This window comes from Candidatus Vicinibacter affinis (assembly GCA_016714365.1).
Taxonomy (GTDB): Bacteria; Bacteroidota; Bacteroidia; order Chitinophagales; family Saprospiraceae; genus Vicinibacter; species Vicinibacter affinis.
This window is the reverse complement of record JADJNH010000005.1, coordinates 3,146,773-3,204,443: the sequence shown is the minus strand read 5'-3', so window position 1 is coordinate 3,204,443 and position 57,671 is coordinate 3,146,773. Positions and strand designations below refer to the sequence as shown.

Below are 57,671 nucleotides of genomic sequence, written 5' to 3'. Positions count from 1 at the left end.
CCACTCATCTTTTGTTTTCGGATGATGTTGATCCAACCAATTTTTAAAAGATCCGAATGATTTTTGCAGGGCAATTATTTCCCGTGCATTGTGTATGGCAGCAGCAATTTTTAATTTGTTGCGTATAATGCCGGGATCTTCAAGCAGGCGGTTGATGTCCTTATCCTGATATGCTGCTATTTTACGAATGTTGAAATCGTGATAGGCTCTTCTGAAATTATTTTGTTTGTTTAAAATGGTGGTCCAACTTAAACCTGCCTGATTGATTTCCAGGAGCAACCGTCCAAACAACTCATCATCTTCGTGAATCGGATATCCGTATGCCTGATCGTGATAAACTCTGTGCAGACTTTCCGGTTCCATATTCGCAACTGCTTCGCAATATGAGGTGGGCTTGTCCATTTTATTGATTAAAAATTATTAATTAAGTTTTGGGCTTTAAAGACATATTTACTTACAAAGATAATTATTTTCAAGATCTATCATTTCGTGTATAAATTTAGTAAAAGTTGAATTTTGTTAAAAAAAATATTGTTTTGGTTTATGTTTTCCAAAAAAATCATTTTTCAATTTTCGACAACCATTCAATCATGTTTTGTTGATATTGATATAAATCTTTGGTTTTATGTGAGATCATGTTTTTTATCAATTCAATATTTTCCTTCACTGGAAAGTGAACGGCACGACACATCAAAGCCATTTCTGTTAAAACAGTAGGGTGTTTTATTTTACCTAAAATATTTTCATCCATGATCGCCTGCAACCAATTGACGCATTCAATTTCAGCCTTTCTTCGGTCTCCTCCAAAATCTTTATGAATCATGGTGGTGATTCTGGTTTTGAAATTATTTCCGGATATTACTTTTTCTTTTCTGAGACTGAGGCGGACATTGCATTGAGTAAATTGTTTTAATGTTTGGGGTTTTGTTCGATACGCTCTGTCTGCTTTTATTTTATCAGCTTCTCGTTCTGCCAGTCTATACAAGGGGCGTTGTACCGGTCTGAATCCCATCCGGTAATAAAACCAAAATGCACCTGACTCAATGCCTTCCGGATTGTCCTTGCCATATTGGTAGGGTTCTACTTCAAAATGACTGATGTCAAAAACCTGGTGATAAACACGCAGCAATTGATTAAAGAAGAAAGCGGATTCTCCTCCTCTGAACCATTCAAATATGTTCACACCAATCAACGCATGTTTTCCAAAAATCCAGGCTCCACCATAAGCGGCAGGATATCCATTCTTGTAAAGGGTGTAACCAATGTAGGATTCAGGATACAATTGTTTTTCTGTCTTCATCGTAAACAGCGCAATGGCCGTTCCCCGCTCCAGTGAAAAATATCGGATACTTCGCATATCCATATAGCTTACCGGTTCGGTTTCTCTCTGGAGTAAGGCAAGTTTGATTCTGGAACTTTTTAAGATCTCCTGTTTTTCACTAACCGATAATTTTCTTTCAGCTGGTAATGGAATTTTTATCCAGGTTTCTGTTTCTATTTTTTTTATCCAGTTTTTCTGAAAGTAAGTTTTTTCAAAATTAATTTTGTTGTAAGTTCTCGAATTCTTTAAATCCAGTGCCCATTTGATTACAAACTTTTGTCGCTCAAATAATAAATCCCTTAACGCAGTCTGATGGTCAAGCTTTGAAAATTGTCCCAGCAAAAAATTAAGTTGATGTGCTGGATTTATTTTTAATGATGATAAAAGTTGAGCATTATTTAATTCCTGAACTACAATGTCTCGTTCATAAGCCGGTAAAGTAAGCCACATTGCATCATTCAGCGTATCCGCATCCTCCGGGTAATTATCAAGGGTAACTGTCAATTTATTTTCCAGGAGCCATTGGATCAGTTCATATGAAAAATAGGAATAAATAGAGCTGTATGGCAATCCACTGTTGTCAAATTGATCTTCATATTTTTTGGCATTGCGCTTGCACCAATTACTGATTTTTTTCAATTCTTGCGCAGTCCGCGATTTTATCTTTTGGTTTGCGGGGTGAGCAAGAATAAAAAGCAGGGCATCGTGAAGTTCAAGAATATTTTCAGCATTGAGTTTAAGTGTGTTTAATCTAGCCGAAAAGTTTGACTCAATATTTTTCGAATCACGAATAGAATCAATGTACGCTTGTTTTAAATGCAGTACATCTTGCAGAATTCTTGATTTCATTTGAAGAATTAATTTTTTTTCTTTAATTTGGAATTAGATTTTTTGGATGCCTTGGCTTTGCTGTTAAAATCAATTGCCAGCGATATCCAATATTCAAATTCTTTTTTTGATCTCATCGCATTTTCTGAAACCAAAATATAACCTTTCATTGGACGCTTGTTGAAATCCATCATGCGGCATCCTTCCTTCTCTACCAAATCTTCTTGTAAATCAGGATCTATCCGACACATCAGTTCATCTTTAATGATACCCACGCACATCTTGCCATTGTACATAAAGGTCAATCCGCCCATCATCTCTTTTTCTTCCACATTTTCCAGATCCTTAAAGGCAATTCTGATTCGTTGCGCCAGGTTTTCATTATAAGCCATGTTATTTAATTTTTGACATCTAAATTTTACAGGAAGTCTTTTTCTGACTGCTTAATGTATTGTGGCACTTCGTTAATTTTTGAATTGCATATTTAGAATGTATTTATTAAACGCATGAAAATAATTTTTAACCTGCTATACTTACTCCAATCAACCTTCCGATCCCAAAAGTAATGGCAGCGGCAATCAATCCAAAAAGTACCTGCCTGAATCCGGAAAACCAAATACTCTTCCCGGTAAACAGTGTGATGACCGCACCAATTAGAAAAAGTCCAATGGCACTTAATCCTGTACTAATGGCCACGGCTTCCATGCCCCCTGTAAAGAAGAATGGAATGACAGGGATAATGGCACCAATGGCAAAAAGAATAAATGAAGTGACAGCCGCTTCCATTGCGGAGCCTTTGAGTTCATCGACATTTATTCCCAGTTCTTCTTTAATTAATATCTCATGCGATTTTTCCTGATCGCTCATGACTTCTTTCGCCATGCTCCTGGCTTGTTCTTCCGGGATTCCTTTCGAACGATAAATCAAGGCCAGTTCTCTTTCTTCACCTTCCGGATTGGTTTCCAGTTCATCCAGTTCCAGTTGAATTTGATTTTCCGAAAGTTCCTGCGAACTCTTTACAGAAATCCATTCACCCAATGCCATCGAAAGCGCTCCGGCCAAAAGTCCGGCCATTCCGGCAAGAAGCACTTCATCTTTTCCACTGGTGGCGCCGGCAATTCCCATAATTAAACTAAAATTAGAAACCAAACCATCGTTGCCACCCAACACGGCGGCACGGAGTGCATTGCCGCCCACGGAACGGTGCCTTTTTTCAAATCTGGCCAAACTTGAACCAGACACATCAGGTGAATTTTCAAGAATATTTTTTAGTATGGAGACATGCGCTGTGTCTGAAATGGATTGGGCCGTTTGGGTTTGATTTCTTGCTTTAATTATAGAGCCGGATATATTTTTCTCTGTATCGAGCAAAATGCCGAGCACAAAATCATTCCCCATAATTTTTGCCAGGAAGGTTAGAAATTTTGCCCTGCCTGAAGGCTTTGGCATTAAGCTAAGATCCAGCTTGCTTTTACTCATAAATGCTTTAGCATGGCTGGTTTCAATTTCACTCATTTCGTGAAATATTTTTGCCACGTTCGGGTCTTCCTCCCTATCTGCAATGAATTTATAAAGGAAGCCTGCATCTACCTCAGTTTGGATGTTTTTAAGATTGATCATTTGATGATGTTTCCGGCAAGATAAAGTGCTTATTCATCAGTTTTGTTTTTTTTTAAGCATTTCCCGGGCAATCTCTTGAAATACAATACCCGGAAACTGAATAATTGCATTTTATCACTTTCAAAGGTGGTGGAATTAATTTAACCCATATTATGTATTAGGGTTTCGTTATGAAAGGCAAAAGACCAAAAAAGACAAGTGCTCCCATGAATGAACGATCTTTGATTACCATCAAAGTAATGAACGACAGTTCATTAAGTGAATGAACATCGAAAGATGGTGGGTTGGTTTTGACAAGCCATAGTGGATTCTATGGTGAAGGAAAAAAATCGAGGAAGTGCTTGTATTTGAAGGTATTTTGACTTGGAATAGAAATTCTAATGCATAGTATGGGTTTAACAACCAGGTATTCATGTGTGCGAGAATCATGTTAATTTGCAAACAGTTATGCTTTAAAAGACTTTGTTAAACTATAAAACTGCTTTAACCCGATTATTTGGAAAGTGTAACCAAAGTTGCTTAGTTTTAAGGTTTATGGATAGACCTTTGCGTAAATTAAAATCATTCGAATGGAAATAATAGGTTATTTGTCTTCAATCATTATAGGGGTCTCTCTTGGTTTGATCGGTGGAGGAGGAAGCATACTTACAGTCCCGGTGTTGGTTTACCTCTTTGGTATAGAACCGGTTATGGCAACGGCGTATTCACTTTTTATTGTGGGTCTTACCAGTGCGGTAGGATCAGTCGATTACCTTAAAAAAGGACTGGTAAATATCAAGACAGCCATCATTTTTGGAATTCCCTCTATCATTGCTGTTTTTGCTACCAGGGCATTCATCGTGCCGGCAATTCCTGCAGAAATTATAAGTTTGGGGGGATTCGTGGTGACCAAAAGTATTTTTATGCTGATCCTATTTGCGCTGCTTATGATCGCAGCATCCTACAGCATGATTAAAAAAAACAAGCCAAAATCTGCTGAGGCTGAGGGACCACAGAAATTCAATTACCCCTTGATTTTAATCGAAGGTGCTGTGGTGGGCGTTCTGACAGGACTGGTAGGTGCCGGTGGAGGTTTTCTCATCATTCCGGCCCTGGTGATATTGAGCAAACTTCCTATGAAAGAAGCTGTAGGAACTTCCCTGGCCATTATTGCTGCTAAATCCCTCATAGGATTTTTAGGCGAAGGCACCGAAACCCACATGGATTGGAAATTATTGCTGACTGTTTCTGCCTTTGCGATTGGCGGAATATTTATTGGAACGGCCTTGTCAAAGAAAATAGATGGTGCTAAATTGAAACCTGCTTTCGGTTGGTTTGTTTTGGTAATGGGCTTGTACATTATTTTGAAGGAGACCGTCTTCGCGGGCTAGGATCACGGATGGCACTTCATACTTGATTTGCAGGTCTGTGCAACAAATGGGTGGTAGTGTTACGTAAGTTTTTTCAATCAGGAGGACTGAATGTAACTTAAGTAACCAATTCGTATTTTAAAGTGCATGAAATTTGCACCATCATCAAAAAAACAATTGTCATGGAAAATAATTTGAATACAGTAATGCCCAGGATCGGAGATCAGGCTCCGGATTTTAATGCTTTGACTACTATTGGAGAATTGAAATTCTCAGACTATAATAAATCGAGTTGGGTAATTCTATTTTCGCATCCCGCAGATTTTACTCCGGTATGCACAACGGAGATGAGTGGCTTTGCAACGGAAGGGGATTTTTGGAAAAATCATCAAACCAAAATTTTAGGATTGAGTATTGACAGTATTCATGCCCACATTGCCTGGGTCAATGCAGTGAAAGAAAAAACAGGCGTGCTTTTTAACTTTCCGATCATTGCAGACCTCGACATGAAAGTGGCGAAGTTGTATGGAATGTTGCAACCGGGAGAGAGTGAGACAGCAGCGGTAAGAGCAGTTTTTTTTATTGATCCAACCGGTAAGATTCGCCTCATCATGTATTACCCCTTGAACATTGGCAGGAATATGGCAGAAATTAAAAGAGTGTTGCTTGCCTTACAGACTTCAGACGAACACAAAGTAGCCATGCCGCTCAATTGGATGCCCGGCGATAAGGTCATAGTGCCCGCTCCAAAGACACTGGAGGCCCTGGAGGAACGCAAGAATTCCAATTTGGAAATGGTGGATTGGTATCTTGCTAAGAAATCATTGTAATCTAGAATTGTAACTCATGTTACCATTAAAATAAAATTATCATCAGAAATTTGCATAAACTTTAAAAAATTGAATTTATGAATATTGAACAGATTTATACCGGTTGTTTGGCTCAAGGGGCCTATTACATTACCTCAGAAGGGGAGGCGGCGATAATTGATCCATTGAGAGAGATACAGCCTTATTTGGACCGCTTGGCAAAAGACAATGTGAAATTGAAGTACATTTTTGAAACTCATTTTCATGCAGACTTTGTATCAGGTCATGTGGATTTAAGTAAAAAAACGGCTGCTCCAATCGTCTATGGTCCTAATGCCGCATGTGAGTTTGAATGTATATCCGCCAAAGATGAGCAGATCTTTGAAGTGGGAAAAGTAAAAATAAAAGTTTTGCACACACCCGGACATACCATGGAGAGTACGACTTTTCTGTTAATAGATGAGCATGGAAAAGATCATGCTATTTTTTCAGGCGATACTTTATTCCTTGGAGATGTTGGAAGACCGGATCTCGCTCAGAAAGCAGCCAATATGACGCAGGACCAACTTGCAGGATTGTTGTACGATAGTTTGTATTCCAAGATCATGCCTTTGTCTGATGATCTGATCGTGTATCCTGCACATGGAGCAGGAAGTGCTTGCGGAAAAAATATGATGAAGGAGACCGTTGATACTTTGGGCAATCAGAAGAAGGTAAATTACGCCTTGAATCAACCAAACAAAGAGGCTTTTATTAAAGCTGTTACTGAAGGTCTTTTACCGCCCCCTGCTTACTTTGGTTCGAATGTAGCCATGAATAAAAAAGGATACCGCAATGTAGAAGAGGTAATAAACAGTGGAATGACTGCATTGTTACCGGCTGAATTTGAAACGGTTGCTGAAGCCTCCGGCGCAGTCATTTTAGATACAAGGGACAGTGCCATATTTTGGAAAGGTTTTATTCCGCAATCCATTAATATTGGATTGAATGGGGACTTCGCTCCATGGGTAGGGGCATTGATGGTAGACGTGGCCCAACCTATCTTATTGGTTACAGAACTTGGAAAAGAAGAGGAGACGGTAATCCGATTGAGTCGTGTAGGTTTTGACAATGTGATCGGGCACCTTAAAGGTGGTTTCGAAGCATGGTCCGCAGCAGGCTTGGAAACAGACACAGTAAATAGAATCAGTGCCGAGGAATTTGCCAAAAAGTTTAATAAGGAAACATCCTTAGTTTTTGACATCCGAAGAGAAAGTGAATATGCCGCAGAACATGTGGATGAAGCTTACAATAAGCCATTGGCATACATCAATGAATGGGTGAAAGACATCAAACCAAATGAACATTTCTTCATGCATTGTGCCGGTGGATACAGAAGCATGATTGCTTCCAGCATTCTTCAGGCAAGAGGTTACAGGAATTTTACCGAAGTGGAAGGCGGCTTCAAGGCAATAGCGGAGACTGCTGTGCCAAGGACTGATTTTGTTTGCCAGTCAAAAGTGATGCAATCTTAATGGGTATTGATTCAGCCAACTTAACAATCAATTAAATTTAAGAATAATTTTATTTTCAATCAATCTTTTAAAAATATAGAAATGAGCTTTTTAAGTAGTCTGTTTGGGACCAGCACGGGTAATTCAAATTTAACAAAACTAATTGAAGAGGGTGCTTTTTTGGTGGACGTTAGATCCCCTCAGGAATTTGAGTCCGGAAGCGTTAAAGGTGCCGTTAATATTCCGGTGGATTTTATTTTAAAAAACATCTCAAAATTCAAAGATAAAAAACACATCATCGTTTTTTGTCGCAGTGGAAACAGATCCGGAATGGCAAAATCTGTCCTTGAACAAAATGGTATCAAAAACGTCACGAATGGCGGAACATGGCAGGATGTTGCAGCGTGTGTGAAATAAAAAACACAAAGCTAACAAAGCAAAATGATGTTTTGGATCTGATGATTCAGTAATAAAGTAGGATTTATTTTAAAAGTTAAATCTTAAATGATAGCAGAATTCTGGATCAATCAGAAGCATTTGTGTAGAGGTTTGTTTATTTTTACAAAGTTGTTGTTCAAATTACAAAAGTGCATTAATTAATTATGGATAAAATCAAAGTACTCATTCCGACGGATTTTTCTATTCAATCGGATTATGCCTACATCATGGTATCAAAACTTAATGAGCACATCGATGTGGAGGTTCATTTCCTGCATGTGCTCAATGTTCCGGATACGGTTACATTAAGTTCTACAGGCATCATCGAGACATGCGGAGAAATTGATGTCAATTATGTGCGCGCACAAAAAGAGATTGCCGATCGCAAACTTTCGCAATTGGTTGAAGTGTACGGAACTCATGTAAACACAGCTTTGGTTTTTGGAAGAACAACCGATTCAATTGTTGAGTTTGCTGAAAAGAATAATTTCGAGTTGATTGTGATGGGAACTAAAGGAGCCTGGGGGTTAAAGGAGAAAATTTCGGGAAGTGAGACACAGATGATTGCAAGGAAATCTAAGATCCCTTTACTCTCTCTTATGTGTGACCGGTCTGAATTGGAAATTAAGAACTTATTGATGGTTCATAATTATCTCGAAGAAGTTAAAATTCGATTCGACCTTTTTAGAAAATTTGTCAAGGCCTTTAATCCAAAAATTCATCTGTTGCAAATGACTGATACAACAGATAAAGATCGGATTTCCAAAATCCATGAAGCAATGGATTCTTTTGCCACCGTCAATGAATTGTCGGACTATGAGAAACATGTTATTCAGGATAAAGATGTGGAGAATGGGGTGGTTCATTTTAATCAAATGAACAACATGGATTTAATCTGTATCGGGACACATGCCAAAGGTGGACTATTCCACAGCAGTGCAACGGAAAAACTCATCAACCATATGTACAAGCCAATTATTTCATTTCATCTGAATTAATATTTATAAAATGATAGAACTAATCAAGCAGCCATGGTCGTGGTGGATTTCAGGATTTATGATTTCGTCCATCATGTTTCTCTTGCTCTATTTTGGGAAATCATTTGGATTTTCTTCCAACCTTAGAACGATTTGTGCCGCAGCAGGAGGTGGAAAATTTGTTAAATTTTTCGACTTCAACTGGAAGACTCAAATGTGGAATATGACTTTTTTAGTGGGGGCAATATTAGGTGGATTTCTCACATCAAATTTTCTTTCTTCTCCTGAACCTGTACAAATTTCAGAGCAGACGATTAAGGATCTTGGTGAGCTTGGATTTCAACCGCCTGCTTCGCTCCAGCCTGATGAATTGTTCAGTATGCACAATGCTTTTTCACTAAAAGGATTTCTGATTCTTGCCATCGGTGGATTGATGGTTGGTTTTGGTTCACGTTATGCAGGAGGGTGTACGTCCGGCCATGCCATTAGCGGGATTTCAGATTTGCAGATTCCATCCATCATTGCGGTTGTTGGTTTTTTTGCCGGCGGGTTGTTGATGACCTATCTGATTTTTCCATTGATATTTTCATAATTTTATTGAACCATATAAAAGAGTATGAAGCTGCTAAAATTTTTGATTGTCGGAATGATATTTGGCGTTGTGATGTCTAAGTCTGAAGCCATGTCCTGGTATCGGATTCAGGAAATGTTCAGGTTTCAGGCATTTCACATGTATGGTATTATAGGAACTGCTGTAACACTTGGAGTTATAGGGGTGTGGTTGATAAAAAAATATGCCATCAGGGATTTCGATGGCAATCCCATCATTTTTTCTCCTAAAGAAAAGTCTGTCTGGCGATACCTTTTGGGTGGTACCATTTTTGGATTGGGATGGGCACTCAGCGGTGCCTGCCCCGGGCCAATGGTCGTTAACATCGGATATGGATACTATTCACTGGCGATTGTTTTCTTTTTTGCAATAGTGGGTACCTACCTATATGGTATAGTAAAAGACAAACTACCACATTAATCCCAACTTAAATATTAGGTAATGAGCTCTGAGGCGCACAATAACATTTGGAGAGGTCTTCTCTTGTTCTTTCTCGTTGTGGTGGGTTTAATAGTGACCTGGGTATTTTTGCTGGTAGTCCTTCCAAAATTTTATCATCAGGAAGACTCAAAAAATGAGCATGAAAATTTTGGAATGAAAAGTATCGCAGTGGAGCGCATAAAAATTATCCCAAAAATTAAAAAGCCATATTGGAAACCGGTCGAGATTTCTTTAATTGAAGATTCATTGCTCAGAAATAAAGTTGAATATGGTAAAGAACTTATTGCGCATACTTCTAAATTTCTGGGCCCAAATGGAAGCGTTGCTCAAATAAGCAACGGAATGAATTGTCAAAATTGTCATTTGAATACAGGCACCACAATATTTGGCAATAATTACGGTTCAGTAGCTTCCACGTATCCAAAGTTCAGAGCGAGAAGTGGTTCCGTAGAAGACATTTATAAACGTGTGAATGATTGTTTTGAACGCAGCCTTAATGGAAAATCATTGGACACCAACAGCCATGAAATGCAAGCCATAAAGGCATATATTGAATACATTGGTTCCAATGTTGCCAAAGGAGAAAAGTCAGAAGGTTCCGGTTTAATGGATATGAAAATTTTAGACAGAGCAGCAGATCCTGAAAAGGGAAAATTGGTCTACGTTGCCAAATGTCAAAGCTGTCATCAGGTGAATGGGGAAGGTACTCTGTCTGCAAATAATTTAGAATATACGTATCCGCCTCTTTGGGGAAAACTCAGTTACAACGATGGAGCAGGTTTGTACCGTGTAAGTAATTTTGCAAAGTATGTTAAAAGCAACATGCCCTTAGGTGCCACCTATGAGAATCCATTGCTCAGTGATGAAGAAGCTTGGGATGTAGCTGCATTTATCAATACACAATCAAGGCCTCATAAGAGTGCACCAAAGGATTGGCCTGATATTTCTAAAAAACCCATTGACCATCCCTTCGGATCTTATGCCGATGGATTTTCAGAAAAGCAACACAAGTTTGGACCGTATAAACCGATTCAGGAATTTTACGAAAAAAGAAAATAACATGACTCAGAAAAGGAGAGATTTTATTAAACAGATGGGCATTCTTGGAGCATCTACCGGATTGGTAGGCGCTGTTCCAATTTCTAATGTCATTCATCCTGTTGGGGAAGAAGATATTCCCGATGATCTTGCATCTGACAAGCCATTTGTATTAAACATACTTCAGACCACGGATGTCCATTGTCAGCTACATCCTCATGATGAACTTTTCTGGGAAAACAATCAGTCAGTTTTTAGAAAGACGGGTGGATATGCTTATCTGGCCAGTTATTTTAAAAATGAAAGATCCCACAATCCAAATACTTTTATTTTGGATACCGGGGATATGTTTCAGGGAAGTGAATTGTCTGTAAAAACCACCGGAGAATCATTGGTTCCAATTTTAAATGCTTTGAATTATGATCTTTACATACCGGGCAACTGGGAAGTAATTTATTATAAAAAAGCCATGCAGAAACTTCTTGGCGCACTGAATGCACCGAAGATATGCACAAATATGTTTCACGATCTGGGAGAGGGAAAAAAAGGAGAACTTATTTTTCAACCTTACCACATCTGGAATGTGGCAGGAGTAAAAATTGGTTTTATTGCTTATACAGATCCATTAGTTCCTATTAGGCAATCTCCAAACTACAGCAAAGGAATTATTTATGCACATCCGGAATTTAATTTACCATATTATGTAGACCTGCTTCGCAATCAGGAGCAATGTACTTATGTCATTCTGCTTTCACATTTGGGACTCTCCCAACAGCTTAATCTTTCCAATCAGGAAATATGCGAAGGCGTGGATTATATTTTAGGAGGGGATACCCATGAAAGGGTCAGAAAACCCATCGTTGGAAAATATGCTAAAGTGGTTGAGCCTGGGGCTTTCGGATCTTTCGTTGGAAAATTGCAATTGACCATTCAAAATGGTAAAGTCGTTAAAGATGATTATCAATTGGTGGAAATCAATACAAAAAAAATTAAGCCAAATAAAGTTGTTCAAAAAATCATTGATGAAAAAGAACAACCTTTCAAAAAGGACATCACACAGGTCGTAGGCTACAGTACCATTCCTTTATATCGTTATTTCGTGATTGAGAACACAATCGATACTTTAATACTGGATGCTTTGCGTTGGAGAATGCCGGAAATGGATGTCGTATTGTCCAATGGATTTAGATTTTGTCCACCAAGAGTAAGTCCAGACCACACTGGAAATATTCCCATCACCAATGGATATATTTACGATATGTTACCAGTTGACAGTACTGTCAGACAGGCAGAAGTAACAGGCAAACAAATCAGTGAATGGTTGGAAAAGGAATTAAACAATGTCTTTGCAAAAAATGCTTCTGAACGATTTGGAGGTTGGGTCATAAAATTTCATGGCATGAAAGTCAGCTTTAATGCTTTTGGGGAAAAGGGTAAGCGGGTGCAGGAAGTGTTAATTAACAACAGGGCTTTAGAAGCTGACAGAATTTATAAAATTTGCGCCTGTGAACGCGATGGCGATCCGGAGGATATGTTGTGTCGGATTAAAGGCGTAAAAAATCCAAAAAATACTCCTTATACACTTCATACAATGCTCAGAGATTATTTAAAAGTAAGCTCGCCGGTAACACCCACACCTCACAACAATGCAGTGGCACTGGATGCACCAAAGACCTTGCTTACACAAGTGTGGGGAGTAGATTATGAATTTAAATAATTATTAAAAAATAATAAAATGAGAAGTTTTAAAATTTTACTTTCAATATTATTGATATCGGGAATTTCGTTCAATGCAAAAGCACAAGAAAGCAATATACCTTCCGAAACAATCAGCATCGAAGCGAAATCATTCAGAGTGATTTTTCAATTGGTCAGCGGGGACACACTCGCACACAAGGCATTGATGCGCCAGTTAAACAATCTGTTGACAGTAGATCCAAAAATAAAAATTGAAGTAGTCTGTCATGGACCGGGTTTAGATCTCCTGCACAAGGATAAAAGTATGTTTGCAAGTGGAATACAAGAAATGATCAGAAGAGGAATAGCTTTTGATGCATGTGAATTTTCTATGAAAGAACGCAAGGTGAATAATGAACAACTGTTGTCGGGGATTGCTACCGTCCCTGCAGGAATTTACCACATTGTAAAACGACAATCCGAAGGTTGGTACTACATCAAAGCTGGTTTTTAAAATTTGATCTACAATTTTTTTATGAATTTCATCCGGTTTACACTCATAGTGTCCCTATTGGTTATTTTTTGTTTTTCAAATATTCAGGCACAGCATCAGGACTTACAGGAGAAACCAGGAATCTGGAAAAGCTCCGAATTGGAATCTCCGGATACTAACAACCTGTTGAGCGCTTTTCGTCGTGGAAAATTTAATGGACACTTCCGTTATTTTTTTATGGCGACAGATAATGAATCCGGATTGACGGACTATTTTGCAAATGCAGGTGGTGGAGGGTTGCGTTACGAAACAGCCAAGTTTAAGGGATTTCAATTTGGTGTCAGCGGTTTCTATATTTTTAATCTTGGTTCAAGCGATCTAACAAAAAAAGACAGTGCAACCAACCAACTCAGTCGTTATGAATTGGGTTTGTTTGACATTCAGAATCCGGAAAACAAAAATGACATCAACCGGTTGGAGGAATTTTATTTGAAATATCATTTCAGAAAATCTTATCTACAGTTTGGAAAATTTCTTTTAAATTCTCCATTGATCAACCTGCAGGATGGAAGAATGAGACCATCAGTAGTTGAAGGAATTTGGACAGAATTATTTCCCGGCAAATTGTTAAAAATCGAAGGAGGGTTTCTCTATAATTTCTCTCCTCGGTCAACCACTAAGTGGTATTCCGGGGTCAAATCAATTGGTTTGTACCCATCCGGTGTGCAGCCGGGTGGTATGCAGAGCAACTACTATAATAATTTAAACAGCAATGGCACTGGTGTTGTAGGGATAAGCTACAACAGAAATGCTCGATTCAAAATTTCTATTTGGAATTACACGATAGATAACATACTGAACTCGGCATTGCTGCAAAGTGATTTTACAATTTTTAAAGAAAAAAAATCAACCTTTTCTGGCGGGATTCAGCTAATCAGGCAAGACGCCATTCAAAATGGAGGAAACACAGATCCATTAAAAACCTATATTCAAAAGGGTAGTAAATCGATGGTGTTCAGCGGAAGAATTGTATTTAAAAATTCCTTTCTGGAGACCTCCCTGAATTATACAAGAATCACCAGTCACGGCCGATATCTTTTCCCGAGAGAATGGGGTAGGGACCCATTTTATACATTCATGCCCAGAGAAAGAAATGAAGGCTATGGTGATGTGCATGCCTCCGTTGCTAAAATTAATTATTTTTCGAAGTCAAAACGTTTTACTACTGGTTTAGCAATTGGTTATTTTGAATTGCCGGATGTAAAAGATTTTAAGCTTAATAAATACGGTATGCCTTCTTATTTTCAATTGAACGCAGAGGTCCGTTATGTGTTCAGTGGTAAGCTACAGGGCTTTGAGTTGTACGCACTTTTTGTATCAAAAATCAAAAATGGAACGACGTATGACAACCCAAGATATACCATTAATAAAGTGGAGATGAACTTGTATAATTTGGTAATGAATTATCGATTTTAAAAACCTTTTATATTAAAAAGTTTAATAGGATTTACCAATTAATGCAAAGTGACTTTTGAGGGTTAAAATTCTTTTTAACGAACTTCAATCGGATTATTTAGGTATTGAAAATTTATATGGCAACACCAATTAATCCCTCACGATCAACTCTTCTCTTCCCGGTCCTGTTGATAGATATTTTACACCCAGATTGCAAAGCTTTTCGATTTGCTGTACATAATAGATTAGAGATTTTGGCAGTGAATCAAAGTTGTTGTCATGCTTCAACGCAGTTTCCCATCCCTTGAAACTATTGGTATGGGTGGAAGTCACTGAATTCAAGTCAAATGGAATCTCTTGCGTCAAATCATTACCTACCTGGTATCCATCTACCAGAGAAATTTCTTCAAAATTATTCAGCACATCAATTTTAGTAATGCACAAATCGGTAACTCCATTCACCATGATGGCATATTTGAGTTGCACTAAATCCAACCACCCGCAACGTCGCGGCCGTCCCGTTGTGGAGCCGAATTCTTTTCCTTCCTGCCTCAGCCTTTCACCGGTAGCATCCAATAATTCTGAAGGGAACGGCCCTGAGCCTACCCGTGTGCAATAGGCTTTGGCAATGCCAATGACTTTACGAATTTGATTGGGAGGCACTCCCAGCCCGGTACAAACGCCGGCAGTAATGGTATTAGAAGATGTTACAAAAGGATAAGTGCCAAAGTCCACATCCAGCATGGTGCCCTGGGCCCCCTCTGCCAGCAGGTTCTTACCCTTGGCAAGCATTTCTGCCAGCCAGTATTCTGCATTTACTTTTCTTAATTTTCTAAGATTGTCAAGGCTGTTCATCCATGCTTCTTCATCTGCTTCAATGTTAAATTCCACTTCCGGAAACTGCCTGATGAATTGAAGGTGTTTTTGTTTGAGTACCTGATATTTATGATCAAAACCTGCCTGCTCAATGTCTCCAACCCTCAATCCATTACGACCGGTCTTGTCCATGTAACAGGGACCGATGCCTCTCAACGTAGAACCTATTTTTTCTTTTCCCTTGGAAGTCTCCGAGGCAAGATCAATCCATCGGTGACTGGGAAGGATCAAATGCGCCTTGTGTGAGACCAGCAGCCTTTCATGAAGATCCGGCACCGCATGTTTGATTTGGTCAATCTCTTTCACCAAGGTAGTGGGATCTATCACCACACCATTGCCAATTACATTTTGAACATTGGTTCTAAAAATTCCTGAAGGGATGGTATGCAAAACATACTTGGTCCCATTAATGTAAAGGGTATGACCTGCATTTGGACCACCCTGAAATCGACACACCACCTCATATTGATCGGCTAGGAAATCTACAATCTTTCCTTTCCCTTCATCTCCCCATTGCAATCCAAGTATAACATCAACTGGCATCGTTAAAAGCTTTGATAAGGCGCGAAGTTAGGCAAATCCTCAGAAAAGCCACGGTAATTGAAAACTGCAATGCCCACATTTATATCAATTTTCCCTTTTTGCAGGATTTAACACAGGTACTTATCCTAAATTTTTTGCCGAGGTCAATTACATTGAAATCACCAAACGCTAATTTGAATTTTATCCACTCTGGACATCAATTTGTCTTGAATGTTTTAAATGCAGCGCTGCCAAGGTTTAAAACCTGCCTGAATATAGCTATATCGACCCTGGCTCAGTGTTTTGTCCTTAAAGAGCAGTCCCCATCGTGAGGTTTCCAGACTGCAAGGCACTAAATTATGCAGCGTAAGTTCAAGCCAGGCCTCATGCATCCCTTTAGACCAATGAATGTCGTCCAAAAGCAAAACCCCTTTTTCATTCAGCATTTGGAGCAATATCGGAACGTATTCCAACATAGCGGCCTTTGTATGATCTCCGTCCAGCATGATGAAATCATATTTCGTCTCCCGATTGTCTGATAAAAATTTTCTAAAATCCTGATGGTGAAAATGAATATGACTGCAATTTGATTTGGCAGCCAGCTCCTTTGCAATATCAACGAACTGGCCATTTCCTTCTACACTGTCTTGCAGTAAACTTTTGGAGGCCAGCGCCAGACAGACACTGCTGGAACCAAGACAGGCACCTAGTTCTAGTATGGATGCAGGCTTCAGGTATTTTACCAACCGGTATAACTCATGCAATTGTTCGGGCGGATGCAGTGCTTTTTTTGCAAATGTTCCAAGAAGCAAACCGCCTTGATTCCTTTTTTGGCTGAATTCATCAACACCGATCAATTCATTTCTGTTGACCAGGTGTAAATAATTCTCACCCAGGGTAGAGAAGTCATAATAATTACGCTCTGCATCAAAACAAGATTCAATCAAATGGAAAAGATAGGGGCTGTGAAATCGATATCTTGTATTTGCTTTGAAATAATAGCGGAGATAAACCACTATTTTCTGCAAAAACTGCGAAATGACTGACATATTAGCGGCGAATATATATAAAAAATTTATATTTGTGTTTTACTAAATCCTCTAACCATGGGAATAAGGATCTTAGTTTTTGCAATAATTGTTTTTTCGTCAATTCTACCTGCATTAGGGCAAGAGACATTTAAGTTTACTGAAAAGCCATTTCAGCAACAGTTTTTTTCAGGCATTCCGGTTTGTGTCGCCGACTTTAACGGTGATTTTGTGGATGATTTGTTGGTGGTCGATCAGTCAAAAAAAATATGGCTCGGAATCAATTCGGGAAAAGCTGTTTTTATTTGGAAAGACCTTCAGGTAAAATCCAACATTGCCTTGTGGTCCGTTTCCGCAGCCGATTTGGATAGAAATGGTTTCAATGACATCGTTTTAGGTGCAGATCAATTGGGCATTTTCGTGCTTTACAATGACGGTATCCAATTTAAGAAAGAGTGGGTAGATGCTTCTGCTTTTTTTGCCCAGGGTGCAAGTTTTTACGACATCAATAAGGATGGATGGGTAGACTTTAGCATCTGTAATGACAATGAAAAAAGTCGTGTGTTTGAGAATAAATCCGGCAAACTTTGGAACAATAAATCCTGGATTGATTTGTCTCTTCCCAATAAAGCAAATGAAGCAGGTAATTACGGGATTTTATGGAGCGATTTCGATCAGGATGGGGATGGGGATCTATATATTTCAAAATGTCGTGCAGGCGTTACAGACACCACTGACCCAAGACGAATCAATTTGTTTTATCTCAACGAAAATGGCGTTTTTTCTGAAAAAGGAACTGCTCTTGGTGTAGATGATCACGAGCAAAGTTGGATGGCTGTAACTGGGGATATCAATGGAGATGGATTAAATGATTTGGTGGTAGGTAATCACTATGGACCCTCCAAAGTATTCATGCAGCGAGCCGATCACAGCTTTGAAGATTTTACCCTGGCATCCGGATTTAAACCGGAAGCGGTCGTTATTCAATTTGCACTCAGGGATTGGGATAATGATGCGGATCTCGACATACTGCTTACCGGTTCAGGTACTGAACTTTGGTTGAATGACGGGGAGGGCCATTTTAGTCAATTGTCTACCAATCTAGGAGAAAAACCCTTGAGTTCTCTTGCCGTAGGAGATTTGAATTCGGATGGCTATCTCGACCTGTATGCCTCCTATGCTTATCTGCTCAATGAACCAAATAACAGAATTGACCGCGCCTGGATAAATCCGGGAGGCACGAACCACTATGTACAGCTGGGCTTACATGGCATTCAATCAAATTTAAATGGAATTGGCAGTAGAATTTTTATCTATGCAGGTGAAAAAAAGCAATTCAGTGAAGTTCAAAGTGGAGAATCTTTTGGGATTCAAAATAGCCTAAATCTTCATTTTGGATTAAATGATTCAAAGTCCATTGACAGCCTGGTAATTTATTGGCCTTCGGGAATCAGACAAGTGTTTAACCAACTTGATGTGGATCAATTTTATTTGATCACGGAAGGCAAATGTATCCGCCAACATCCAGAAATATTTCCGACAAAAGACAGTATTTTATGCAATAACCAGATTATTGAAATATTCGGTTCTTCAAGTCTTCAAAACATTCTGTGGAATACAGGAGCCAATTCCCAAAAATTAAACATCGATTCTGCCGGAGTTTATTTCTATACTCATACAGATTCTTCCGATTGTTATTCAGTGTCGGAAAATTTTACTTTACTCATTGATCCGGTAGAAAAACCAAGGCTTAACATCAATTATCAAAAAATCTTGTGTGCAGGCGATGTGATAGAATTGTCGGTTCCGGAATTTGACCAAAAAGTGTGGTGGGATGGTAACCAGGATTCGATCCGATTGATACGGGATTCTGGATTATACTTTGCATCTGTAAAAGGTGTTTGTCAGACTTATGATTCGGATACGCTGGAAGTATTGGTTCAGGATCCGGTGGAATTACTGCAACTCAAAGGGGATACTTTGACTTCACCCGGGATGGCAACCATTACCTCAGATAATCCAAATACCTTCTGGTTTAATACTTTGGAGGATTCTGTTCCGGTGTTTACCGGACCTCAATACCAGACGCCACTGGTTGACAAATCACGTTCATATTGGGCACAGGCTTTCCAAATCGGAAGATTTAAACATTCGTACGGGGGCATGAAAAGTCCTGTTTATGAAGGGGGTGCTTATCCGGCTGCCTTTTTAAATCCTAAAATGTTGTTTACCTGTTACCGGGATTTTATTTTAGACAGCGTGACCATCTATACAGATACCCGCGGTAAACGCGAAATCATGTTGTTGGATAAAATGGAAGCAACTGTTGCGACCAAAGAAATTTATCTGGAAGCAGGGTTGAACAGGGTTTATTTGGGCTTTTTATGTAAGGGATCAAATGTAAATTATTCCTTGACTACCAATCCGGATACAAACAAGCTGTACTATGGCAATATAGGGCCAAGACTGGAGCGAAGCAATAAAGGCTTCATCTATCCATTTTTTATGCAAGATCTTTGCAGAATAACCAGTTCGGATTATGGGGACAGTTATTTCTACCATTTTTTTGATTGGGCAGTACGGCCGGCAGATCAGCTCTGTTTTGGAGAAAAACAAGAGGTGAAGATTGTCTTTCAGCCCGTTTCTACCAAAGACCTTGGTCTGGTTAGCTGGACATTCGATCAAACTTCATCCGGAATATTTAGATTGAGCCATACCAGTAGGACATCCGTTAGATTAAAGGTCTATGACCTCCATGGCAAGTTGTTGCATTCCGGAGATGTAAAGGATGGAGAAAGTATCAATTTATCAAATCTGCCGTCTTCGGTTTATCTTTTTTATGGGGTGGATTCCTATGGGAACACCAGAACTTTAAAGAAAATTCTGAAGTAAAATTCAAGGTGTTACCAAATTGATGCAAACCAATCAAGATTAAAACATTGGTTAATTCTGGTATAAACACTTAAATAGTCCAAAAAGCACGAAGTGAGAATTGAGCGGTATTATTTGTTCAAAAGCATTGGATTTATGCAAAAAAAAAAGGTCTGAAGATAAAATCTCCAGACCATGGGTGGATGACCGGGTTCGAACCGGCGACCCTCGGAACCACAATCCGATGCTCTAACCAGCTGAGCTACAACCACCAGATGTCAGCAAAAAGCTGAATTGGACCGCAAAATTATAAATTTTGTATCAATATTTTTCATTTTAATAAAATACACACCGACTTTAATCATAGAATTTTCGAAGTTAACAATTTGTTAATTTAATTGAATTTTAAGCATTTTTAGATAAAAATTAAATATTTTAGTTAAAACTTTAAAGTGAAGAATAAAATTAACTTCATTCCACCTTTAATTAAGGTTGGAATTTATTGCTTCACCATTGTTTTCAATTGTACATGTAACTTTGAAGAAAATTTGACTGATAATCATGATAATTCAATTGAAGAACCATATGATGTTGAAACTGATAATGATCAAATTGGTTATGTAAGGTCAAATAATTTGGACAGTGTAATATTGTTTCCAAATATGGATTCATTTCTTAGTTATTACAAATCCGAAGTAGATTTTCTTGAAGGTCAACAATTGCAATTATTATTTGCTTTTGACAATTTAAGAAAGGAAACTATACTTGAATTTGGTAGTCAACCTGATTTTTCAGATACTACAGTTTTAAATTGGCTAAACACAAAAACAATTCAAATTTACGGAGATGTTGGTTTTGAGCTACCAGAGTCTATTAATTTTCAATCTGTCTTTAATGGACAAGCTAATTTAGGCCCCGCAGATGACCCTTATTTTACTCCTCCTAGTTTTTATGAACATAAGTTTTTTACAGGTGCTGAGTTGGACTTCCCAAGTCAACCAAATTTAGATGTTACTGAGTTGCCATCTCCTGTTTGTGAAGATGAAAATGATTATGTTGTGTCTCTCGCAGATTTAAGTTTATCACCTAAATCCTCAGGTGGCCACTGGGAAGATAAAATAAGTTCATTTGGCGCGGATTATCATCCTAGTTATAAATTTTCAATTTTTTTATTTCGAAATAAGGATTTTCGTACTGGTACCTGTAGAGTATTTTATATTGACATTGAGGATGATTTCTGGATTGATGATGCTGATGAAGTTAACTTTTTTGCTGGGCTGACCCTATTTTGTGCTGATTTGAATGATAGGATATCATCATTAAAATTGGTTCAATTGTGCAGACATTAGTTATATATTAATTATCTATGCTGTACATATATGAAAAATAAAATGTTATCGAAATTTATTTGCCTATGTTCATTTTATTTGTATTCACTCGCTCTAAATGCTCAGACCTTGAATTTTTTTTTAGGTTTCAATAGTAAACAAATATATGAAACTGGTTTGCCATTAACTCTTAAAGATGAATTTAATCCTGGGCTAGGGGTAAATATAGGATTAGCTTATCAACGCACCTACAAGAAATTCCAAAATTGTGTAGAATTATATGGAACCTGGGGTCATGCCAAGCTAACCACCTGGAGGGGTGTTTCCGGGTTAGGAAGAATTTTAAGAATCATAGATCCTCCAAATAAATATTTGTTACATGGAGTTGGCTTGGCAATAAATGCTCAATATCATTTAAATGAAATTATTTTCTTAGGACCTCGATTCGGAATTGAATACAGGGGAAAGTATATAAATTCTTCACTTAATTTTAAAAGTCCTAGTTTTTATTACCATCTGGGATTGATAATAGGAGTCGATTTTCACAATATTTCAATTTATGGTATTGGGAAGGCTGACTTGAACCCATTTTACAAATCATACACAATTGATCATGCTTATACATACAAAGCGTATTCTGCTGAATGGTCAATAATCTTAGCTTATAGAATTCTACAATAATTGAATTTGAAAGCCGGCTATGCCTATAATCATTTCATTTTTTTAATTTAAATATTATAAGAATACTTCTTGCCAATTGACATTCAACAAATATTTTACCGGATGAATTTTTCAATTCATATGCAATAAAATAATCATTTGAATTTCCCTAAATTTGTCAGGATGAAAGCCATATACATTTTTATTTATTAATTTATGCAAAAGCCTTAAAAAACCAAGCAAAAATCCCAAATTTGTTTCGGAAACCTATTGACTTTAATTTGGATCAAGCACAAGAGCAGTATGTACTGTTCCTCCTAAAGGAAGGACGGGAAGAGGGTATAGATCTCCTCTTTAAGTATTATTACAAAGATTTGGTCCTCAAAATCAACCAATTACTTGCCGATATTCATGCTTCAGAAGATTTGGCTCAGGAAATTTTTCTAGAAATTTGGAATAAAAGACAATCCATCGACATCGTTCAGTCTTTTAGAGCCTACATTATGCGAGCCGGCACCAACAGAGCAATTAATTGTCTGAAAGCCAAGAAATTAAGTTTTTCAGAAATAGATTTGGATCGTGATGATCATCACCTGGAAACTCAGAGCGATGAAGATTATGAGCAAAAAGAGCTGTTTTTTGCAAATTTGAGAGACAGCATCGCTTCTTTGCCAGAAAAATGCAGAATTGTTTTTTGTCTGAGCAGGTATGATAAGATGACTTATGCAGAAATTGCTGCTCAACTTAATATTTCTATCAAGACGGTAGAGAATCATATTTCTAAAGCTCTTAGAATACTTAAAGAAAATGCAAAATATTTAAAGGTATCATAGGGGTTTTTCCCAATAATCTTGTCATATTAGTGTAATTATGGACCGCAGATTAATTTTTCATAAAAAACTCACCGGACAATTAAGTCCGGAGGAAGAGTTTGAATTGAACAACTGGTTTGAAGCTTCAGCCGATAATTGGGCAGAATATGAGGTATACAGCAAGCTATGGTCTGATTCTTTGGATTCAAAATCTACCATGGAGGTAAATGTTGAGGATGCGTTAAAAAGATTTAAGAATATACCTGAAGTAAAGTCCCAGATGCGACCTGCAATGGAGAGGGGGACACAAGGTTTAAAACTGTCTGTAAGCAAATGGTCTATTGCAGCAGGTTTGTTTATTGTTGTTTTTCTAGCTTATTACCTGATCAGTCTGGTAGGTAATAATCAGAGCCAGTTTTTGAAATATACCAACTCTACTGAACCTTTAAATTTAAAGGACGGATCAGTGGTGAATTTGAACTTAGGAGCAGAATTAAGCTATCCTGAATCATTCAAAACAAAAGTCAGAAGAGTTAAATTAACCGGAGAAGCCTTTTTTGACGTTGCGAAGGATGCTCAAAAACCCTTTATTATAGAAACGGGGGAGGGAGAAATAAAAGTAATAGGAACAAGTTTTAATATTCGTGATTTGACCGCAGAAAAAACCATGGAGGTTTTTGTAATCTCTGGAACGGTTCAATTCACTAATCAGGAAGGCACCATAGCCAAAACCTTAAATGCCGGGGATAAAATGGTGTATAATAAATCAAATCACGAAATATCCGTAGCCCGTCCTTCCGGGACCAATGACATTTCCTGGCACAGCAGGAAACTTGAATTTATTGATGTTCCGCTTTCACAGGTGGTAGTTGATCTGGCTCGTTATTACCATGCTGAAATTACTTTAAGTTCCCCATGCCTGGGCTTATTGAGGTATACCTCTCCCTTGGATTTAGGATCTGTAAGTAGTCTCTCCGTAGCTCTGGATGTGATTACCACCTCCGTGCAATTGGAATACAAAGCCTCAGCTGATGGGAGATCATATTCTCTCAGCGGAGAATGTAAATAGAAATTATCTTTGGGTCCATATCCGGACTACTTGAATTCAATAAGCAAAGTATTACTCTTGGTGCTAATCTGCACTAATGCTGGTTTTGCCCAGTCCTCTTTATCTATAGTTAAATATTTTGAAATCCCAGCTCAAAGTCTCGATCTCAGCCTCATTCAGCTTGCTAAGCAGTCTGGTATTAATATTTCCTTCAACAATGACCTGATCAAATCATTTGAATGCCCCAAAATAGCAGAGCAAAATTCTTTTAAAGCAATACTTGAAAAGTTATTGTCCGAAAAAAAACTCAGCTACAAAATTATTTCACCCGATCAATTGGTTGTTGTACCTCAAGCTGAAACGGAACAGGAAAAATGGATCAGTGGTAGAGTGGCCGACAGCACAAGTGGCGAGCTTGCCATCGGAGTTTTGGTTTACGATCGTATTTCAGGTGCATTTACTTCTACAAACGAGTATGGATACTATACTTTGTTAAGTCATCATGATTTTGCTGAATTGCATTTTTCATTTTTATCCAAAAAATTATCTGTCCGTTTTCTTTCTCTAACGAAACGCAAAAATATTCTAAATCTTTCCTTGAATGTTTACCATGCTTTGCCGGAAGTGGTTGTAACGGATTCCAAACAAAATATTACATCCGATCAGGATTTAAATCGAATCAATGCTTCTGACATCCAAAAATGTCCGCCTGCCTTTGGAGAAAGTGATCTTATCCGTACTCTTTTGGTACGACCAGGTACCCTAAGCGGTGCCGATGGATTTGGTGGACTTTCTATTCGTGGTGGCAGCTACGATCAAAATTTGTATTTGTTGGACGATATTCCAATTTATTACCCGAGTCATGCCATTGGATTATTAAGTATTTTTAATACGGATGCCATTAGAAATGTGAATTATTATACCAATGCTATTCCCAGCAATTATTCTGGGCGATTATCCGGAGTGGTAGATGTACATACTAAAGAAGGAAATTTGAAAAATTGGGAGGCCTCAGGTTCAATGGGTCTTTTGTGTGCAAAACTAATGGTGGAAGGACCATTGGTAAAGGATCGTCTTTCTGTTTTGGCAGCAGGTCGAAGGACTTTGCTGGATCCTTTTATCAAGGAAGCTACAAAGTACTTTAAAGATAAAAACCAAAAACTGGGTAGTTCCACTTATTATTTTTATGACATTACCACAAAACTACATCTGCGAATAAACGACAGACAAAGATTTTATTTGAGTTATTACAGTGGAAAAGATTTTTTCCACGACGAGGATCTGGCGTTCAATCTTATTGCTCAAAACTCAACTTCTTTTAAAAAATTCTATGAATTGCATTGGCAAAATTTTTTATTATCCGGTCGATATAATTTTCAATGGAACAAAAACCTTTTTTCCAATCTGAGTTTATATCAAAGTATATTTAAAAGTACTTCTGAACAATATGAATCTTTTAGGTCAATAATCAATTCCCAAAAAAATGATTCAAGTCTGGTCGGCAGATCTTATTATTCTAATATCATTGAGTATGGCGCACAATTCACAACAGATTACAGTTTTAATTCAAACAATCGGCTGAAAGTAGGTGCCAGAATTGCACATCAACAATTTAAACCTAATATTTTTTCCTACAACCTGGGCAATTATCCCCTGGAAGACGTTATTTACTTTCAGCCAAAACCAATAGATAGTATTTCAGGATTGAATAAAAGATCTAATGTGGAATTGAATGCCTACGTTGAAGATTACTTAAAATTAGGTTCTCATTTTTCATTGGTTTTTGGTGTTAGAATGGGTGCCTTATTCTATGATCAGGTAGAGAAGGGATTTATCCTGCCAAGGGGAAGATTGGAGTTCAAACCTCATCAACAATACCAATTTTTTTGCTCTTATGACCAACAATTGCAATCCCTCCATTTATTAAGTGCAAATGCAGTTGGATTGCCAACCGATTTATGGGTTCCATCCACTAAGAATTTGGGCCCTGAAAGTATGAAGCAGTGGAATCTGGGTTATCTTGGCACATGGCATAATGCTTCGTGGAACATACAAACCTATTTTAAAACAATGGATAGTTTGCTGCATCTTAAAGAAGGTGCTGATTTCAGACTTGGCGTTACCGAAAATTGGGAATCCCAGGTAACTTCAGGAATGGGTACTTCCTATGGAATAGAAAGTGGATTTCACTCCACCATTAACAATCTTGAATATACTTTGAATTATACGTATTCAAAGACTTCCCGTAAATTTGATGAAATCAATAGAGGTCAATCATTCAGATTTCTCTACGATCGACCTCACCAAATAAGACTTCAGCTTAATTTCAAAATAAACGAAAAACTCCATCTGAATGCTTTGATGGATTACAGTAGCGGAAGCCCTGTAACTCTGCCCCTCGGCAAGTATGAATATCTTTCCCTGGAAAGCGGAATCCCTAATAAAATTATTTTGGTAAATGATAAAATCAATAAAAGCAGCCTTCCCGATATTTATCGGTTAGATGTTTCTTTGAATTATAATATCAAGCAATCGTGGGGTAATCAGGAGTTAAGTTTTGGAATTTATAATATTCTCAATCGTAGAAATCCGGTTTATATTGAATTAAGCCCACGCCCCGACAACCCTTCCTTGGATCAATTTCAGCAAGTAAGCCTGATGCCTATTTTGCCATCCTTTAGCTATAAAATTCGATGGACAAAACGGTAATTAACTTATTTCTTATAGAGTATATTTTATGGATTTAGCAAAATGAAGATCCATAGTATTTCTATACCAAAAACAACCGATTTAGCTTTAACAGTGTAAATAAAAATTATCTTTGTTTTCCATGATTCAATATATAAATTTTAAGGCATTGCTGTTTTTTATGCTGGTGGTAGGTTGTCGATCAGCATATATATTGGATACAGATGATTCGATCAACAGTTATGTTGCATTTGGTTATTTAAAGCCCAACGCTCCTTTGAATTTGGAATTAAATCAATTATCAGACCCGGTAGGAGGGATTGATGCCACAATACAATCTGATGTGGATGTTTTTCTTAACCTAGAGTCTCAGGAGTTTAAATTGGAGCCTATACAAGTACCAGGAAAAGCCAATCCCATCTATCAGCTGAAAGATTTTCCGATAAGCAACGCCAAATACCAATTGAAAATTAAAATTGCTGACGGCACTCTCCTTTCTGCCGCTACCAAAATTCCAAATTCCGTTCCTGGTTTTGCACATATTGAATGTACCGATAAATTCTTAACACCCAATCTGGTTCAGAGTCTCAAATTGACTCTGAAATGGAACTTGGACTCTACTTCTGAAAATTTCTACCACCTAATCATTAGAAAAGTAAACTTTAAATACGATGGTGCAGGAAAATACATCCAGGATAATGTAAACCCCATTTCTCAGGTCGATTTAGTGGCTGAGGAACTGGAGACCTTAAAAAATGTAGTTTTGTTGACCCATGAACCGGGTCTCCTTCTTGCCGGAGAGAATTATCCTAAGGATGAAATTAACCTCGCTCTTCAAGTAAAAACAAAACTGCCAGTAGACCCTGAAAAAGAAATTTTCAAGGAACTGCAATTGGAATTACGGGCTGTCAGTAAGGAATATTACAATTTTCATAAAGCATTAGCCTTGCAATTACAAAATACCGGAAGTGGTCTCCCCAGCCTTCAAACAGTGAGCAGCTATACCAATTTTACCGGAGGGCATGGCCTTTTTGGGGCCTACAGAAGTTATTTTGACGTAGTAAGGTTTAATTAAGTTTCAGGCTTTTGAAGAAATTTCTTGCATAATCAAGCTCACTTTCTATCTTTGCAGGCCTATACGGAAGAGTGGCAGAGTGGTCGATCGCGGCGGTCTTGAAAACCGTTGACTGTTAAAGGTCCGGGGGTTCGAATCCCTCCTCTTCCGCATTTTTTTTTGAACCCCTATCCCCATTTGACTTAAAAACACTACCTCTGATGAATCCAGTTGGTACTTGTGGACTGTCTTTGAAATGCTGTTGTACTTATTGTATTTGTAAACTGGCCCTTACCATTGTAGAAAAATACTTTAGTTTATGCCGATAGATCCAAATAATTAGTCCAAATGCAAGAAGTGAGAATCTGACTATATTATTTGTCCAATTGGTATTTTTTAAAGGCCATTTTCTCCTGACATCATTATTCCATGACGTGTTGTTTAAAGTTTTTGTTTACTGAAACTTTTGTCGAGTTAGCTCAATGCATTAGATTATTTTTCCTTGCGAGATTTTATGGAGCGAATGTAAGATATTAGCTGCTTCAATTTCGTCGCTGAGAGTAATTCATTCAATCATATTTTGATCACTTGATATCATGACTCTACCCTTTTGTAATACTAGAGGGCTTATGGTTTATTTTATAATTATGCCATGGAATATTTATCCTTCATCCATCTGACATATGGTAAATCCTTGACCTTGAATTATTAGCATTATTTATGGAAAACAATTTTTTATCACCCAATAGAATGATAATTATCATGGCTCTGAACTGATTTATAGAGTATAATTAGATCGTCGCAAATAGGTGGTTATTTTGGAACAATGGTTAATTATAAAAATTTAAATCATGAAGAATTTATTTAAAATGATGGTGGGTAAAGGTCGTGAGAGGTTCAGAGTCTTTTATTTTTATTTTCTGCTTTTTATTTTAGCCTTTTCATGCAGTAAAGACGATTCCGCACCCGGTGGTGGTAAAATTGAGACCGGCTCTTTTACTGAGGTTTTAAATGAGAATGTTGGAGTTCAGGGTAAAGTCTTGACGGTTCAAGGGGGAGATGTGAATGGTCTGACAATAGAGATACCCCAGGGATCTTATAAGTCAGGTAAGGATTTTGTAATATCTACCGCTAAAATCAACAGCCATACATTTGGCCCGGATTTTAATCCAATTACGCCAATGATCCGCATCAACAATGGTGGCGGCTATGCAGATTCAATATTAACCGTGACAATCCCTTGCGTGGTACCTCCGGGACACTTTGCCATGGGGTTTTATTACGATGAAGAAACTGGAGAGTTGGAGGGTATTCCGGTTCTTGCAATTAATGACAGTAGTGTCGTATTGGCAACCAGACATTTTTCAGGTAAGCATTTAAATGAAGGGGCGGGCAACCTGACAGTGAGAGCAAAAGTATGGGCGGATTTATTGATTTCTTCGATGGAGATGAACAAGTTGTTTAATGAAACACAGGAATCTGGCTTTCGGCCAGGGGTAGATGATTGGGAATTTACGAATTATGGTTCATACATTGCTCCGGGGGGGCATTGTGCAGGACAGTCATTAACAGCAATGTGGTATTACAGTATACGCAAATCTGGTCTAGAGGAAGACCCTCTCTATGATCGATTTAGCACATTGCCAAATCCAATATGGGAGGACAACAGAAACGGTTATCGATTTGCGTCCGTAATTCAAATGACCAAAAATTGGAGCAATGCGGGTCCTTGGTTTAACGTGTTTCAAGCAACAAGTAAAGGTAAAATTACCAGGGATAGTTTGCATTTTATGGGCTTCGCCTATTCAATAAGACTAACGAAAAAACCTCAATTTGTTTACATAGCAAGAGATACAGGTGCGCATGCCATGATTATTTACCGAACAGGTCTCAATGTGCTTTCTGTAGCGGATCCAAATTTTCCGGGCAAATATTCACATTCCATTTCATTATCAAATGGTGCCTTTCTGCCATATGAATCAAAACCAAATGCAGATGCTGCATCTAGGTTTTATCCCAAAATTTTATATGTCGCAAAATCTGCAATAATTTCAGCAGAAGGAATTGCCGAACAATATGATAAAATGCTCAAAGGAGATATAGGAAATGGAGGAAATCCGGATGAAAATTTCCCTTATGCACAATTAGTCTATTACAACGGTAAAGATTGGGTAGAAATCTCCGACAGCATCAACACTGATTCAGATACCGTTATTATTGCCAGCCAATGTCCTACTTGTAATTTTAGTTTTAATCCGGGAACCCTAACTGATATATATTTTTTAAAAAATAATGGAAAGGAAAGGGTCAAAAGCATAAATGGTTATTTAAAAATTGCACTTGGTTTAGGAAGGAATGTTTTACCTATTTCAATCTATGGGTATCATTCCCTAAATGCGGGAAGTAAATATCTGGATTTTAAGTTAATTGTCATTAATCGCGATTTCGTAGGGCTTACCATCAGTCCAAATCCACTTATTAGTGAGCCTGATAAAGAAATTGAGTTGTCAGCGGAATCAACCAGTAAGCCCCCAGATAACGCAAAATATGTATGGACTTTTGGCGATGGCACTGCGGAAGTGATCAATCTGAACAATAACACCGTGAAGCACAAATTTGCTAAAGTTGGCAACTACCCTGTAAATGTAAAGTTGTATGACAACACCACAGGAAAGCTATTGGGATCCGCTACTTCGATTGCAAAAATTGTCGTCAGTTCTGCTCAGAGTTTTAATTTCAATTGGCTTCAAAGAAAATCTAACAGAGATTGGTTCTATGATATAAATTTTAATCTGTCAGGAACTGTTGAAGGAAAAAACGGAAATAAAGTAGAACAGATTGTTGGCAATGAAAACAGTAAAGTTGTAAATGTGAAATTTGCAAGCATTGATTCATTTTTAGTCAATTTCACGAGTTCGTTTTCTATAACTCCATTACAAATTACCAGCACAGTGGATCCTAAGGAAATTATTACCTATTCCGGAACTCCAAAATTGAGTTGGTCAACAAATAATTTTAATCCACCTGCTAGTCAGGCTAACGGAATTGGAACATATGGTAATTCCAGTTGTATAGGCTCGATCACCATCAAAGGTTATATGGATTATGTTTCAACTTGGTATGATGATAATATTGGAGCATACAAGACCACCAGCGGTACTAATGAATGGGTGTTGGGATATATTCAATTTGAAAAATACTAATCTGAATAGAAGTGTTTTTATGTTTAGGGGGTTCATGATTGAAAAAGTTTAAAATTTAATAAAATGAAAACAAATTTTTATAAGGCCTTCCGTAAGTTAAATTTAAGTATGATTATGCGTTTTAGATACCTATGGATCTTGGTCATATTATTACTGGCAAGTTGTAGTAAAGACGAAAACACACCTAAGCCAGGAAGCGGTAAAATTGAAACCGGCTCTTTTACTGAAGTTTTAATCGAGAATGTTGGAATTCAGGGCAAAGTGTTGACGGTTCAAGGGGGAGACGTGAATGGTCTGGCAATAGAGATACCTCAAGGATCTTATAAGTCAGCTAAGGATTTCGTAATCTCTACAGCGGAAATTAAAAGTCACACCTTTGGTCTTGACTTTAACCCAATTACGCCAATGATTAGGATTAACAATGGAGGTGGTTATGCAGATTCAATAATCACCATCACGATCCCATGCGCAGTACCCAAGGATCATTTTGCGATGGGCTTCTTTTATGACGAGGAAACAGGTGAATTGGAGGGAATTCCTGTTCTTGCGATCACAGATGGCTTTGTGGTATTGGCTACACGTCATTTTTCTGGTAAACATTTAAATGAGGGTGCTGGAAGTTTAGCTACCCGGACTAAAATTTGGACAGATATTTTGATTAGTTCTATGCAAAAAGACAAATTATTTGAATTGCAGGAATCTGGTTTTCGACCGGGCATAGACGATTGGGAGTTTCCAAATGAAGGATCATACATTGCTCCAAAAGGTCACTGCTCAGGTCAGTCCCTGGCTGCAATGTGGTATTACAGTATTAACAAATTGAATCTGAATGAAGCGCCCTTGTTCGGCCGATTCAGTACCGTGACAAGTCCAATCTGGCAAGACAATGTGAAAGGTTATAGATTTGTTTCAGCAGTACATGTTGATGGATCTAATTTATGGAATCAAGGATTAGGTCCGGTCAATGTTTTTGATGTTAAATTTAACAATCAGGGTCCCAAAAATCTTATTTCTTATGACAGTTTGCATTATTTGGGATTTGCCTATTCTATAAGGTTGACAAAAAAGCCTCAATATGTTTATATTCTAAGTAATACAGGATTGGCACATGCTATGATTGTGTATCGAACAAATCTTAATGTGTTATCCGTTGCGGATCCAAATTTCCCGAGTCAATACGCACACTCGATTACATTGTCTAATGGCAAATTTTTGCCTTATGAATCCAAACAAAATGCAAATACTCCTACAACATTTTTTGAAAATATAAAATATTTTGCAAAATCCGCCCTTATTACCTCTGAAGGAGTTGCAGCACATTATGCTGAAATGTTATCAGGGACGATAGGGTCTCAACCTCCTTATTTTTTTCCACCTTCGCAATTAATTTATTACGATGGGAAAGAGTGGGTAGATCTACCTGATACACTGAGTACAGAATCCGATACAATTATTATTGCGGCAAGGTGTTTTCAATGTGGTGCAGTTTATCCCGGAGACCTTACTGCTATGAAATTGCTTAAGACCAATGGGGATGCTCCTGTGAATTCAAATGGAGGTTATCTTACTATTCCATTAGTGCCTGGGGATAATTTACTACCACTTGAAATAGATGGAACTTCTTCAGTTGGAATCAATTTGGCTTATTTGGATTTCAAAATGATCGTAATTAAAAAAGAACCTAAAGCTGGTTTTGGGTACTGGTTGAAACAGCTATTAGATGATAATACACTTGGCGCTGGTTTTGGATATAAAACCATGCAAGGTCAGTTTGCTGGAAAATGGTTAGGCACAACTTATAAAGTGGATTATCAAAAAGACTTTGATATAGATGGACGCCATGGTACCGTTTTTGCCAAATATACCGCTAATTGTAATTCAAATAGGACTTTAATTAATTCTTTTAATATTGAATTATGGACGCTTGAGGGTTCAACAAAAGGGGTAGTCATATCATTGGATGGAAAAAATCTGCCGCTAACTTCTTCAGATGGAAGTAATTTGGTTTTTAGTGCTTACGGAGCAGCAGCATGTAGCACATTAACGCGTGTAGATTATTTTGTAGCTGGACAACAGGCAAAATATGGATGTGATGAAACCTCTTTTGTATTTTTCACCATCCCAAAACCTTAAGTAGATATTTTTCTTTGTGTAGTCTGAAATAGTACATATTAGATTATAGAATGAAACAGGCGTTACATTTATTGACCTGATTTTATAAAAGTTACTCATGTAATATAAAATCAATAATCAAGTATTCGAAAGCTTTTAAAGATGTATATTAGATTCGTTTATAACAAGAATTGGTAATTTTTTTTCAGCACATTTTGATGCAGCAAAAACAATTTACAGTAGGCAGTAAGAAGTGTATGACTTGATATTTTTGAATATTAAATAAATCGCATGTAATTTTAAGAAAAGTATCTCATGACGATGGTTATTTTAGCTTTTTAGAGAAATATGAAACTTGAGTTAAATAATGACAACTAATGGTTGTCAACATATATTAAAGTAAAATTTATACAAAAAAATCTAAAAATCATATTGTGAACTGATCATTATCATTATTTTATGACCTTTACTGGCTTAAATTAGCAATAAAAATATTATGAAATATACATTATCAATTTTGCTGTTGTTGTTTATTTCTCATAGCTATGTGTCTGCGCAAAACATTGACGACTATCTGGACAATTATCTAGGCAAGAATAAAGAGGGTTATATTCAACCGGTTTCTGATATTTTGACTGGGATTTTCAATACGGGACTGGTGACAGATCCTAAAATTGACAACCGTTTTTATATTAAATTTAGCTTGGTTGGGTCAGCGGGACTCGTTACCGACAACCTAAAAACTTTCTCTGCCACTACGCACGATCCATTCTCACCTGAGCAAACTGTTAAAGCTTCAACGATTGTAGGAAATTCGGAAATTACAGTAGTTACAGATACAAATGGATTGTCCTATACATTTCCGGCAGGAATCAATGTAAAGTATGTTCCGTTTGCTTTACCTCAAATTGCAATAGGAGGTATATTCCATTCCGACCTAAATCTTAGGTTCTTGGCATATAATTTTGGGGGAGAGTTTGGCAAGCTTCAACTCCTGGGAGTGGCCTTAAGACATGACGTGGGGCACTATTTTAAGATCAATAAATATTATGTAAATGCTGGATTTTCTTTCCAAAGTATAAAACTTGGCAGTAGGATTTACGTTACCAACAATTTGATTACCTTGGATGGCGGTCAGGATTTTAAATATTTTTATTATTTTGGCAGGATTGGTTATCAGTTTGGAAATATGGATGTCAATTATACAACCGATCCGGATGAAGGTGGGGAGAAAGTTGAATTCAATATTAATAATGATTTCCCAATAATGGCGGGTTTAGGCGGTGGTGTAAAAATTGGGAAGATGCTTCGATTCAATTTAGGAATCAGTTATGCAAAATTTCCAATGGCAGAAACAGGAATAATTTTAAAATTTTAGTCTTTGACAGTTAAAAATTGAAAAATGAAAACAATATATCGCTTTAACATTTTGATTTTGGCATTTATCGTAGTAAATTTTTTCTATGGATGTAAAGGGGTAATAAAAGTTTATGAATCAGAGACGAGAATTATTCCATTAAGTTTAAATCTAAATACATATGACAACAAGAAATGGGAAAGTGTTGTTACGAAAAATGATGTTCAGAAAGCCTTGAACATCCCCTCTGACGCAAAAAAAATTAAGGTAACATTAAAATCAATTAAATTAAAAATAGAACCTGATGCAAATCCTAAGAATGCGCCATTTGTTGAATATTCAATGAATGTGATAGCTCCGGAAGGTCAGGAATATCACAACTTTTTAAAACTTAGCTCTTATGAGGTGACCAAATTTTTAGGTTCCGCAAGTCCAATACACATTAATTTAAAGGCACAGGAAATTGCAAACTTAAACGGATTGCTTACACGTCTTTTTGACCCCAAAGCTGTATTGCAAAGTGTTAAATTTGAAGGAGCAATTGATGGCAAGTTATTGCCTGATGGAGGTCCGAATGCTGTCTTTATTGGAAAGTTAATTGTGAATTTAGCTCTTGATATCTCCTACTATCATTGTGAATATACTGATGCGGCCAGTTTTATTGATGATAATTGTGAATAGTTTCCTCATTTACCTTGCGAAGGTAATCGACAATTTTTGGCTTGGAGGTCATGTATGAATCGTAAAAAATAGTTGGTGATAGATACTGGATTAAGAAAGGTAGGACTTATAAAATGATGTGGTTCGTTGAGATTTGTGTTTAGTTTAGTGTTTCTGTTACTTAAACTTTGTAATGATAAGAGATGAAAGCAAGATCAGGCAAGTGAACAAAGAGGATGATTATTTGGTCTGTAGTGAATATGAAAAACACGCGGATCAACTGTCCGGCAATCATCCGGATTTTATCTGCTTCTACCATGAGATTACTGGGAAATTTTATTTTGCATGGATGGATTCTTCTTGGCATGTTCTGTTGCGCAGTGAAGGATATCCTACTTTAGTGGCAAGGGATCAGGGTATTAAAGCAGTGATCGAAAGCAGAAGTCATCGCGAGCGTTTTAAGCTAGAGCAAGGTCATGGCGCTTATTTCCTCTGCTTGACGGCTTCTAATCACCTGGAAATTGGACGATCGTGTCCAAAGAAAACTATAGAGGAAACCTGGGCTTTGATAAGTCAGGAAAAATACCAAACTAAAGTTCCTGTGGTGGAACATCTTAAACATATTAGTAAAAATCACAATATGAATGCATTGCCTTCAGACTTGATTCTGGGTCAGGTCTTTGCAAGTAAGGATACCTATTTACCGTGCAGAGAATACCTGGGCCACCACATCAATGATAAACTTAATCAGGTTTCTCTATTTATGCACAGCAATGGCAAATATTACTTTGTTATCTACCAGCCGGATGGATCAGTAAGGCTGAAAAGTGAGGGATTTAGTACTGCAGAAGACAGAGATGTGGAATTGTCAGGCGTCCTAAAAAGCATGGAAATTCCTGACAGGTACTTCTTTATGGAGGATTTGGGTTATGTAATTAAAATTTTGAAAGACCAAACAGGCCGGGAAGTGGCACGCTCCTGTCCGGAAAAAATTTAAGTCTGTAGGATATCATTCTCCAAACATCCAATCCAACGCCTTACTCTCTTATGGATTATACAAATTACCAACCCAATACATCCAAAATATTAAGGTGCCCTTTGTTGATCCCAGGATTGTCATTAGAGTTTGCAGTGAGAGTCAAAAGACCAACAAATGCAAGACTCCTCGCAAGAAATTCGCGCGGAGGAGAAGTTAAACGAATTTCGAGAAGAGACTTTCATTTAAAGCTATTATGGCTAGTAAGAGATGAATTGTGAAAAGTTAAAGTATAACTACCATATAATCAATTAATTATAACCTATTTTAGTTATTATTTCTTGTTTTGGGCTTGCCAATGAGACTTTTTAGATTACCTTGTATAATGTATGACCGAAATGTAAGAGGGTGGTGGCTGGTCCAAAATTGGATTTAATTTCAGTGCATGTTTAAGGAAAGTCCAAAAGTGGACAAATATTTCATCCATCAATGCCCATCATTCATAATTATTTTTCAATATTTAATTTGAAATGTCTGAAAACTTTGAAGGTAATTGTATGAAAATAAATGGTTTCAATATTATAGTAATTCAATATATGAAAAATACCCATTTAGCAGTATATATTATAGTTTCAGCGCACACTACTTTCGCCTCATAGATAGTAATGTCTATAACGTAAATAACCAAAACAGTTTATACTCATTCTGCCTTTATCATGGCGCATGTGTTTATCTGATTTGGTGTTGATTTTTAACGAAGCAACCAAAATTAATTTAAAATAATAAAACCAAATCATGATGAAAAAGGTATCCAAATTATTACTTTTATTTGTTGTTCAAGCTTTTGTAGCTTTGAATGTTTTCGGTCAGGCCAGTGACCAACTTTCTGGTTTCAGTACTCCTGTTGGTTCTCAGCCTGCAGTTAGATGCGATCAAGCCTTACCAGCCTATGGTTTCCAAGGTGATGGTAATTGGTTGGTGTCAACTCGTAACGCTAATTTCGTAGGAACTGGAGCTTCTGTTGAGTTAGCCAATGACTTCATTATTCCTAATTATAATGTTTCAGGTCAACGTGTAGTTGCTGCTAATTTTAACAGCGGCAATACTCCGTGGACACCTGAAGGCTATGAAGTTAGGTATTTTACTCAAGCCGTGGGTGGTGGTCCTGGAGCAACTTTAAGAACTGCAACTGGTTCTATCCAGAGAGTTGGTGCGCTAGTTGTTGATGAATTACCAGTTTCTTTTAACCTGGTTCCAGGTGTTAAGTATTGGGTTTCATGTGTTGGGGTGAATTCGCCAACTAATACTGCTGTTGCTCGTTGGGATTGGGATGGAACACCAGCCAATGCTACTACCCTTGATCCTGCTTATGTTAGGTATCAGCCAGGTGGAGCATGGGGTGGAGCTGCTTGTGCTTACTGGACTCCAAAAGCTAGCTGTGCTTTTATAGCTACTTCTGGTCCACCTAACCAAGCTTTTAGTTTTACTATTTGCCGTAACGCATTCCTTACATTAGGTGGTACTCCGGTTCCAACTATGACTCAGTGGGGATTGTTCTTATTCGGATTAGTATTGTTGACTCTTGCTGTTGTAACTGTTTACAACTTCTCACGTAAAAATGTTACGATTACAAAATAATCATGCATTTTCCTTTTTTAAAAGAAGTTTTTGAAAAGGCGTTTTGGATTTCTTTCGTATTGGCAATAATTGGATGGTTCCTTATCTATTTGATTTGGGGTGAATTCACTACATCTGATATTATAGGAATGCTGGTTGCAGTTCCCGTTATAGCCTACCTAATACATGTCCTGATGCTTTTTAACAAAAAAGATTAGTTTCCAAACTTATAAAAATGCCTTCCACGTTCATTTGTGGAGGGCATTTTTTATTTCTTTATCTGGCTCAGCTCCTTGATTTTTAAGGGTTTTTAAGCATAGTACATTATCTTTGCGGACTTAAATATCTCCTCATGAAAAAGTGCCATTACCCGCTTTTACTTGCCATTTGTTTCTCCTTTTCTTATTACTCATGTAATAAGGCCGACCAAAAACAAGCCGGGGCAGACTCAGATGCAAGCTCCGGTGGATTTATTAAAATAGAATCAGAAGAGTCCGGAGTTGACTTTTCAAATAACCTCAAAGAGGATGTAAATTTTAGTTTTTTAACTTTCCACTACATTTACAATGGGGGAGGAGTGGCAGCAGGAGATATCAACAATGACGGTCTTACAGATCTTTATTTCACCGGAAATCAGGTGGATGACCGACTTTATTTGAACAAAGGAAATTTTAAATTTGAAGATATCTCTAAGTCATCCGGGATTCTTGACGGACCTAAGGGTTGGAATACCGGAGTGGTAATGGTGGACATTAACAACGACGGATTCTTAGATGTGTACGTTTGTCGTGGTGCCAGTATCGAACCGATTGAATTAAGGAAAAATCTACTCTTTGTCAATCAAAAAAACAACACTTTTAAGGAAGAAGGTGCTAAATACGGGATCGACGATGCCGGATTTTCCATCATGGCTAATTTCTTTGATTACGACAATGACAATGACCTGGATTTGGTCGTGTCCAATCGACCTGATAGATTTTCGCTAACGGTTTTCGATGTATTGGACGGTAGAAAAAACGGCGACCCTGCCAATAAAGTCAGTTTGTACAGAAATAATGGTGACAACACTTTCTCTAATGTAAGTAAAGAGATGGGACTTTGGGAAACCTATGGATATGGCTTGGCGGTAACCGTATCGGATCTGAATGGGGATGGTTATCAGGATATTTATTTTTCCAATGATTTTACCGAGAATGATTATTGCTTTCTGAATCAGCAAGGCAAGTATTTTAAAGAATCTATCAGGGAGGTGGCCAATCATACCGCATTTTACGCCATGGGAACCGATATTGCAGACATTAACAATGATGGCCTGGAAGACATCATGAGTGTGGAGATGTTACCGGACGATTATTGGCGTGCGAAAGTTTCCATGTCTCCAATGGTGCGGGGAGCTCAGTGGGATGAATATTTCACAAGTGGAAGAGTGCACGTTCAGTACATGCAAAATATGTTGCAGCTCAACCGTGGAAATGGTTTTTTTAGCGATGTTGCACAATTCGCAGGGGTGAAAAGTACGGATTGGAGTTGGGCAGTTTTAATGTCTGATTTTGACAATGACAGTAAAAGAGATATTTTTATCAGCAATGGTTATAGACGTGATGTCTTTGACAATGATGCCATCTTAAAAACGGATGCCCAATTAAATGAAGCCATAAAAAAGAACAACAATAACACAACTCTCGCACCAATGCTGAGTCTTCTTGAAAATTATCCGGAAGTAAAGTTGGTGAATTATATTTTCAAAAATGAGGGCAATCTAAAGTTTAGCAAAAAAATGGACGATTGGGGAATCAAAGAACCCAGTTGGTCTAACGGCTCTGTTACCGCGGACTTGGACAATGATGGAGACCTGGATTTGGTAGTGAGCAATGTAGATGAAAAAGCTTTTCTATACAGGAATGACATAAGAGGAAATAACTATTTGCGAATTAAATTGGACGGCCCTTCCAACAACAGATTTGGACTGGGAGCCAAAGTTGAAGTTTATGTAGGGGCTGAAAAAATAGTAGAACAATTCAAGACAGTAAGGGGGTACCAATCTTCAGTAGAGCCCATACTTCATTTTGGATGTGGACAAAACAAAAATGTTGACAGTGTAAAAGTCCTGTGGACAGATGGAAAAATGAGTTACCTGAACTCCATTAAAACCAATCAGCTTATCACAATTTCATACCAGGGATCACAAAGTCAAGGTCATGCTCCTGCAAAAGTGTCAACACTTTTCAGTGATCGGACCAATGAATTGATAAGTCCTGTTTATACTCATCAGGAGAATGTGTTCAATGATTTTATACCTCAGGTTTTATTGCCACACAGATTATCTATGAATGGGCCTTGCATAGAAGTCGCAGATGTTAATGGAGATGGCCTCGAAGATTTTTTTATTGGTGGGGCAAAGGACCAACCCGGAGCCATTTACCTTCAAAATGCAAATGGAAAATTCATAGAGAAAAAACAAAAAGTATTTCAGGACGATAAGGCTTATGAAGATACCGGAGCTAAGTTTTTTGATGCAGATGCAGATGGGGATAAAGATTTGTATGTAGTCAGTGGGGGCACTGAAAAACCGGTAAATTATTCATACTACCAGGATCGTATTTACTTGAATAATGGAAAGGGAGATTTTACAAAAATGAAAGACATGCCACAGATTGGAGTGAGCGGAATGTGTGTAAAGGCATTTGACTATGACAATGATGGGGATGAAGATATTTTTGTAGGTGGCAGGGTCATTCCTAATTATTATCCATTACCCGGAAATAGTTTTTTACTACGCAATGATAAAGGCAAGTTCAAAGATGTTTCCGTAGAAACAGGTCCCGGATTTTCTAAGTTGGGTCTCGTAACGGATGCCGTGGTATCTGATGTGAATAAAGATGGATTTAAAGATTTGGTAGTCGTGGGAGAATGGATGAAACTTACTTTTCTAATTCAAAAAGATGGAAGATTTTTTCGGGACACCACCCTGTTTAACGTACCTCAATCTACCGGCTGGTGGAATAGAATAGTGGAAGCGGATGTTGATGGCAATGGAGAAATGGATTACATTGTAGGGAATATTGGACAAAATTATAAATTCCAACCTACGATTGAAAAACCTCTTGAAGTATACGCCAATGATTTTGATGGTAATACAACTTTTGATGTGTTTCTTGCGAAACATCTCAAGGATCGTGTGGTTCCCATTAGAGGAAGACAATGTTCGTCAGAGCAATTACCCGATGTGGTTAAGAATTTTCCATCCTACAGGGATTTTGCCAATGCCAACATTGAACAAATACTGGGAGAGCAAAAGGAAAATGGAGTTCATCTGAAAGCCAATCAGTTTGCATCAGTAGTATTTCTTAGAAACGGAAATGCATTTACAGAACAATTACTTCCTTTTGAAGCACAGATTTCAGCTGTCCAGGGCATCATTTACGAGGATTATAATATGGACGGTAAAAAAGATCTTTTGATTGGAGGCAATTGGTATGCTTCTGAATATGAAACACAGCGAGCAGATCAATCTATAGGGCAATTATTTGCCGGAGATGGAAAGGGTGGTTTTAAGGTTGTGCCAGTTCTAGAAAGTGGATTTTTTATTCCATTTGATGTGCGCAATATGGTGCCTGTAAAAATTGGAAGAGAGAAGAAACAAGGAGTATTGGTAGCCATCAACAACAAACCCATGAAATTATTTGTACGTAACTAGAAATTAATACCTTTTGAATCTTATGAAGAATTTTTTAAATTTTACAATTGTTGTTTTTTTTGTAGGTCTTATTCAATTTGGATGTCAGGCGAAAAAGGACATCATGACCCCAACTAAATTAATTAATATTGTTTTAAAATCGGTATTTACGAAGGACTCTTCTCTCTTTATAGATAGGTTTTATAATAAGGATAGAATCGTAAAAACACTTGCTTTAGCCACTATTAGTGATTTTGCATTTAATAAAGAAATGGAATTAGCTAACGACACAAACAGATATAGAATTTATCATGATTCATTAATGTTACAGTATAGATTACTTATTCATCAGTTTGACAGCATAGGCTTAAAGCCATTTCTTATGGATACCGTTGATTTTGAAAATTATTTCAATGCAGCAAGACCATATTTTCGCCTTGAGGCAGATGCTTGGTTTAATCATGGAAAAGACACTTTCGTTTTAAAAATTAAGGATGCAATACTTTTAGTAGATGGCTGGAATTTAGGTTCTGTAAAATTATATAAAGCAAGTGAAGATCCTATGTTTGTTAGAATAAAAGATAAACTTATTGAAGAAGCAAAAAACAAGAAGAGAATTTTAAATCAAGATTCATCCCATGTTAACTAATTTAAAAGAAAGGTGGTCTAGCTTATCACCAATCGTAAAATTCTTATCAAGTTTCATTACTTTGATAGTGTTGTTTTATGGATTCTACTATTCACCGATGTATGAATTGTACATTATGCCGGCACTGTTAAATTTTCAAGCCAATCTTGCGAGTGTTTTACTTTCAATAATGGGTTATAAAACCACCATAGAAGGTGACCTTATTCAAGGAGATGAGTTTAGAGTAAGCATCAAAGGAGGATGTGATGGGATTGAAGCTTCTGCATTATATGCAATCGCTGTAATTTCATTACCTCTGGTGGCCAGAAAATTTAAAATAACAGGATTGATAGTGGGGCTTTCTATTTTGTTTGTGTTAAATATCATCCGTATTGCAGGATTGTATCTGGCTGGAATTCACTGGCCGGCTTTCTTTGAATTTTTTCACCTGCATGGTGGGGTCATCGCTTTTCTTTTAATCAGTGTCATCATGTGGTTGATTTGGGTACAATGGGTGATGAAAAAAACTGCTCACAACAATGACTAAAACCTTGCTCCGATTCATATTGCTGTTTGTTGTGACATATGGGGTAGGGGTATATGCTTTTTCGAAAATTAATTTTTTTTCATCATGGCATGTTTTTTTTAGAAAATCTGTTGAACTGGTTGTTTCCAATGCACTGCCTTCCTGTGAAATTGAAACTCAGAAATTTGTAGATCCTGTCAGCAAAAAGGAAGATAGAACAATGATGTATTTGGTATATGGGAATCCATTTCTGATGAAGAAAGCACTCGAGGATGCCCGCGCAACCGGACAGGGATTTGCGACAATGCCAACCAAATCAACTCAGTTTAAGTTGTTTGAAATGTTTACCATTCCGCTCCTTTTTTTGGTTTCAATTTTTGTTGCAACTCCTATGGCTGCAAATCAAAAGTTCAAAGGCTTATCCATCAGTTTGATGATACTTTTTATTTTTCTTTTAATCAAAGTTCTTTTATTGGCTTTATTTAACATTTCAAACGCCCGCATTGGGGTTTATGAGCTCACCGATGACAACATGTCCGGTTTGAATACGTTTATCTCTATGTTTTCTCTGGGTTTTAGTATGAGTCTTGCCCTGATTTTATGGCTCATTTGGGGCTTTAGAAAAAGTAGTTTTATACATTTTTTAAATCAAATTTTTTCAAATCTAAGTAAATGAAGTTTTTAATATATAGTTATTCATTCGTTTTCATTTTTTCGTCTTGCAGCAGTGCCATTAATCTTGATAAGCTTAACAAGGATTCATGTGGAAAATTTGAATACGGTAAGATTGAAACCAAGCGGATGCTTACGGATGCTGATAAATTAAATTTGAAGTCAAATGGCATAGTCATTCAGGAATTTGTATTTGAAAAGCTTTATCTGGGCCTTTGGAAAAAAAACTGGACAGAAAAAAATTTGGATAAAACAGTAATTTCAAAATTGACTGTCATTCCACCGGATGAAAAATTAGCGGGAGGAATTATTTTAAAAGATATAAAGCCAAATGACAATTCTCGTTGTATCTTGCTTATTCAAACGGTTGGTTCGGTACCCATTAGTGAATTTAATGACTATGGCAAAGTGGAATCTGCCAGAAATGATTTTATTAAAATGGAAACTTCCATGTCCAATATTATTGACCTCTGTAATCACCCTTGCATCAAAGCTGTAAGTTTGCTTCCTCAAAATTCTTCACCGGATCAAAAAAAAGACTAGATTATGAAATGCATCACTTCAAAGAAAACCATCGGTAAGGTTGCTTTATTATCGTTAATTTTCTTTAGCATTTCGATGTACGGTCTGCTCGCTCAATTAAACAGAAACCCATATGAGGAGAACGCAAATGAACCGATGGATGAAGCATACAGGATAATTAAATTTTCAGTTTTGCCGGGAGCAGAGGAAAAAACAGGATTGGCTCTGGAAGGCATTCAGTTACTTGAATTTGTTGGACAATCAAGTTACTTGGCAAAAATTAAGAAGGGTATTTCATTTCGCAGCAACTTACCCGGGGTGAAGAGCATTTCTAGAATAGACTTGAGAAATAAATGCACCAAACAAATTTTTAATGGTGAAATTTGTTCAGAATCGAAAGGTTCAAAATCAGTATTGTTGATTCAGCACATGCCTTTGATTCAGGAAGACAATATTCTTTCTTTGGTATCCGGCTATGGACTAAATATTCTTAAATATGCTAAGCCTTACCGAATGCTGTATGTAGAATGTGAGACCTCCAAAATAAGGGATCTTATCAATCAGTATTGGATTCAATATGTATCCTGTGCACCGGAGCCTGGAGAGCCCGAAGATAGAGAGGGCAAGACTCTTCATAGAGTTAACCAGATTACTTCGAATACTAAAGAGAATATTTTTTTAGACGGTTCAGGAGTAAAAGTTTGTGTAAGAGACGATGGTTTTGTCGGGCCTCATGTAGATTTTAAGGGCAGAATAAATAATCAGGTGTACGGCTCCAATGGAACTCATGGTGACATGGTAAGTGGCATCGTGTGTGGAGCAGGAAATATTGATCCTGTAATTTCTGGAATGGCTACTGCTGCGGAATTATTTGTGATTAATTATCAGGATGACTTTTTGGATGCCACATTAGATCTTCATCAGCAAAATGGAGTAGTGATTACAAATTCATCCTATTCCAATGGGTGTAATTTGGGATACACTGCGATCACACAAATTGTAGACAAACAGATTTATGAAAATCCAAGTTTGTTGCATGTGTTTTCAGCTGGCAATTCGAACAATCAAAATTGTGGTTATGGTGCAGGTAACCAGTGGGGCAATATAACCGGGGGGCACAAAATTGGAAAGAATGTGCTTACCGCAGCAAATGTGCAGATCAATGGATTGATTGATCCTTCCAGCAGCAGGGGACCAACCAAGGATGGAAGGTTAAAGCCTGATGTAGCTTCCAGGGGTAATGGTCAATTGAGTACACAGGATGGCAATATCTATCAGGTTGGTGGCGGAACTTCTGCCGCATCTCCAGGAGTGGCAGGAACGGCAGCTTTGCTTTACCAGGCATATAAAAATTTTAATAAGGGTATTAACCCTCCGTCTGCTTTGATTAAGGCAACTTTGATGAATACAGCCACTGATATTGGAACGCCTGGTCCGGATTATGTTTTTGGTTTCGGAGTCATTGACGCCTACAGTGCTTATAAGTGCCTTGAGAGTAAGAACTATCAGAACCTGGAAATCAATCAGTCAGAATTAAAGGAAATTATTGTAGACATTCCGAATGGAGTCGCGCAGGCTAATTTTATGATCTATTGGGCAGAAAAGGAGGCTTCTTTATTAGCTGATCGGGTCTTGATTAATGATATAGACATGGAACTGGTGAATCCTTCTGGAACGATTGTTCTGCCTTGGGTATTGGATCCTTCACCAAATTCTGCAACTCTTGCTGCAGGGGCAAGTCCAGGAATAGACAGCTTGAATAATTTTGAACAAATTACCATTCCATATCCGGTCGCTGGTAAATACACCATCAGAATAAAAGGAAAATTTCTTCCGGATAATAAAGTTCCATTTTTTTTACTGAGTCATTTTGATGAAAAGGTGTTGCGCTTAACTTCTCCTATTGGTGGGGAAAAATACAACAGTCTTGAAGTCACACAAATCCATTACAAAAGCTTGAGTTCAGATTCTATTTTTATTCGGTTTTCACCGAATGGCGGGAGAACCTGGAACAATGTACGAGGAGTTCCGGGCAATAGTCGTCTGGTCAGTTGGACCGTGCCCAATAATATCATTTCCGATTCCTGCTTAATTGAAATCAAACAGGGAGCCGTCGTAGAAACAAGTGAATTTTTTACAATTTCAAGTACGCTGACCGGCTTGAGAATTTTAAAGTATTGTCCAAATGAAGTAACACTAAGCTGGAATGCATCCGTAAAAGATAGTTTTCAGATTTATACTTTGCAGGGAAATTATATGCAACCACACTCGATCGTGTATTCCAATCAGGCAACCATATCGATTGATCATCCAAAAAATGATTGGTGGTTTTCCGTAGCCGGCTTCCAAAAGGGCGTTCTCGGAAGAAGACTTAAGGCAATAGGTTTGCCGGATACTTTAGTGGGCTGTTTGATTAAAAATGATCTTTCGTTGAAGACTAGAAATAATTGGTTGTCCAGAAATTTTGTTTCTTGTGGCACAGACACCTATGTCAGACCGGAAGTTATTGTTCATAATAGAAATGCAAATTTGGTTTCAGGTTTTTCCATTCAATATTTTGATGGAGTAAATAAAGTGACTGAAAATTTCAATACACCTTTGAAATATAAAGATTCTGTAATTATAGAACTTAAGCAAGGTTTGAGATTAGATTTTGAAGGGGTAAAATCTATACCTGTTTGGGTTTCATTAAATACAGATGAAAACGTTTTCAACGACACGAGCTTTATCAAAATAGAAAATCAAAAAGTTGAGGATGAACAAGGTGTTTATCCAATGTTGGAAGGATTTGAAGGCAGTTCAGTTCCAGCTAACTGGAAATTGGTCAACCCAATTCCTGTATCAAACTGGATTCAGCAAAATCAAATTGATAAGAATAATCAAATTAGCAAGATGCTTGGATTCACGAGTTCAGCTTATAGCTACAGCTCCTATCCAATTGATTTGTTTTCAACCACAATAGATTTAAGTAAATCAACAGAGCCATTTTTGTATTTTGATTACGCATACCATAAGGACACCCGATTTACAAGCTATCCGGATTCCTTTTACGTGGATGTGATTACAGTCTGTGAAGGAATAAACAAGACCAGCAGAATCTTTTTTGGAGGGGCATCTGATATATACACGGTCGATACATCGTCTGATTTAAGATGGGTGCCTTTATCTGGTTCAAATTGGGATTCAAAAGCTTTTGATTTGGCTGATTTCAAAGGAAAGAAAATAGTGATTCAATTAGGATTGTTAAGGGGCGTCAACGGTCACTTTTTTTTAGACAACGTACATGTGAAAGAACGTTTAGCAGAAACTCCGGTGATACAGCTTTCAATTGATCCGGAAGAAATTTGTATTTCCAAAACAGTTAAGTTTTCAACAACTGCCTTAGTAGGATCAGGAATCACCTACCGTTGGGATTTTGGAAATCTGTCATTGCCAAGAACCGCAACAGGTGTAGGCCCTCATAATGTAAGATTTTCTTCTTCAGGTTTCAGGAATGTCAATTTGCGAGTGATGGGTACTGATTTTGATGTATCCAAGACAACTTCTGTTTATATTTACAATCAACCGGGTCCATCATTTGATTATTACATAGGACCAAACAAAACGGTGAGTTTTGAAGATAAGTCCAGTCACACGAAAGATTTACTTTGGGATTTCGGAGACGGACAGACCAGTACTGAAATAAATCCGGTGCATCAATATGATTCAGGAAAAATCTATACGGTTAAATTAACTGTCAGTAATATTTGTGGATCAAACAACAACACTCGTGAAGTTGATCTCTTAAATACGTCTTCTGTAAATATTACAAAAGATCAATTCCTAATTTATCCTAATCCAGTCAATCAACTGCTGCACATCAAATCTGATGAAGCGTTCTCAGAATGGAAAATCATAGACTTAAATGGAAAGATACTGTCTAAATCTGGAGAAAGTTATTTTGAAGACAGTGCAGAAATCCAAACATCTTCTTTGCAACCAGGAATCTATTTGATTGAATTAAATTTTTCAACAGGGAAGGGAAGAATGAAGTTTGTTAAGATGTAATCGAAGATTCTAGATCGAACAGATTCTGTTTTGAGTATGAAGTGAATTTTTAAAACTTCATGCTAACTTATCTAAATCTATAACTCCATTACAGATGAAGTGCACTTTTACGATTTAATAATTGTTCTTCTGATTCCTTGCGATCAGGATCCGGAACACAGCAGTCAACCGGACAAACTGCTGCACACTGGGGTTCTTCATGAAAGCCGACGCATTCGGTGCATTTATCCGGAACAATGAAATAATAATCATTTGAAACAGGTTGGTTCTTTTGGTGTACGTCTACTTCAGACCCATCCTCCAGTTTGTAATTACCTTTTAAGGTGTTGCCATCCGCCATGGCCCACTCAATCCCACCTTCGTAAATTGCATGATTAGGACATTCGGGTTCGCAGGCCCCGCAATTAATGCACTCTTCTGTAATGATGATGGCCATAAATATTATATAATTACTTTATTTAATATATAAATTATTAATTAACAAAGATATTTTTTTTTAATTTCCTTCAATAGGCAAAACAAAAAGTTAACATTTGAATTTTCAAAAGGTTAATCTCTCCAAACAAATTATTTGCTTATTATTTTCCTTGTAATTAGGGAGTAGATAAATAAAGTAAATAAAATATACATATTTAAAATAATTGTTATATTTGCCTTGTTATTTAGTGCCCCAAATTATATAAGTCTTTAGTTCATAGCGAGTTATAGCATACCTTAAGTATACTAAAACGTTTCGGCTATGGCTTTTATAAAATTTACAACACGATTAATTACCGGACTTCTGCTTTTTAGCAGTCTTGAAATAGGGGCTCAGATATTATGTTCCCCAGATCAGGATGCACCTGAAATAACAGGATGCCCAACTGGCATCATTGAATTAAACATCACGGATCCGGCAGTTTGCACATTGACAAACCCCATAGCTTCCCCGGGGGTAATAGAAAATTGTTCTTTTGTATCTATATTCAATTCAATTAATATAAGTAAGTTTACCTATCTATCCGGTCCAGGTGGAGGGACTATTCCTCCTTACATTTACCATGGTTATGATTCTATCACCATAATAGGTGTCTCAAACGGAACTACAGGTTTGAATTCTCAACATAATTATTGCTTTCATATTCCATGCACGGGTATTTTAAGGTTCAATTTTAGAGCAAGAATGTCCAATACAGATGCATTTCCGGATGATCGAGCTCGTATCATGACCGAAAATGCTTTGACAGCCACCTCTACAACTGATGTACTTACGACAGGAGGTGGATCTTTTATTCAAGGAAGCAGAACATTGAATGTTACCGCAGGCGACAGAATCTGCTTTGAAGTGAATTCAGATAATTTGGGTGGAGTTGACAGTCTTACGATAAGCAATTTGACTTTACAGGCTTTGGGTGCTCCTTCTATAACAGTTGTTGGACCACGTCCAGGTGATGAGTTGAGTTGTGGTACTTATTTTGGAGCCTTCATTGCTACAAATTGCTCAAACCTATTTTCTTTATGTGAATTTCAAATTAATGTCAGAGACACTACTAAACCATTATTTACTAGTTGTCCCGATGACATTCAAGTGCAATTGGAACCCCAGGATTGTGGTGTGGTAGTAGCATGGAATTTACCTACGGCTTCTGATCCCTGTCCTTACAATCCTGGATTTGTTGGACCTTTCGCACCAAACGGTTGGACTCGAAATGATTTTTTTAGCAATCAGACCCCAGGAGCAGGTCAGGATGCTATTGTGACCCATGATGCATCTACATTAAGTATTACCGGTTCTAACAATGGATTGCCTGGATATTTACAAAGTACCGGAATTGAAAAAAATATACCTTGTAATGGTACCGTGAGTTTTGATTGGACAGCAGAAATGGAAGGTGGCGGATTTGCTTTGGATGAAGCAGGTTACTTTACTACAAGCGGAGGAGGAGTCACTTTATCAATTCCTCCAGGTGCAACATTTGCTAATGGCTCAGTAACAATTCCCGTGATCTCTGGTGATCAAATCGGTTTTGTTGTCAACTCTGATAATAGAGCTTTTGAAAATACACTGACCATCAGTAATTTTGTATTTACACCTGATCCAATTCAAATTGTTCAAATAGCAGGACCTCCACCTTTTGCTTATTTAACTCCCGGTGTTTATCCGGTAAGCTACGAAGCAACCTCTTGCTGTGGTGTAAACGTTTGCTCTTTTAATGTAACGGTTTTACCCAATCCAGCAATTTCTTGTAAAAACGTAAATGTATCCCTGGATCAAAATTGTGAAGTGACCATCACACCGGAAATGTTGTTGACCGGTGGAATATGTCCTGATTATAAAATTATTGAGTTAAGCCACTACAATCACCCAATTCCGAATCCGGTGGATTCGCATTATTTGGGAAAAACAATTATTGCTAAAGTTACCGACACTTTGACCGGCAATTCCTGTTGGTCCTATGTGACGATAGAAGATAAACTGGCCCCAGAGATTATCTGCAGGGATCAGGACATGAGTTGTATCCAGTTCAATCTGAATGCAGCCAATCCTGCAGTGATAGAAGATTGCAGCAGATACACGGTGACCTTACTGGATGAACTGACCACGAAACTGGATTGCAATCCGGAATACATAAAAGAAGTAAGAAGGACCTGGATTTCTACGGATACCTATGGCAATATCAGCGACACCTGTGTACAGTTGATCAGAGTGGAAAGACCGGACATCGATGCGATCGTATTTCCGGATCAGATCGTAGATCTGGAGTGCAGCAGAATCTCGAGATTTGACGCAAATGGGAATCCACATCCTAGCATTACAGGGATACCTACCTTGGAAGGTTATCAGATATGGCCGAATATAGACTTCATCTGCAACATGTATGTAGATTATGAAGATCAGGATCTGGGAGATATCGGATGTGTGCATAAGATCATGCGTACCTGGCGCGCCAGAGAGTGGTGGTGCAATCAGGAGTTCACGGTTCTGGGCATACAATTTATCCAGATCAAAGACACCGAAGGTCCGATCATTACACATCGCCCATACGATTTTGATGCGACCACAGGACACAGAGATTGTGAAGCAGATGTGTTGTTGCCTGCGATCGATGCTTATGACAGATGTCATGATAAATTGCGAGTGGACATCAGTTATCCGGGAGGATCGTTGATAGGAAAAAATGGCGGGAAAGTAATCCTTCCAGTTGGACGAGATACAGTGATATACAGAATCTATGACGGTTGCTATAATGTAACGACCGATACATTGATAGTTACAGTAAAAGACGATACAGAACCTGTGGCAATATGCGACAGAAGAACAGTGGTGGCGTTGAATGATGCAGGAATCAATTGGGTGCCTGCAGAAGTATTTGACGATGGAAGTTTTGATGAGTGTCACTTACATCATTTTGAAGTGAGGAGAATGGATGCCGATGCGTGTGGCATAGTAGGAGAAGACGATTGGGGACCTGAAGTTGGCTTTTGTTGTGAGGATGTAGGCAGGACAATCATGGTAGCCTTCAAAGCAATAGACGCAAGCGGAAACGAAAGTGTGTGCATGGTGAGCGTGGAGGTACAGGATAAAGATGTTCCATTGATCAGTTGTCCACCGGATATCTTGGTTGATTGCAGATTTGACATAGACCTGAATAATTTGGGGACCTCATTTGGTAAAGTAGTGGACAATGAAGCGGATCGTGAGAAAATAGTAATAGATCCGATTTACTGGCATATTATAAACGGACATCCGCAGGATGGAATCGCGTATGACAATTGTAGCCCAAGAGTGAGTGAGCGAATAGATACGAGTGGAATGAATCAGTGTGGAATGGGTCTGATCATCAGAGAATTTACAGTAACGGACGGACAGGGCAACAGTGCAAGCTGTGTGCAGAGCATAGAAATACAGAATCATCATCCGATGACCTATCTGTCGATTACCTGGCCTGCGGATCTGGATACAAATGGAATTTGCAATCCGGATTTGTTGATCCCTGAGCGCTTGAGTGCACCGTATAATTTTCCAACGTATGTGGATGATGAATGCAGCCTGATAGGTTTAAGCTATCATGACCATGTATTTTCACAGACGGTACCCGGAGATCCATGCTTTAAAATTTTCAGGGTATGGAAACTGATCGACTGGTGTCAGCGGGATAGATTAGGAAACATAGTCATCTTCAGCGATACACAGATCATCAAGGTGAGCAATCTAATAGATCCGATTATTACCAAATTGTGCCGGGATACGACAATCTGCAGCTACGATGTACAGTGCAGACCGATACCGATTAGTCTGAGCATAGATGCCATAGACGATTGTACGGATGTATCGGAATTGTTGTACCGCTACAAAGTAGATTTAAACAGCGACGGTACGATCGATATAGAAAGAGCAACGATAGGAGACAATACAGCAAGCGGTACATGGCCATTAGGCAGACACATCATCAAATGGGAAGTGGAAGACCGATGTGGCAATACAGCGAAGTGTCAGTCTGTAGTGAACTTGTTGAATTGCAAATCACCGACGGCATACTGTCACCGTGATTTGTCCATTGGATTGACAGGGATGGATACAGATGGAAACGGAACGCCGGATACGAAGATGGCGGTGGTATGGGCCAGCGACCTGAATGTAAACTCAGGCCACAGCTGCGGTTATCCGGTGACCTTTAGTTTCAGTGCAGATACGAATGACAAGTCCAGAACGTATACTTGCGACAGCATAGGACCAAGAAATGTGGAGCTGTGGGTAACAGATATTAATGGCAATACCTCAGTATGTAAGACAGTGATCATCATCTGGGATAATCCACAGAGTGAGCCACAATGTCCACAGACTTTGAATGTGACAGTAAACGGACAAATCAAAACAGAGGGAGGAAGTAAAGTAGAGAAAGTAGGAGTGTTGCTGGAACAATCGACGATGCCTGCGACGAGTACGAACTTTGAAGGGGAATATGCATTTGGGCCGATCGCAACAGGTGGATCGTATGCAGTAAAACCTGGGAAGAACGATGACTGGTTGAATGGCATCAGTACAGCGGACATTGTAAAAATACAGAAGCATATATTGGGTACAGAGCCGATCACCTCACCGTACAAAATGGTAGCGGCGGATGTAAACAGAAGCAAGACTGTTACGGCGCGAGACATCGCAGATCTTAGGAAGTTGATATTAGGATTGACACAAGAAATCAGTGGCAACACGAGCTGGAGATTTGTGGATGAGTATTACAGTTTTGGAAGTGCGGAGGGAGCGCTTACGGAGAATTTCCCGGAAGTGTACAACATCCCTACGATGTCATCGAATACAGTAGGAAATTTCATCGGGATCAAAGTGGGAGATGTGAATGAATCAGCCAAGACGCGCGGATATCAAAACACGACGAGCCGAAGTGGCAAGGTAATGGATTTGAGTTACCGTGATGAGGAAATGAAGAAAGGAAATGTGTACGAGATAGAATTCAACTCAAGCAACATAGACCAGTTCAGAGGCTTCCAGATGACGATGGAGTGGAATGCAGAGATGATGGAAGTGATGGAAGTGACTGGTAATCGCGGCAATCATTTTGGAGAAGAACATTACAGTATGCACAAGGTGAATGAAGGAAAAATCACCTTCAGCTGGGATGGAAGTTCAAAGAGTGGAGAGCGATTGTTTACGGTGAAAGTACGAGCCAAAGCAGATGCACGTGTATCAGATATGATGCACATAGGCAGCAGCATCACACCAGCGTTAAGTATAGGAGAAGGATTGGAGGAAGGCAGGATAGAGTTGAGGTCACAGGGCAAACTGCAAAACGAGTTTGTGTTGTTGCAGAATGAGCCGAATCCATGGAACGGAACGACTGTGATCGGTATGTTACTTCCTGAGAAAGGAGAAGTGAAATTAACGATTTACGACATGACCGGAAAAGTGTATTTCCGCAGTACAAAGGAAATGAGTAAAGGCTATCAGGAATGGATCATAGAAAAATCCATGTTGGGTACGTCAGGGGTGTATTATTATCAGGTAGATTTTGATACCAATACACAGACCAGAAAGATGATAATATTGGATTAAGCATAGCAAGTGAAGTGATTTGGAGGATAAAGTAACCAAGGTTTCTTTATCCTCTTTTTATTTTAGTTTATATGTGTTAAATGCTAGTTTATTCCAAGTATATTTGCAAGCGTATTTCTATTAAACTTATATTCACAAAGGATTAGTGGTTTTTGGAAATTTTGAAAAGTAATCATGAGATTTTTTTTGTTTCTATTCACTTTTTTACAAATTTTTTCCATTCAGATTAATGCTCAGTTATCTGAACAATACATTTTAAGTATAGTGGATTCAAAGAAACTGAATCCTCCGTTTGGACAAATTAAAATATCCTCTCAATATCGGGATGATCAGACCGGAATAACGCATGTTTATTTTAGCATGGAGTTAAATCAAATTCCTGTGTTTGGTCTTGATTTGGCAATTCACTTGGATGATAAAGGTAATTTGATTTACACTACAGGTGGATTTCCAACTCATCTCAAATTATCAGAAAAGGAATTTCATTTTGAACAAAGAACTGAACTTCTAATTCAAGAATTCCTAAGAAGTCATCTGTGTGTTGAACAACCCTTTGCACAGTTGGATAGAAATTCCACAGAGCCGCAATGGCAGCACTTTGGGTTCAGGAAAAGTAAAAATGACTTGCTTAAGTTTAAAAAAGTTTATTATTTTCTGAATACAGAATTGACAGCGGCCTACAATATTTACTGGCAAAGGAATCAACCTTTGGAATGGTGGAATAGTATTATTGATGCATCAACCGGGTCCATTCTTTTTGAAGATAACCAAATGAAATCATGCTCCTTTGATCATTTTCATTTTACTGAGAAAAGTGCTTTTAGTAAATTTTCTATTGCTCAAAATTCAGCATCCTGCAATTCATGTTACAATGTTTTTTCTATTCCAATTGAAAGTCCTTCACATGGGGCAAGAAGTATCGTTTACAGTCCTTGGCTTAAGGGTGGAAATGCAAGTCCTATTGGTTGGCATCATGATGGTTTTATAAATTATTATTCAAGTCAGGGAAATAATGTGGATGCTTATGAGGATATGGATGATGACAATTATCCAACTGGCGGTGATGCGGCAAGAGCTGTGGGAGGACCTTTGATAGATTATGATTTTCCTTACAACCCATCATTGCCACCCTTAACCAATAAAAATTCTGCCATCACAAATTTATTTTATTGGAACAACATCATGCACGATGTTTGGTATCAGTATGGTTTCAATGAACAGGCAGGAAACTTTCAGTACAATAATTTTGGAAGAGGTGGACTGGATTTGGACAATGTGATTGCAGAAGGTTTGGATTTTATTGAGGGGGCAAGAAATAATGCAAATTTTGGAACTCCCCCGGATGGTTATCCAGGACATATGCAAATGTATGTGTGGCAAAAACCAAATTATGATTCTATCATCATTGAATCTCCTTCACAAATTTCAGGAAAGATAATGTATGTGCCTGCAGCTATAGGTCCAGAAATAAAAGCCCCTCTAAGTGGTCAGCTGATATTGGCAAATGATGGATCTGGTAATCCTACATTGGGCTGTGCGAATTATGTAAATGGCTCTCAGGTAAATGGCAACATTGCTTTGGTAGATAGAGGAGCTTGCACGTTATACAGTAAGATTATTCGCGCTCAAAGTGCCGGGGCAAAAGCAATTATTATCATCAACAATGAACCTCATGAACCTTTTGTAATTGGTGGTTTTAAAAATGGAATCAACATTCCGGTTTTAATGATTGGCGCATCGGATGGCACAAAAATAAAAAATGTTTTAGCAGGAGGGGTTTTTGTCACCTTGTTACCAAGTTCTGCCTATAAATTGGTGGTTAATAGCGAGTCACTGATTTTTTCACAAGCAAGTTTTGGAGGAAAAATTCCTACAAACTTAAGTGCAAAATGTGAATTGGCAATAGACAATGTAAATAATATAAATGATGCTTGCCAAACTCTTGTCAATGGTTACGCAATTAACGGTTCTTTTGCGCTAATTGAAGAAGGAAATTGTGAAGCTTCATATAAAGCTTATCAAGCTCAACAGGCCGGGGCTTTAGCGGCTCTGGTTTGCAAAGTTGGTCCTGGATATCCTGATTCATTACCGAAAGGATCATATGGGGCATTAGTTAATATTCCGGTCATAAGTTTGAGTGAAGCGGACTGTAACAAAATAAGAAACTCATTACCAGTTCAGGCTACTTTGACCAATACCTTACCAGCATTAGCGGATGGTGATTTTGATGCAGGAATTGTTGCACATGAATATGGACACGGTATTTCTACCCGATTAACAGGAGGGCCAAATAATTCAAACTGTTTGTCAAATGCTGAACAAGCAGGAGAAGGTTGGAGTGATTATTTTGGTTTGATGATGACCCAAAGGATAAATGACCATCCATATAAACCAAGAGGTATTGGTTCCTGGCCAAGTGGCCAACCATATTATGGGGTGGGCGTCAGACCTACAGTTTACTCAGTGGATTTGAGCGTTTGTCCCGGTGATTACAACATGTTGAGAGATGTTATAAAAATTTCACAGCCTCACGGAATTGGTTATGTTTGGTGTTCGATGATTTGGGATTTGAATTGGGCTCTTGTTACAAAATATGGATTCGAACAGGATATTTATAAATCCAATTCAAACGCTGGAAATATTAAAGCCAATAAATTGATCATGGAAGGATTGAAATTGCAAGCATGTAATCCTGGTTTTGTAGATGCTAGAAATGCAATTTTAAAAGCAGACTCCCTTTTATTTGGTGGAGTGAATGTTTGTGAAATTTGGAATGTATTTGCCAGGCGTGGTTTGGGATTCAGTGCTAACCAGGGGTCTTCACAAAGACGGGATGACGGCGTCGCTGCATACAATCTTCCACCTAACTGCAATTTATTAAGTGAAGCGCAATTATTCGGACAAAGACCTTTAGCGCTGGAAGAGGTGGTCTTATTTGGTGAAATGAAAGGTAAGGAGGCCAGGTTGAATTGGACCGTAATCAATCAGGAAGAATTGAAAGAATATCATCTGATTCGTAAAACTGAAAACTTTGGTGCAGAAACTATTGCAAGTTTATTACCTGGATCTAATAGTTATGTAGATACAAAAATTCCATATGCTGGAGAATTACAATACCAATTGAAAGCAAAAAATTCTAATGGTGACGAATTTCTGAGCAATTGGGTTACCCTAAATTTTGAAAATTCTGACAAGGATTGGAAGTTATTCCCCAATCCTGTAAATTCGGAACTCAGAATTAAGCATTCCTTGAAAGGACTGGTTGAAGTCAATGTCCGTTTACTTGATTTGTCCCTGAAAGAATTGGACAATAATTTCTTTCGATTGATGGAGGGCGATCTTATCACTTACAATACCTCATTCCTGATACCGGGGACATATCTGATTTGTATTGAATCCAATGGGCAACATCAATACTTGAAGTTTTTAAAAACCTGATTGAATTAGCTTTTTCATTTACGTTTTTAATTTAATTCAAATCTTCCGCTTCAAACATAGTGGAAGAAAGTCCTATCTTCGTTGCCTTAATCGGCTTCCAGCTTCATGAAAAAGGCTTTCGTTTTTATTTTTCTTACAGTTTTAATAGACGTAACCGGTCTGGGGATCATCATTCCGGTAATGCCTGATTTAATTAAGCATCTCACAGGAGGTGATCTAAGTGAGGCATCCTTCTATTCAGGTTGGATGTCAGCTAGTTATTCTGTTATGCTTTTTGTTTTTGCGCCTGTAATGGGGGCACTCAGTGACCAATATGGCAGGCGACCGGTCTTGCTACTTTCACTCTTGGGGTTTGGTCTGGATTACATCATTCAGGGATTCGCGCCAAACATTGTTTGGTTGTTTGCAGGTAGAATTCTCGCCGGAATCACCGGTGCATCCTATACTACTGCAGCTGCCTACATTTCAGATATGAGTGAGCCTGAAAAGAAAGCCCAAAATTTTGGGTTGATTGGTGCGGCTTTCGGCTTGGGATTTATTATTGGTCCATTGCTTGGAGGTGTCTTGGGTCAATTTGGATTCCGTGTTCCATTTTTTGGTTCTGCTGTGTTGGCATTGGCAAATGTCGTTTTTGGTCTGTTCATACTTCCGGAATCCCTCAAACCTGAAAACAGGAGAGATTTTTCCTGGAAGAGGGCAAATCCCATCGGAACCTTTAAAGTACTCACTAAATATTCCGTCTTGAGAAGCTT

Annotated in this window: 40 protein-coding genes and 2 tRNA genes (2 of these 42 only partly in view); 34 read left to right on the top strand and 8 right to left on the bottom strand. The window is 38.0% G+C overall.

Annotation, left to right across the window (positions count from 1 at the left end):
• The 4 genes from IPJ53_12730 to IPJ53_12715 form a co-directional block, all read right to left on the bottom strand.
• On the bottom strand, positions 1-402 hold the 5' portion of the coding sequence (locus IPJ53_12730) for a DNA-3-methyladenine glycosylase I (GenBank protein MBK7799965.1). The gene continues 165 nt to the left of window position 1, outside the view; 402 of the gene's 567 nt are visible here — the first part of the coding sequence; the start codon lies at positions 400-402; the stop codon falls past the left edge of the window.
• 157 nt (positions 403-559) lie between these two features.
• Positions 560-2,170 (bottom strand): hypothetical protein, encoded by a 1,611-nt coding sequence (locus IPJ53_12725; GenBank protein ID MBK7799964.1) that lies wholly within the window; start codon positions 2,168-2,170, stop codon positions 560-562.
• A gap of 8 nt (positions 2,171-2,178) precedes the next feature.
• Entirely contained in the window at positions 2,179-2,541 is a 363-nt protein-coding gene (locus tag IPJ53_12720) for a TfoX/Sxy family protein (protein MBK7799963.1), read from the bottom strand.
• Between the two features lie 127 nt (positions 2,542-2,668).
• Positions 2,669-3,769 (bottom strand): VIT1/CCC1 transporter family protein, encoded by a 1,101-nt coding sequence (locus IPJ53_12715; GenBank protein MBK7799962.1) that lies wholly within the window; start codon positions 3,767-3,769, stop codon positions 2,669-2,671.
• A 569-nt stretch (positions 3,770-4,338) separates the two neighbouring features.
• On the opposite strand from IPJ53_12715, the gene IPJ53_12710 reads away from it, so the two are divergent.
• From IPJ53_12710 to IPJ53_12660, 11 genes are all read left to right on the top strand, one after another.
• The gene (locus IPJ53_12710; GenBank protein ID MBK7799961.1) at positions 4,339-5,139 is read left to right on the top strand and encodes a sulfite exporter TauE/SafE family protein; all 801 of its coding nucleotides are present in this window, start codon (positions 4,339-4,341) and stop codon (positions 5,137-5,139) included.
• 161 nt (positions 5,140-5,300) lie between these two features.
• Complete coding sequence (locus IPJ53_12705) at positions 5,301-5,948, top strand: peroxiredoxin (protein ID MBK7799960.1); 648 nt, start codon at positions 5,301-5,303, stop codon at positions 5,946-5,948.
• A 77-nt stretch (positions 5,949-6,025) separates the two neighbouring features.
• Positions 6,026-7,441: an MBL fold metallo-hydrolase gene (locus IPJ53_12700; GenBank protein MBK7799959.1), complete on the top strand. Its 1,416-nt coding sequence runs from the start codon at positions 6,026-6,028 to the stop codon at positions 7,439-7,441.
• Between the two features lie 81 nt (positions 7,442-7,522).
• Entirely contained in the window at positions 7,523-7,837 is a 315-nt protein-coding gene (locus tag IPJ53_12695; protein ID MBK7799958.1) for a rhodanese-like domain-containing protein, read from the top strand.
• Positions 7,838-8,022: 185 nt separating this feature from the next.
• The gene (locus IPJ53_12690) at positions 8,023-8,856 is read left to right on the top strand and encodes a universal stress protein (GenBank protein MBK7799957.1); all 834 of its coding nucleotides are present in this window, start codon (positions 8,023-8,025) and stop codon (positions 8,854-8,856) included.
• Between the two features lie 10 nt (positions 8,857-8,866).
• Positions 8,867-9,427 carry a YeeE/YedE family protein gene (locus IPJ53_12685; protein ID MBK7799956.1) on the top strand — a complete coding sequence of 187 codons (561 nt, stop codon included), beginning with the start codon at positions 8,867-8,869 and terminating at the stop codon, positions 9,425-9,427.
• 24 nt (positions 9,428-9,451) lie between these two features.
• Positions 9,452-9,865: a YeeE/YedE family protein gene (locus tag IPJ53_12680; GenBank protein MBK7799955.1), complete on the top strand. Its 414-nt coding sequence runs from the start codon at positions 9,452-9,454 to the stop codon at positions 9,863-9,865.
• A 21-nt stretch (positions 9,866-9,886) separates the two neighbouring features.
• Positions 9,887-10,945 carry a c-type cytochrome gene (locus IPJ53_12675; GenBank protein MBK7799954.1) on the top strand — a complete coding sequence of 353 codons (1,059 nt, stop codon included), beginning with the start codon at positions 9,887-9,889 and terminating at the stop codon, positions 10,943-10,945.
• A 1-nt stretch (position 10,946) separates the two neighbouring features.
• Positions 10,947-12,641: a 5'-nucleotidase C-terminal domain-containing protein gene (locus IPJ53_12670; GenBank protein ID MBK7799953.1), complete on the top strand. Its 1,695-nt coding sequence runs from the start codon at positions 10,947-10,949 to the stop codon at positions 12,639-12,641.
• Positions 12,642-12,659: 18 nt separating this feature from the next.
• Positions 12,660-13,115 (top strand): DsrE family protein, encoded by a 456-nt coding sequence (locus IPJ53_12665; protein MBK7799952.1) that lies wholly within the window; start codon positions 12,660-12,662, stop codon positions 13,113-13,115.
• A 21-nt stretch (positions 13,116-13,136) separates the two neighbouring features.
• Positions 13,137-14,570: an outer membrane porin, OprD family gene (locus IPJ53_12660; protein MBK7799951.1), complete on the top strand. Its 1,434-nt coding sequence runs from the start codon at positions 13,137-13,139 to the stop codon at positions 14,568-14,570.
• Between the two features lie 129 nt (positions 14,571-14,699).
• Here IPJ53_12660 and IPJ53_12655 read toward each other — a convergent pair whose 3' ends face one another.
• Positions 14,700-15,968, bottom strand: coding sequence for an adenylosuccinate synthase (locus IPJ53_12655; protein MBK7799950.1), 1,269 nt, complete (start codon positions 15,966-15,968; stop codon positions 14,700-14,702).
• A gap of 215 nt (positions 15,969-16,183) precedes the next feature.
• A complete protein-coding gene (locus IPJ53_12650; protein ID MBK7799949.1) occupies positions 16,184-16,996 on the bottom strand; it encodes a class I SAM-dependent methyltransferase in 813 nt (270 codons plus the stop codon).
• 57 nt (positions 16,997-17,053) lie between these two features.
• On the opposite strand from IPJ53_12650, the gene IPJ53_12645 reads away from it, so the two are divergent.
• Positions 17,054-19,867, top strand: coding sequence for a VCBS repeat-containing protein (locus tag IPJ53_12645; protein MBK7799948.1), 2,814 nt, complete (start codon positions 17,054-17,056; stop codon positions 19,865-19,867).
• Positions 19,868-20,044: 177 nt separating this feature from the next.
• On the opposite strand, the gene IPJ53_12640 is transcribed toward IPJ53_12645, so the two are convergent.
• A tRNA-His gene (locus IPJ53_12640) sits at positions 20,045-20,118 on the bottom strand.
• Between the two features lie 180 nt (positions 20,119-20,298).
• Between IPJ53_12640 and IPJ53_12635 the strand changes: the two genes are divergently transcribed.
• The 19 genes from IPJ53_12635 (at position 20,299) to IPJ53_12545 (ending at position 47,432) form a co-directional block, all read left to right on the top strand.
• Complete coding sequence (locus tag IPJ53_12635; protein MBK7799947.1) at positions 20,299-21,195, top strand: hypothetical protein; 897 nt, start codon at positions 20,299-20,301, stop codon at positions 21,193-21,195.
• Between the two features lie 108 nt (positions 21,196-21,303).
• Entirely contained in the window at positions 21,304-21,855 is a 552-nt protein-coding gene (locus IPJ53_12630) for a hypothetical protein (GenBank protein MBK7799946.1), read from the top strand.
• 233 nt (positions 21,856-22,088) lie between these two features.
• A complete protein-coding gene (locus tag IPJ53_12625) occupies positions 22,089-22,667 on the top strand; it encodes an RNA polymerase sigma-70 factor (GenBank protein MBK7799945.1) in 579 nt (192 codons plus the stop codon).
• 37 nt (positions 22,668-22,704) lie between these two features.
• On the top strand, positions 22,705-23,715 hold the full coding sequence (locus IPJ53_12620; protein MBK7799944.1) for a FecR domain-containing protein: 1,011 nt from the start codon (positions 22,705-22,707) through the stop codon (positions 23,713-23,715).
• Positions 23,716-23,745: 30 nt separating this feature from the next.
• Positions 23,746-26,403, top strand: coding sequence for a TonB-dependent receptor plug domain-containing protein (locus IPJ53_12615; protein MBK7799943.1), 2,658 nt, complete (start codon positions 23,746-23,748; stop codon positions 26,401-26,403).
• 121 nt (positions 26,404-26,524) lie between these two features.
• Positions 26,525-27,457 carry a DUF4249 family protein gene (locus tag IPJ53_12610; protein ID MBK7799942.1) on the top strand — a complete coding sequence of 311 codons (933 nt, stop codon included), beginning with the start codon at positions 26,525-26,527 and terminating at the stop codon, positions 27,455-27,457.
• Between the two features lie 65 nt (positions 27,458-27,522).
• Positions 27,523-27,607, top strand: a tRNA-Ser gene (locus IPJ53_12605).
• 680 nt (positions 27,608-28,287) lie between these two features.
• Positions 28,288-30,639 (top strand): PKD domain-containing protein, encoded by a 2,352-nt coding sequence (locus IPJ53_12600; GenBank protein ID MBK7799941.1) that lies wholly within the window; start codon positions 28,288-28,290, stop codon positions 30,637-30,639.
• Between the two features lie 63 nt (positions 30,640-30,702).
• The gene (locus IPJ53_12595) at positions 30,703-32,772 is read left to right on the top strand and encodes a hypothetical protein (protein MBK7799940.1); all 2,070 of its coding nucleotides are present in this window, start codon (positions 30,703-30,705) and stop codon (positions 32,770-32,772) included.
• 475 nt (positions 32,773-33,247) lie between these two features.
• A complete protein-coding gene (locus IPJ53_12590; GenBank protein ID MBK7799939.1) occupies positions 33,248-34,129 on the top strand; it encodes a hypothetical protein in 882 nt (293 codons plus the stop codon).
• Between the two features lie 24 nt (positions 34,130-34,153).
• A complete protein-coding gene (locus tag IPJ53_12585; GenBank protein ID MBK7799938.1) occupies positions 34,154-34,789 on the top strand; it encodes a hypothetical protein in 636 nt (211 codons plus the stop codon).
• Positions 34,790-34,961: 172 nt separating this feature from the next.
• The gene (locus IPJ53_12580) at positions 34,962-35,765 is read left to right on the top strand and encodes a hypothetical protein (GenBank protein ID MBK7799937.1); all 804 of its coding nucleotides are present in this window, start codon (positions 34,962-34,964) and stop codon (positions 35,763-35,765) included.
• Between the two features lie 831 nt (positions 35,766-36,596).
• Positions 36,597-37,382 (top strand): hypothetical protein, encoded by a 786-nt coding sequence (locus IPJ53_12575; protein ID MBK7799936.1) that lies wholly within the window; start codon positions 36,597-36,599, stop codon positions 37,380-37,382.
• A gap of 331 nt (positions 37,383-37,713) precedes the next feature.
• Complete coding sequence (locus IPJ53_12570) at positions 37,714-41,058, top strand: VCBS repeat-containing protein (GenBank protein MBK7799935.1); 3,345 nt, start codon at positions 37,714-37,716, stop codon at positions 41,056-41,058.
• 22 nt (positions 41,059-41,080) lie between these two features.
• A complete protein-coding gene (locus tag IPJ53_12565) occupies positions 41,081-41,686 on the top strand; it encodes a hypothetical protein (protein MBK7799934.1) in 606 nt (201 codons plus the stop codon).
• Positions 41,676-42,212 (top strand): archaeosortase/exosortase family protein, encoded by a 537-nt coding sequence (locus IPJ53_12560; GenBank protein MBK7799933.1) that lies wholly within the window; start codon positions 41,676-41,678, stop codon positions 42,210-42,212. The genes IPJ53_12565 and IPJ53_12560 overlap by 11 nt, the downstream gene beginning before the upstream one ends.
• A complete protein-coding gene (locus IPJ53_12555; protein MBK7799932.1) occupies positions 42,205-42,867 on the top strand; it encodes a hypothetical protein in 663 nt (220 codons plus the stop codon). Before IPJ53_12560 ends, IPJ53_12555 begins: the two co-directional genes overlap by 8 nt.
• Positions 42,864-43,406 carry a hypothetical protein gene (locus tag IPJ53_12550; protein ID MBK7799931.1) on the top strand — a complete coding sequence of 181 codons (543 nt, stop codon included), beginning with the start codon at positions 42,864-42,866 and terminating at the stop codon, positions 43,404-43,406. Before IPJ53_12555 ends, IPJ53_12550 begins: the two co-directional genes overlap by 4 nt.
• Before the next feature lie 3 nt (positions 43,407-43,409).
• Positions 43,410-47,432, top strand: a complete 4,023-nt coding sequence (locus IPJ53_12545) for a S8 family serine peptidase (protein ID MBK7799930.1) — start codon at positions 43,410-43,412, stop codon at positions 47,430-47,432.
• Positions 47,433-47,520: 88 nt separating this feature from the next.
• Here the strand turns inward: IPJ53_12545 and IPJ53_12540 are convergent, their stop codons facing one another.
• Entirely contained in the window at positions 47,521-47,868 is a 348-nt protein-coding gene (locus IPJ53_12540) for a 4Fe-4S dicluster domain-containing protein (protein MBK7799929.1), read from the bottom strand.
• 303 nt (positions 47,869-48,171) lie between these two features.
• Between IPJ53_12540 and IPJ53_12535 the strand changes: the two genes are divergently transcribed.
• The 3 genes from IPJ53_12535 to IPJ53_12525 form a co-directional block, all read left to right on the top strand.
• Entirely contained in the window at positions 48,172-53,481 is a 5,310-nt protein-coding gene (locus tag IPJ53_12535) for a T9SS type A sorting domain-containing protein (GenBank protein ID MBK7799928.1), read from the top strand.
• A gap of 174 nt (positions 53,482-53,655) precedes the next feature.
• A complete protein-coding gene (locus IPJ53_12530; protein ID MBK7799927.1) occupies positions 53,656-56,919 on the top strand; it encodes a M36 family metallopeptidase in 3,264 nt (1,087 codons plus the stop codon).
• Positions 56,920-57,024: 105 nt separating this feature from the next.
• Positions 57,025-57,671: the 5' portion of a TCR/Tet family MFS transporter gene (locus IPJ53_12525; protein MBK7799926.1), read on the top strand. Its footprint extends 577 nt past the window's final position; only the first 647 of its 1,224 coding nucleotides appear in the window; it begins with the start codon at positions 57,025-57,027; its stop codon lies beyond the right edge, outside the window.

What these genes read in the sequence shown, in the direction of transcription:
- IPJ53_12705 (MBK7799960.1), top strand. Translation starts at nt 5,301, where the DNA reads ATGGAAAATAATTTGAATACAGTAATGCCCAGGATCGGAGATCAGGCT.
- IPJ53_12610 (MBK7799942.1), top strand. Translation starts at nt 26,525, where the DNA reads ATGATTCAATATATAAATTTTAAGGCATTGCTGTTTTTTATGCTGGTG.
- IPJ53_12560 (MBK7799933.1), top strand. Translation starts at nt 41,676, where the DNA reads ATGTTAACTAATTTAAAAGAAAGGTGGTCTAGCTTATCACCAATCGTA.
- IPJ53_12650 (MBK7799949.1), bottom strand. Translation starts at nt 16,996, where the DNA reads ATGTCAGTCATTTCGCAGTTTTTGCAGAAAATAGTGGTTTATCTCCGC.
- IPJ53_12720 (MBK7799963.1), bottom strand. Translation starts at nt 2,541, where the DNA reads ATGGCTTATAATGAAAACCTGGCGCAACGAATCAGAATTGCCTTTAAG.
- IPJ53_12600 (MBK7799941.1), top strand. Translation starts at nt 28,288, where the DNA reads ATGAAGAATTTATTTAAAATGATGGTGGGTAAAGGTCGTGAGAGGTTC.
- IPJ53_12540 (MBK7799929.1), bottom strand. Translation starts at nt 47,868, where the DNA reads ATGGCCATCATCATTACAGAAGAGTGCATTAATTGCGGGGCCTGCGAA.
- IPJ53_12690 (MBK7799957.1), top strand. Translation starts at nt 8,023, where the DNA reads ATGGATAAAATCAAAGTACTCATTCCGACGGATTTTTCTATTCAATCG.
- IPJ53_12675 (MBK7799954.1), top strand. Translation starts at nt 9,887, where the DNA reads ATGAGCTCTGAGGCGCACAATAACATTTGGAGAGGTCTTCTCTTGTTC.
- IPJ53_12685 (MBK7799956.1), top strand. Translation starts at nt 8,867, where the DNA reads ATGATAGAACTAATCAAGCAGCCATGGTCGTGGTGGATTTCAGGATTT.
- IPJ53_12590 (MBK7799939.1), top strand. Translation starts at nt 33,248, where the DNA reads ATGAAATATACATTATCAATTTTGCTGTTGTTGTTTATTTCTCATAGC.
- IPJ53_12680 (MBK7799955.1), top strand. Translation starts at nt 9,452, where the DNA reads ATGAAGCTGCTAAAATTTTTGATTGTCGGAATGATATTTGGCGTTGTG.
- IPJ53_12645 (MBK7799948.1), top strand. Translation starts at nt 17,054, where the DNA reads ATGGGAATAAGGATCTTAGTTTTTGCAATAATTGTTTTTTCGTCAATT.
- IPJ53_12530 (MBK7799927.1), top strand. Translation starts at nt 53,656, where the DNA reads ATGAGATTTTTTTTGTTTCTATTCACTTTTTTACAAATTTTTTCCATT.
- IPJ53_12695 (MBK7799958.1), top strand. Translation starts at nt 7,523, where the DNA reads ATGAGCTTTTTAAGTAGTCTGTTTGGGACCAGCACGGGTAATTCAAAT.
- IPJ53_12570 (MBK7799935.1), top strand. Translation starts at nt 37,714, where the DNA reads ATGAAAAAGTGCCATTACCCGCTTTTACTTGCCATTTGTTTCTCCTTT.
- IPJ53_12620 (MBK7799944.1), top strand. Translation starts at nt 22,705, where the DNA reads ATGGACCGCAGATTAATTTTTCATAAAAAACTCACCGGACAATTAAGT.
- IPJ53_12655 (MBK7799950.1), bottom strand. Translation starts at nt 15,968, where the DNA reads ATGCCAGTTGATGTTATACTTGGATTGCAATGGGGAGATGAAGGGAAA.
- IPJ53_12595 (MBK7799940.1), top strand. Translation starts at nt 30,703, where the DNA reads ATGAAAACAAATTTTTATAAGGCCTTCCGTAAGTTAAATTTAAGTATG.
- IPJ53_12545 (MBK7799930.1), top strand. Translation starts at nt 43,410, where the DNA reads ATGAAATGCATCACTTCAAAGAAAACCATCGGTAAGGTTGCTTTATTA.
- IPJ53_12670 (MBK7799953.1), top strand. Translation starts at nt 10,947, where the DNA reads ATGACTCAGAAAAGGAGAGATTTTATTAAACAGATGGGCATTCTTGGA.
- IPJ53_12550 (MBK7799931.1), top strand. Translation starts at nt 42,864, where the DNA reads ATGAAGTTTTTAATATATAGTTATTCATTCGTTTTCATTTTTTCGTCT.
- IPJ53_12700 (MBK7799959.1), top strand. Translation starts at nt 6,026, where the DNA reads ATGAATATTGAACAGATTTATACCGGTTGTTTGGCTCAAGGGGCCTAT.
- IPJ53_12585 (MBK7799938.1), top strand. Translation starts at nt 34,154, where the DNA reads ATGAAAACAATATATCGCTTTAACATTTTGATTTTGGCATTTATCGTA.
- IPJ53_12535 (MBK7799928.1), top strand. Translation starts at nt 48,172, where the DNA reads ATGGCTTTTATAAAATTTACAACACGATTAATTACCGGACTTCTGCTT.
- IPJ53_12725 (MBK7799964.1), bottom strand. Translation starts at nt 2,170, where the DNA reads ATGAAATCAAGAATTCTGCAAGATGTACTGCATTTAAAACAAGCGTAC.
- IPJ53_12660 (MBK7799951.1), top strand. Translation starts at nt 13,137, where the DNA reads ATGAATTTCATCCGGTTTACACTCATAGTGTCCCTATTGGTTATTTTT.
- IPJ53_12555 (MBK7799932.1), top strand. Translation starts at nt 42,205, where the DNA reads ATGACTAAAACCTTGCTCCGATTCATATTGCTGTTTGTTGTGACATAT.
- IPJ53_12715 (MBK7799962.1), bottom strand. Translation starts at nt 3,769, where the DNA reads ATGATCAATCTTAAAAACATCCAAACTGAGGTAGATGCAGGCTTCCTT.
- IPJ53_12565 (MBK7799934.1), top strand. Translation starts at nt 41,081, where the DNA reads ATGAAGAATTTTTTAAATTTTACAATTGTTGTTTTTTTTGTAGGTCTT.
- IPJ53_12710 (MBK7799961.1), top strand. Translation starts at nt 4,339, where the DNA reads ATGGAAATAATAGGTTATTTGTCTTCAATCATTATAGGGGTCTCTCTT.
- IPJ53_12580 (MBK7799937.1), top strand. Translation starts at nt 34,962, where the DNA reads ATGATAAGAGATGAAAGCAAGATCAGGCAAGTGAACAAAGAGGATGAT.
- IPJ53_12665 (MBK7799952.1), top strand. Translation starts at nt 12,660, where the DNA reads ATGAGAAGTTTTAAAATTTTACTTTCAATATTATTGATATCGGGAATT.